Source organism: Weissella thailandensis, from assembly GCF_005405465.1.
Classification (GTDB): domain Bacteria; phylum Bacillota; class Bacilli; order Lactobacillales; family Lactobacillaceae; genus Weissella; species Weissella thailandensis.
In genome coordinates, this window is record NZ_BJEC01000018.1 from 1 (window position 1) to 46455 (window position 46455).

Below are 46455 nucleotides of genomic sequence, written 5' to 3' on the forward strand. Positions count from 1 at the left end.
ATCCCCTGCTAAGAGGTAGGTTACCCACGTGTTACTCACCCGTTCGCCACTCTTTGTCAGATAAAATCAAATCAGAGCAAGCTCTTCATATCAATTAAAGACAAAGCGTTCGACTTGCATGTATTAGGCACGCCGCCAGCGTTCATCCTGAGCCAGGATCAAACTCTCATTTTAAAAGTTTGAGTATAACTCAATTTGTTGTTATTTGTTTAACAGAAGTTAAACGAATTTATTAGTGTATTGACTTCACAAATGTTTTGTATCAAGTAAATCACTTGATGACCCTACACATTTGTTTCATCGAAACGATATTCAGTTTTCAAAGAACTATCTCGTTAGAAAGCGTTTACTCAACGCCAGCTATATCAGAATAACAACTTCGCGCAACATTGTCAAGAAATTTATTAACTAACAATTATTGTTTGACGTCTATTGCTCTAACACAACTTAATAATCATATCTTATTAAATCCTGATTGTCAACATTTAATTTCAATTGATTATTATTGAGTTTAAATGAATAATGTAATCTTTCCTCAAAACTCAACTTTTTAATAATACCTAATTTACGAAACAATTGCAAGTGTTTTTCAAAATAAAATTAATCTAATTGCATAACTCCTGTCATATCAACGTTTTTCAAAAAATCAACCACGTCCTTGGCATTCACGAACTGCAATCCAAGTAAACTTAATCGATCCAAATTTAAGTTTTCTGAATCAACTGGTTCAAATGTGTATAGAGAAACCAAATCTTCTGGCGAATCCAAACCTTGCGTATGCCAAGCTGCTAACTCACCAAAACGCAAGTTATCCATATTAATACCTAATTCATCTTGCATACCACTAACAAGTGATCCTAGAGCAGTGTCACCGTCATGTTTATGCATCTTAACTGTGTAGAACTTTGGTTCCGGTACTTCATCTGTTACTAAAAAATATGACTGTTCATTTCGCGTAAATATAATTGTTCCTGCAATAAGTGACATATTCGTCTCCTTGTACTCCTATTGATGTAAACGTTCAAGTGCTTCATTGATCATCGATTGCCCAGACTTAGAAATGGTATCAAAGCCTATCTCTAAATGTTGATTCGTCCAATAATGATGTTGAATATATTTATGCTCTTGTTTTACATTTTCAATATCTAGTGGCGCTTTATCATAACCATCAAGGACTGTCCGTCTAGAAAGAGATATCTTATGACTATATAAATCAATATCTAGAATCATGACACGGATTGGTTCGCCAACCTTTATTTCATCCCCAATCTCGTGAATAAATGCTGAACGACACTCAGATATATGAATTAACCCTTGATGTTTTTCATCAAGCTGTACAAAAGCACCATAGGGTTGTATGCCAGTTACAACCCCTTCTAAGACCTGGCCGACATGAAACGTCATCATTATACCTCCTATATACAATATTAAAATATATGTATCCGAGAAAGCATCCCGGCTTATTAATTAATCAGTTACTGTTGCTTTTAAAATTTTGATATCTGTCTTTGGCTTATCGGCAAAGTCAACTTTTTGATTTGCCATGTTATCAATAACATCCATGCCTTCGATAACTTGACCAAATACAGTATGGTGCTTATCTAACCATGGGGTCCCACCATTCTTACTATATGCTTGAACGATTTCATCAGGAACCATTCCGTTAAGTGATTGCAACATGCGTTCTGGTACCTTATGTGCTTGGACAATAAAGAATTGTGAACCATTTGTATTTGGACCAGCATTTGCCATTGACAAAGCGCCCCGCAAATTAAAGACCTCATCCGAAAACTCATCGGCAAATGATTTACCCCAAATAGATTCACCACCCATACCAGTACCGGTAGGATCACCACCTTGAATCATAAACTCATTAATAACACGATGAAAAATGATGCCATCATAATATCCTTGTTTAATTAAACCAACAAAATTTTCAACTGTTTTAGGTGCTTGTGTGGGGAACAATTGTACTTTGATGTTACCTAACGTTGTTGATAAAGTCGCGATTGGTCCTGACACTTCACTTATATCTAATTGTGGAAAAGCCATTATATTTCTCCTCTTAAGTTATGTTAAATACACTGGGGTTATTATAACATATAACGTACATAGGCTTAAAAAAGTGCTAAACTAGAAGCTAAGTAATTTTTAGTCAATTGACAAATATAGGAGTTTAAACACAAAATGGTTCAAATTATCGATATATTCCTCCATCTTGATGTTCATTTAAATAATCTAGTAAATACATGGGGTGGTTGGTCATATGCTGCTCTATTTGCCGTTATTTTTATCGAAACAGGTGCTGTTGTACTGCCGTTTCTACCCGGTGATTCGTTACTATTTGCAGCTGGATCAATCGCCGCTCTATCGGGTAACTCACTCAACCATTGGGTATTAATGTTACTATTTTGGATTGCTGCAACCACTGGTGATTCGCTTAACTTTTGGTTAGGACGAACGGTTGGTTTGAAACTAGTCCGTCACCCTATTTTAGGACGCTTTATCAAGGAAAAGCACTTACAAGAGGCTAATGAGTTCTTTGTGAAGCACGGTAAAATGGCTGTTATTCTAGGTCGGTTCTTACCAATCATCCGAACATTGGTTCCTTTCACTGCTTCAATCTCAGGTTTTCGATACCGAAACTTTATCGGGCTAGAAATGATTGCGGTTACCTTATGGGTCGTCGTTGCTGTCGAAGCCGGTTATTACTTCGGTGGTAATGCGTTCGTCAGCGAACACTTCTCAATAGTCCTCATCGGTATTCTATTTGTTTCAGCATTACCAGCCATTATCAGTGCTGCTCGTCAAATTATTGTCTCAAAAAAGCAAAAACAGATTGAAAAATAATTATCGTCTATAAAAAAGAAGACGGACTTTGTTGAGTCCGTCTTCTTTTTATGTATTAAACTTACTTATTTGTTTGTATCGTCAATAACCACATTACCAGCTTCTATTTCTTCAAAAGCTTGGCCAATTGGCTTAACTGAATCGAACTTTGACAAAGTAGGCAATTCACCTTGCTCCAATCCATGAGCTCGTTTTGCGCCTAAAGCAATTAGCTTATAACGTGAATCAACTTTCTCTAATAATTTATCAACAGATGGGTATAAAATCATGCCTCTAACTCCTCAATCATTTTAATATACTCTGGCAACACACGGTTAACGCGTAATCGCTCAACTTTAATAATATCTTTAATACGATTAACAGCCAATGAAACTTCATCATTAACAACTGCATAATCATAGTTCGCCATCATACGAATCTCAGCAGTTGCTGCTGATACACGACGATCAATAACATCCATCGCCTCTGTACCACGACCAATCAATCGTTCTTTCAGGGCAGCTAAATCAGGTGGTGTTAAGAAAATATAAGCCCCTTCTGGCATTTTTTCTTTCACCTGTAGTGCACCTTGTACATCTATTTCCAATAGAACATCTCGTCCTGCTGCTAATGTTTGGTCAATAAACTTCTTAGGAGTACCATAATAGTTTCCTACATATTCAGCATATTCCAACATATCGCCATTTGCAATTTCTGTTTCAAATTCTTCGCGGGTCACAAAAAAGTAATCTTCACCGTTTACCTCACCATTTCTGGGCTGTCTAGTAGTCATTGAAATAGAATATTGAAAATCAATATCTGGTTCCTCGAATAAGGCCTTTCGTACAGTACCTTTTCCCACGCCAGACGGTCCAGATAGTACGATTAATACGCCACGTTTCATGGTACACTTGCTCCTAACTTTTTATTTAGCTATTTAAGTAGACATTTTACTCGTTTTTTCTCTTTGAGACAACTTTATTCCTCTGAAATTTTATTATCATGGGCTCTTTTGAGTAAATCACGGGCATTTTCTTTCGCAGCAGGCGTTAATTCATCACCTGATAGCATCCGAGCTAATTCATCCGTTCGTTGTTCTTCTGGTAATTGTCGTACCACCGTCTCGGTACGTTCTCCCACTACTTGTTTCTCAATGAAAAAGTGGTGGTCAGCAATGGCAGCTACCTGAGGTAAATGAGTAATCGTGAGTACTTGCGAGTAACGGCCAATAACAGCTATTTTTTCAGCAATTGCCTGAGCAACACGACCAGAAACACCCGTATCAACCTCATCAAAAATTATCGATGTTACCCCTTGTTCTCGCGAGAAGATGGTTTTCATAGCCAGCATCATTCGTGAAAGCTCACCACCAGATGCAATTTTGGCTAATGGCTTAGCACCTTCACCCAAATTAGTTTGAATATAAAACTCAACGATATCAGATCCCGTCGCAGTTAAGCGCTGTTGCTCAAACTTCACCGAGAAAACAGCCTTATCCATGTACAAATCTTGCAATTGCTCATGAATTTGCTTTGCTAGCGACGTTGCCGCTTCACTTCGAATATCATGTAGCTGCTCAGCCAAGGTATTGGCTTCTTTTTTAGCAAGTTCTACCTCGTCAGCTAATGCTGCTGCACTCTGCTCACTGCCACCCATTTGGGCTAATTCGGCATCTACTTTTTGTTGATGTTCTAACACATCAGTGACTGTCGCACCATATTTCTTTTCCAATGACCGAATCAAATTTAAGCGTTCATCGACAAATTGCAAGCGTTCTTCATCAAACTCTAAACCATCACGAACCGTTAATATATCCGAACTTGCTTCTTGTAATTCATAATAGGCACCTCGCACAGCCTCAGTTAACCGCGCATAACGAGGTGATAGTTCTTCAATATCTTCTAACTCACTCATTGCCGTCGCAACAGTTTCTAAACCATTATGTTCCCATTCACCACTTAATGCTTCGTAAGCCTTTGACAAGGCAGTTAGAACGTCTTGAAAATTTGATAACTCTTGATATTCAGCTTCAAGACGTTCTTCTTCACCAGCTTCCAAGTTGGCTTCATTCAATTCATTGCTTTGAAAACTTAGCATATCTAGACGCTGTGCCCAAGCTTGTTCATCCGCTTGTCGTTGACGATAAGCATCTTCTAAACGACGATACTTTTTATAAGCCTGACTGTAGGCCGCCATAACAGGTTGCAATCGATTTTTAGCAAATTCATCTAACAAACTTAAGTGACGTTCAGGTTGCATTAAAGCCTGATGTTCATTTTGACCATGAATATCTACCAAGTGACTACCTAATAATTTTAAAGCTGTCGCATTGACTAATGTATTATTGACTCGAATAACATTGCGTCCATTTCGATGCAATTCTCGATGAATCAGCAGTTGGCCATCTTCTAAAACAATGCCTAAATCATCGAGAATCGCTGATAACGCCGTATTTGGTTCAACATCGATCAATCCCTGCAAAATTGCTGTATTAGTACCTTCTCGTATGTAATCTTGTGAACCGCGACCACCTGTTAGCAAACCAACCGCGTCAATAATAATAGATTTTCCAGCACCAGTCTCACCTGTTAATACCGTCATCCCCGGTTCGAAACTAATATTTAATTTTGGAATAATCGCAAAATTTTGAATTGATAGTTCTTGTAACATGCGTCCTCCTCAAGTGTAGCCAATTTACTGTAATTGTTGCGTAACAAACTCACTTGCTTGTACATCTCTATTTAAGATGATCAGTACATCTGAATCATCACCTAACATACCAAACAGCTCATCAAAATCGGCTTCTTCTAAGGCTGATTTCAAGGCAGGACCCGTACCAGGCAACACTGTAATCATCACAAAATTATCTTGCGTACGAATCGTCGTCGTTGGCTCTTGAATAATTCTCTTTATACGTACCAATGCATCAGTTTGTGCCACAATTGCGTAAGCAAACCCTCCTGTTTCAAGAGGTACTTTAACTAATTGCATCTCCGAAATGTCACGTGAGATGGTCGCTTGGGTCACTTCCCAACCGACCCGATTTAATTCAGCAACCAGATCCTCTTGCCGTTGAATATTTTTTTGTGCAATCAACTCACGAATTGCCAATTGTCTTTCTTTTTTAGTTTTTCTCATCTACTTGACCCTCGCGATGGGCATTTAACTGGGAATGTGCTGATTGTACAACGGTCTCTCTGTCAGCCGCCGTCATTGTACTTTCCCCGCCATCCAATACCAGATGTGCAAGAAATTCAATATTTCCCGAACCACCCTTAATTGGTGAATAGTCTAACCCAATCATGCTGAATCCTGCTTGTTTGGCATAATCAGCAACTTTATCAATAACTTGGCTATGAATAGTCGCATCTTTTACAATACCGTGTTTACCAACGGCTTCACGTCCTGCTTCGAATTGCGGTTTAATCAATGTCGCAACCGAACCGCCATCTTCTAGAATTTTAGCCAAAGGTGGCAAGATAAGATTCAATGAAATGAATGAAACGTCAATCGTTGCTATTTGTGGTTGTCCATCTTGAAAATCCGCCAGTTGTGAGTACCGAAAATTAGTATTCTCCATCACGATAACACGTTCATCAGAACGTAATGACCATACTAACTGATTCGTCCCCACATCTAATGCATAAACTAATTTTGCACCATTTTGCAATGAAACGTCGGTAAAGCCACCCGTTGATGATCCAATATCCAATACCGTTTTATTTGCCATATCAATGTCAAATACATGTAGTGCTTTTTCTAATTTAAAACCACCCCGTGATACATATGGCATGGGAGATCCCTTCAAATGTAACTCCGTAGTAACTGGTATTTTTTCACCAGCCTTATCCATTCGTTGCTCATTAGCACCTAAGATTTCACCAGCCATAATGGCTCGCTTTGCCTGTTCACGTGAAGTAAATAGTCCTTGTTGTACCGCTAAAACATCAACGCGTTCTTTTTCTATTCCCATGTTTGCTCCAATGTTTCTGTAAAATAATCTAAGAATGATGCCAATAATGTTGTATCTAATCCCGTAGCTTTTCCAAACTGTGAAAGTGCTGTGTTAGCATTGTTTACTTGTGTTTTTAATGCCGAAACAGTTTGGGGTAATCCCAGAATAGTTGGATAAGCTTGTGATTCCACCTTACCTGCTTGATAATCATCAATATCATCTTTGATTTGAAATGCTAACCCATATGCCATACCAAAATCACGCAAGATCTTTTGAACTTTTTCATCTGCGTTAGCCATAATGGCACCAGCTTGTAGTGCGTATGCAATCAAGGCGCTTGTTTTATGATAGTGAATCGCCTGTGTTTCAGATAATGTCACGACATCTTTCTGCATTGCTTCAATATCTAACACCTGGCCAGCTACCATACCAGCACCACCTGAATCATTAGCCAAGGCTGTGACAAGTTGTACACGCTGTGCGTCACTCAATGGTTGATCTGCCGCAGTTAGCCATTTAAAAGCTAATGGTTGTAAAGCATCCCCCGCTAAAATCGCCATATCCTCACCAAAAGCCCGATGAGTAGTGGGCTTGCCTCGTCTTAACTCGTCATCATCCATTGCTGGCAGGTCATCATGAATCAAACTATACGTGTGTACCAATTCTAACGCGCTAGCTGCTTTAAGATAATTGTCAATCGGTTGCCCATAAGTCTGGAGAACCGCCAATGATAACATCGGCCGGAGACGTTTACCACCTGCCAGCACCGCATACAACATGGATTCCCGCAGTGTTGATAACGAAACATCATTTGTTAATTCAGTTTCTAAGGTTTGCTCAATTTTAGGTATCACAATCTTTGAAAATTCTTTTAACCGCATCAGCCTATTCTCCATCGCCAAAATCACTAATGCTGCCATCCTCGTTCACAATTTTAGCGAGACTAGTTTCAGCATCTTGTAGTGTTTTTTGTAAATCTTGACTAATTTTAATACCAATTTCGAATTGTTTGAGGGCTTCTTCTAGCGGAACGTCACCTTTTTCCAATTGGCTAACAATTTTTTCTAAGGTTGCTAGATTCTCTTCAAATGTTTTCTCTGCCATTTTACTTCTCTTTCTTTTCGGTAACTCGGGCAACGATTTCACCATCTGATACTTGAACCGTGATGTCTTCATCCAACGCGACTTGTTTTAATTGCCGAACCACTTCAGTATCTTTTTTGGTCACACTATAACCACGACCCAACACAGCTAATGGACTCACCAATTGTAAGCCAGACGCAGCTTGACCAAAACGCTGTTTAGACTGGGTCATTTCATGTTGCATACTCATTTTTAATCTTGGCAATAATGTCTCCACTTGTTGCTTTTGCTGTGCAATTTGCGCTGTAACTGTTCTAATCAACTTGTCTTGCGCAATGTCCAAGCGTTGTAAATATCCTTCGTACAATCGTTCCGGATTCGTTAATACGTAACTTTGTTGTATCCGTGTTAACTGATCTTTACGTTGCGCAATTTCACGTTGTAACAACGTGACTAGCTTTTGCTGATTTTGTTGAATAGCCAACCATAAATCTGCTAAGGGCATTGGTGTCGCCAATTCCGCAGCAGCAGTCGGTGTTGCAGCACGTTTATCAGCAATGAAATCAGCAATAGTTGTATCCGTTTCATGTCCCACAGAACTAATTACCGGAATCTTGACCGTTAATAACTGTCGGGCAATCTTTTCATCATTAAACGCCCATAAATCTTCTATCGATCCACCACCACGTCCAATGATCAACACATCATAATCCTGCGCTTGATTAACCGCTTCAATCTGTCGACATAAGGAAGGGACTGCGCCATCTCCCTGCACAACCGCTGGATATAGGACAATTTCAGCAATCGGATAGCGTCGCTGCACTGTTGTCATAATATCGCGGATAACTGCACCACTTGGCGATGTAATGACTGCAATTTTCTTAGGAAACAGGGGTATCTCCGCTTGCCTAGCCTGAAATAAGCCTTCTTTATCTAATTTTTCTTTTAATTGTTCGTATGCTTGATATAATGCACCGACACCATCAGGCGTAATCGTTTCAATAATCAGGCTATACGACCCATTAGGTGCATAAAGATCCATGTGACCACTAACATTGACTTTCATACCTGGTTCCAATTGGAATTTTAAACGGTTAAAAGCTGACTTAAACATCGTGACTGACAAAACTGCTTGATCATCTTTGATTTTAAAATATTGATGGCCTGGTCGTTGACGATAATTGGAAATCTCTCCTGTTACATAGACTTTTTTTAAATATGGATCAGCTGTAAACTTACGCTTTAAGTAAGCAGTTAATGCTGAAACCGTTAAATACTCTGCCATCCTTGCTCCAATTCTATTTGGTGATGCTTCGCAGCAAGTTCCACTGTGGTTTGTAGTAATGTTGCAATCGTCATCGGACCAACACCACCAGGGACAGGTGTAATGGCGCCAGCAACTTTTTCAGCTGACACAAAATTCACATCACCAACTAACTTATTATTTGGTAATCGATTCATGCCGACATCCATGACAACAGCCCCTGGCTTCAAGTCAGCGCCCATTACTAAATCAGGAACCCCTGTGGCAACCACGACAATATCTGCCATAGCTAATAACTCACGACGTAATGTCGCTGGTGTGTATTGATGTAATAATGTCACACTAACATTAGCAGCTTGTAATAGTGCAAACATTGGTCGACCAACAAGAATTGAACGTCCAATAACAACCGCATGTTTATTTGTTAAATCAATTTTCTCATGCTGTAACATGGTCATAATACCACGCGGTGTATTAGCAACGGGATAATAACCTACTTGGCCAGCATATAAGCGACCAATATTTTCGGGATGGAAACCATCAACATCTTTTTCCGGAATAATGGCTTCTTGTACTTTCTGTTCATTGATTTGTGATGGTACCGGACTTTGCACAAGAATTGCATCAATCGTATCATCAACATTTAATGCAGCTACTTTAGCTAAAATCTCTGCTTCAGTTGCCGTGCTTGGATATTTAAACGTTTCTGCATGGACACCTACTTTATTAGCCGCACGTTCTTTGTTACGAACATAGATTTCACTTGCCGGATCCTCACCTACTAAGACCACAGCTAAACCCGGAATTACCGATTGCTCTTTTAAAATAGCCGTCTGTTCTGAAACTGCGCTACGTAGTTTTTTAGCAATCGCTTTACCATCAATAATCTTCGCCATATTACCCTCACTTTTATTCATTCTTGTGCATAAATTTTATCACACAATCACGCTTTTAACCACGTATAACTCAATATAAAAAGCGAATAAATCGCTTAATTTTAACGATTTATTCGCTTTCTATATTGAATATATAGCAACTATTTAACTTCTATCTTATGTGCATAAATATTGGAACTAATTAACAGCAAAATGCTGGTAAATCTTAAATAGAATTGTCCCAACAATTGCAATGACTAAGGTGTTTACTAAGACAATCAATCCGCCCTCTTTCATTGATTCTACAAGTGACAGATTGTAGACCCAGTGATCTCCTAAAGGTGCAATAATTAACCAGACAACAATATTCGCAAGTAATTGCCAAATATTAAACAAGACCAACTTTCTTGTTGTTAATTCACCAATAAAAATTGCTAAACGCCGGGTAATCAAACCAATGAATAGACCAAATAAACTATCGGCAATCGTCCAAGTCCACCACACAGTTGCCGTTGTACTATTAACCAATGCGTCACTTGTCGCATGACCAATAAAAGCTGTCACCGCACCTGAAATTGGTCCAAAAATGGCTGTTACCAACGATAACCAGGCTGGTGCCAAAGTAGCATTCTCCGTGGTATCACCGATTTGAACCGCTAAATATTTAAACAGAATTATGAAAACAATAATACTAATGATTGTACCAATCACTTTATGTGATGCGATAACATTATGTTTCATTATTTAATTCCTCCAATATAACTACCGACACCGTGTGCCCTAAACAATCAAACATTTCTCGACCAAGTTATGTATGCAAAGATTACTTTGTTTCATCTTCAGCAGCTTTTTCTGCTTCTTTTTCCTCTTCAATTGCTTTTAACTTATTTTCATTGATTACTTCAATTTGTTCATTAAAAAATGAGGCTATTTTTTCCTCAACAGATGTTGCATCATCCAAGAATGACTGTGCCGACGCCGCCTTTTTGATAATCAAATGTGATTTCGTCACTAATGGATGTTCCACGATCATATACAATGATACTTCCGTCTCTGGATCATTAATAACAATTTTACGAATCGCATTAGTATAACGAATTGGCAAATTAATAAGACTCGTTTCCAATCGTAAACTAATGGGCTCTTCCTCGTTAATTAACACTTCTGCACTAAATATTTGATTGTCAGCAACGTTCTTTTCAACAAAAGCAAACAACTCATCTAATGCAATCGTCGCTTGATCAGCAGCTTCAAATGTTTTTTGTTTATAATTTTCTTCAGTCAAGATTTCAATGAAATCATTTCCTGTCATTTCCATGGGTTAACCCCTCTTCTCTAACTTTATATATAAGTTTAGCACACGGAACACGTTTTACACTAGCCACTGTATTGAACAGCGTGTGAACAAAAGCGGTTTGAATTTGGTTGTATACACAACGCAACAAAAAAACTTGTACCAGATTTAATCTGTGAGGTGTACCCCGAAAGTTAAAGCAACAATTTAACTTTCGGGGTACACCTCATTAATCTGACACAAGGTTTTATTTTAATAACCTTTTTTATATAGACTTAAGCTATTTTCGTTATTTCACAATAATATTTTCACGATTCTTGATCTTAGCAGCTGCTGCGTGATCCACAATCACTGTGACATCTGAATGTGTTTGTAAAGCACTTGCTGGCATATTTTCTGTAACAGGTCCCTCAACCATTGCTGCGACAGCGTCTGCTTTATTCTCACCATAGGCAACTAATAGAATTTTCTTAGACTTTAAGATACTACCAATCCCCATTGAAATAGCTCGGCGAGGCACATCATCTTCATTAGCAAAAAAACGTGCATTGGCTGCAATCGTTGATGGTGTTAAGTCGACAGCATGTGTTTGACTATCAAATGACGTTCCTGGTTCATTAAAGCCAATATGTCCGTTTTGACCTAAGCCCAATAATTGCAAATCAATTGGGTGGTTAGCGATGACTTTATCATAACGCACAGTTTCCGCTTCAATATCATCAGCTAACCCATTAGGCACATAACTTTCTTTAAATGGCTTCGCATTGAATAGGTTTTGATTCATAAAGTAACGATAGCTCTGGTCATGCGTCCCTGCTAGTCCTTGATATTCATCTAAATTAATTGAAATTTTGTCTGAAAAATCAACATCGCTAGCTGTTAATGATTGATAAATTGAAATAGGTGATGAACCGGTTGCTAAACCAAACACTTGTGCTTTATCTGCTAAGGCTTGTTTGAAAATTTCAAACCCAGCTTGACCGCCTGCTTGTTGATCTTTTACTTCAATAATTTTCATGATTACACTCCATTTATAACGTTTTGGTATAGACCAATAGTATACCATTCACAATAAAATTGCAATCAAAACAATTCATCACTGTTACTCAACACAAGCATAATAAAAAAAGCTGAGACAAAATAAATTGTCCCAACTTCATTATGTTTAAAATTTATTCATGATGAATAATAGGTCTATTCACCCTTAACGGCTTTTTCAAGCGTATCCAATGCACGTGAATGGTTAGCAATATCTGCAAGTAAGTCTTTCTCAAATTGATCAACAGACTTAACATTCGTATCACGTGAACCGAAGCGACGAATCGTAACCGTATCATTTGAAACTTCCTCATCCCCAATAACTAGCGTATATGGAATCTTCAATGATTGTGCGTTACGAATCAAGTAACCTAATTTCTCATTGCGGCCATCATATTCAGCACGAATACCTTGCTTAACCAAACGGTCCGTCAATTGTTGTGCGAACTCACCATGGGCCTCACGGTTAACTGGGATAATACGTACTTGATGAGGAGCTAACCATGTTGGGAAGGCCCCCTTATACATCTCAGTTAGGTATGCAGTAAAGCGCTCCATCGTTGAAATAATACCACGGTGGATCATAACTGGGCGATGCAACTCACCATCTGAACCGACATAAGTAACGTCAAAACGCTCTGGTAGTAAGAAGTCCAGCTGAATAGTTGATAATGTCTCTTCACCACCCAAGGCTGTCTTGATTTGTACATCCAACTTTGGACCGTAGAATGCCGCTTCACCTTCGGCCTCAAAGTATTCCAAGCCCATGTCATCCATGGCACCCTTCAACATACGCTGTGCTTTCTCCCACATGTCGTCATCATCAAAGTACTTCTCAGTATTCTTAGGATCACGGTATGACAAACGGAAACGGTAATCAGTGATATCAAAGTCTTTGTAAACATCGACCATCAACTGCAAGATTTTCTTGAATTCATCTTCAATTTGGTCAAGCATCACAAAAGTGTGACCATCATTTAAGGTCATCTCACGGACACGTGACAACCCAGTCAACGCACCTGACTTTTCATAACGGTGCATCATACCAAGCTCAGCAACACGGAATGGCAAATCACGGTATGAACGTTGTTGGTGCTTGTAGACCATGATATGTGATGGACAGTTCATTGGACGTAATTCTAAGAATTCACCATCGCCCATATCCATTGGTGGGAACATATCATCACGATAATGATCCCAGTGACCAGATTGCTTATATAGGTTTAGATTTGACAAAACTGGCGTATAAACATGTTGATAACCGTCTTGTACTTCACGGTCAACAATATAACGCTCTAATGTACGACGAATTGCGGCACCATTAGGCATCCATACGGCTAATCCTGAACCAACTTCTTGTGACGTAAAGAATAGATCTTGATCGGCACCAATCTTACGGTGGTCACGTTCTTTAGCTTCAGCACGGCGCTTCATTTCAGCATCCAAGTCATCGGCATTCCAAAATGCAGTTCCATAAATACGTTGTAGCATTGGATTAGATGACTTACCACGCCAGTAAGCACCAGCAACAGATGTCAACTTAAAGTGCTTGATCCAACCTGTTGATGGCACTAAACCACCACGGTCCAACTCAACATGTTCACCTTGAACGGCAATTGAAATGTGCTCATCAGCAGGTAAATCATTAATTAATTCAATTTTATATGGATCATTCTTGAACATCTCCAAAGCTTCATCGCGGGTAATCTCGCGAGATACAATTGGTAAGTTCTCTTTAACGATCCGCTTCATCATCTTTTCAATTTCAGGGAATTGTTCAACTGAAATTTGGTTTCCTTCAACCTTATCAGTATCGTAATAGAAACCATTAGAAATAAATGGTCCAACCCCATAATGAATCTGATCTGGGTAAAGACGATTCAAAGCCTGTGCCAATAAATGTGACACAGAATGACGAAGTAATTGTAGACCTTCTTCGTCATCTTTTGTAATTAATTCAAAATTACCACTCTCTTTGATTGCATCATGCATACCAACATATTCGCCGTTTAACTTTCCAGAAACGGCCTTTTTAGCTAATGATGTTGAAATACTTTTTGCAATTTCTAATGGTGTCACATCAACTGGAAATGTTTTTTCTGCACCATCTGGAAATGTAATTTGTACATCTGCCATAATTATTTCTCCTTAATATCTGTTGTTGATTAAATCACATCGAAATAAAACAAAAAGCGTCCCGTTATCAGAATTCATCCGATAACGGGGCGCTTATACACGGTACCACCCGAATTTATAACAGTAAAACTGTTACACTCTCATCCCTTAACGCGGGAAACGTTGCCGCTTATATCACAGCACACTCGGAAATAGTACCGCCTGACATATGTTACCAACTCACACCACCGTTGGTTCTCTGTTAACATAACTTGTCAAACGACATGTTTTCTTCAACGTTTTTATATTCGACTATTATTATACCTGAAAAGCTAAAAAATAAAAGGGTTTTATTTCGCTTGCTGGTTAGCTGTTACAATGAGTTGCTTTGTAAAGGCTTGTAATGCCTTAGTAGCTGTTGCATCAGGACTCAAATTAACCTTCACACCTTCAGCACCTTTAATGGCACCCGTCTTTTCAAATTGTTGTTCAAATTTATCAATGGCAACCGCAAAATCATCACCATAGAAATCGTCACCCGACCCTGATACACCGTAAACAATGCCACTAAGATCTGTATCAACTAAGTCTTCATAAAAATCCAATGCTTCATCAGGTAATGATCCCTTATCAAAGGTGTATGGTACCACGACAACGATATCTGTATTTGTGCTTGAAATATCCTGAGGATCAACTAATTGGATATCTTCCTTAGTGACTTCAACTGATTCATTCTGAAATGTCTCAACAATCACATCGGCTACATCTTCGTTATTACCCGTAATCGTTGCAAAATAAACTTTTGCTTGCATTTATCTTTCCCCTTACTTATCTAATAAATTAAAATGGATGATTATCGTATTCAACCCATGATTCGTGAGAATCTTGAATTCGCTTAAACATTTTTTCCATATCTGTGTTCGTAAATGATACTAAGACCGGTCGACCATGTGGGCAATTATAAGGATTTTTAGCCTGTGCTAGTTGTTTCAACAAACCACGAGCTTCATAATCATTCAATGCCCAATTGGCTTTAATTGATCGTTTACATGACATCATAATTGCTGTTTTTTCACGAAAATCTTTTGTTGTAATATTACCGTCACGAAGCAGCCAATCAATCATTTCACGAATAGTCGCTTCTTCTTGACCCTTCACCATCCAACCTGGATGTTCACGAACAATTAAGGCATCCTCGCCAAATGATTCCAAATACAAACCGACCTGTTCCAATTGCGTTTCATGTGCCTGTATTTTTAAAATATCTATTTTGGGATAGTTCAATACAATCGGTACTAACAATTTTTGACTTTCCAGACCGACCTGACTAATCTCTTCACGATAATATTCATATTTAATTCGCTCTTGGGCAGCATGTTGGTCAACAATATAAAAACCATCTGGTGATTGGGCAAATAAAAAGGTACCATGCATTTGACCAATATATTGCAAATCAGGAAATGGTTTATCCTGCCGCTGGTCGTCAGCCACTTCCCTATCTGACCACGTCAACGTCACATCTTCCGCAGCTACCGGATTAGCAACTTCTGTAAATGGCTGAACGTCTTGGCTATCCGAATACTTGGCCACAAAATCTTTTACAGATTTTTCTGATAAATCCGTCGCTTTTGTCACAATCACTGGCTCAACTTCATCATCTTTCGATTGCGTTAGCATTAGATCCGATTGATTATCGGTTGGTGTTTCTGACACCTCATTGTTCTCATGGTGAATATCCTGCGACTGCTGATCAGCATCAGAATGAAAAGTTACTGAAGCTTCCCGTAACTGGGTCATGAATTGATCATTATCATGTTCCGGCTCAACATAGTTCGTTTGTTGGCCTTGCATGTAATTCTCATAAGCATCCGGTACCAGATTTTCGTTAATAAAACGCTGCACAATCATTTCTTCAATCAAAGCCATTAACTGTGGTTCTTTTGATAGACGGACCTCGTGTTTTTGGGGATGGACATTCACATCAACTAACAGTGGATCCATTTTAATTTGTAAGACAGCAATTGGAAAGCGTCCCACCATTAATTTCGACCCATAACCTTTAACAATGGCCTTACTCAAATTATAATTTTTAACAAAACGACCATTGATTAAGATTGAAATATATGAACGATTAGAACGCGTTAACTCTGGTAAAGAAACAAACCCATTGATTTCAAAATCATTGTCATGCGTGTTAACAGCCAACATTTTACGGGCTTGCTGGACACCGTACACACTGGCAATCACCTGTTGTAAGTTACCATTACCTGCTGTCTGCAATAACTCTTTACCATTATGAACTAAGTGAAAAGCAACATCAGGGTAACTCATTGCCAAGCGATTGATCACATCAACAATCTGCGACAATTCCGTTGCTTGAGATTTCAAGTATTTTAAGCGTGCCGGCGTGTTAAAAAACAAATCTGACACAGTAATATCTGTTCCTCGGCGTGCATTAGTCCCCGTTTCAGTAATTAGTTTCCCACCCTGATAGTGTACCTGGGCACCTTGTTGCGCATCATCAGTAGCTGTTTGTAACGTCACATCGGCCACAGACGCAATGGATGGCAAAGCCTCACCACGGAATCCTAATGAGTGCACGCGAAATAAATCCTGACGCGAACTGATTTTTGACGTGGCATGTCGTAAAAAAGCCTGAGCTACTTGATCAGTCGGGATACCATCCCCATTATCAATAACCCGAATCGATTTGACACCTGCTTCTTCAACTAAAATATCAATTTGGGTGGCATGCGCATCTAAAGCGTTCTCTACCAATTCTTTGACAACAGAACCTGGCCGTTCAATTACCTCACCAGCCGCAATTTGATTGGCAAGGATTTCCGATAATTCATGAATTTCAGCCATACATTCTACCTCACTTATTGTATTGTTTGTTGCCACTCATTTAGTTTCATCAACGCTTCTAATGGCGTCATGCCTGCAACATTTGTATTCTTTAATTCCTCAACAACTTGTTTCGTCGCCGGATCGATTGGATCAGGTAAATCAAACAAAGATAATTGTGCACCTGCTTCTGATTCTGTCGTTTGTGGTTGCTCAATTGGCGTTTCGGTTGCTGGCGTATCAGACGTTGCCATAGTGGTTACAGTATCAGCTAGTTGCATCGCTTGCATTGGCGCTGTCTTTAATGATACGTCTTGCGCTTCCAAATTTGCCAAAATCTTTGCTGCGCGATCAATTAAACTTTCTGGTAATCCGGCCAACTTAGCAACATTAATACCATAACTTTGGTCAGCAGGACCAGGTAATACTTTATGTGAAAAAATCAATTCGCCGTTTTCTTCGTTTGCCCCAACATGGACATTACGTAGCGCGGTCAATTCATCTGCCAACGCAGTTAATTCATGATAATGGGTCGAGAATAATGTCTTTGCTTGCGTATGTTGATGAACATACTCAATGATTGCTTGCGCTAACGCCATACCATCATACGTAGCGGTTCCACGTCCTAGTTCATCAAACAAAATTAATGAATGTTTTGTTGCATTTTGTAAAGCCGTATTGGCCTCAGCCATTTCAACCATAAACGTTGAATTTCCTGAAATCAAATCATCAGCTGCTCCAATACGAGTAAAAATTTGATCAAAAACTGGTAAGGTAGCTTCTTCAGCTGGCACGAACGAACCAATTTGAGCCATGATAACGATCAGAGCTAGTTGCCGCATATAAGTAGATTTACCAGACATATTCGGACCAGTGATCAATAAAATCGTATCGCTCGGTTGCATATCAACATCATTAGCCACGTAAGATTGGTGTCCTAACACTTTTTCCACCACCGGATGACGACCTTCTTTTATTGCAATCGTTTGTTCATCGGTCAATGTTGGCCGGACAAAATGATACTTTTCAGCGACAGTAGCTAACGACTGTAAGACATCTAATTGTGCTAAATGAGCTGCTAATCCTTGTATACGCTGAATATTCTCTTTGATAATACCGCGAACTTTAGCAAATAATTGATATTCCAGTTCACTTGACTTTGATTCTGCTTCTAGAATCAATTGTTCACGTTCTTTTAGCTCAGGTGTAATAAAGCGTTCAGCATTGACCAACGTTTGTTTACGTGTATATCGTTCCGGATCCAGCTTTGAAATATTGGCTTTAGTGACTTCAATATAATAGCCGAAGACTTTGTTAAAGCCAATCTTTAGTGAATTAATTCCCGTCTCTTCACGTTCATGTGCTTCTAATTCAGCTAACCAAGTCTTACCATTTGTCATAATATCTCGGTAGCTATCTAATTGTTCATCATAGCCCGCACGAATGACACCACCATCAGTCACCGAAATTGGTGGCTCATCTGTAATGGCGTCACTGATCAATGTTTCAATGTCTGCCACAGGATCAATTTTCGCGTGGAGTTGGCCAAATATTGCGGGATCCAAGTCTCCTAGAATCGCTAATATTTCCGGAACCTGGCGTAATGAATTACGTAATTGCAATAAATCACGTCCATTAGCGGTCCCATAAGCAACGCGACCTACTAATCGCTCTAAATCATATACAGATTGTAACGCTTCTTGTAGCGCTGCACGACCAAAGAAGTCCTTGATTAATTCACCAATCTTATCATAACGTTGGGTCAATAAGTCAGCATCTAACAATGGTTGTTCCAACCATTGTTTGAGGGCTCGACCACCCATGGCGGTCTTTGTTTCGTCTAATAACCATAATAATGTTCCTGACCGTTGTTGCGTCCGTAAATTAACGGTTAATTCCAAATTCGCACGTGAATGACGATCCATTTTTAAATATTGCGCAACTTCATATGCCGTCGCCTGCTGCAAATGATCTAACGAGCGCTTTTGTGTCTCAAACAAATATTTTAATAACGTATCGGCTGCTGTTTTATGGGCCGCTTTGGTCAGGTTCTGTATCAAAAAGGCAATTTCCGCATGTTCATCAGTTTGTTGATCAATTTTAGAAACCAAGATACCTAGGTTAGTTAAACTAGCCTGTAAATCACTTGGTAACTCATCTGCTGTGACAACTTCCTTTGTCTCTAAGCGACTAATTTCATTTAGAACGCCATTCACACTTTGTAAATCAGTTACTTTAATTTCACCCGTCGATAAATCAGTATAAGCTAGCCCATAGTCATCGATATTTGCAATGGCTAGACCAACTAAATAATTGTTTTCCTTAGCTGCATCAGCAGACGTTTTCATTCGTGTTCCGGGCGTCACCAGCTGGACAACCTCACGCTTAACCATTCCTTCTGCATCAGCGGGGTTCTCCATTTGTTCAACCACCGCCACTTTATAGCCTTTATCAACCAAAATATCAATATAATTTTGGGCTGCATGATGAGGCACACCGGCCATTGGAATTGGCTTAGCAGAATTTTTATTACGTTGCGTTAATGTTAATTCGAGAATTTGAGACCCAACAACCGCATCCTCATTAAATAGCTCATAAAAGTCTCCCAGTCGATAAAATAAGAAAGCATCTGGATATTGTGCTTTGATTTCATTATATTGGGTCATCATGGGAGTCGTTTTTGGTTTAGCCATTCTAAGCAATCCTTTCTCTAACAAACAAGACCAGAACACGATTTGCTCTGGTCTTGTCCTTATTAAATGTTTATCAACAAACAATTACCAAGATTTATTTTTCATCATCTTTCAATAGATCAGCTAAACCTGACAAAGGTGTATTTTGTTGTTTGGTCTCTTGTTTTTTCTTTTCAAACGTTTCTTCTGAAATCACTGACCAGTCTTCACCTGTAGGCATCGTCTCATTGGTTTCTTCTTCCTCGGTCAAAACTTGTAGTGGAATTGATAGCACGATGTATTCAAGAATGGCTTCATCAAAATTGATTTTACCATCATCAACGACAATCACTGATTCTTCATCACTGTAACGATCTTCATGTTGCTTATCTTGAATATAAATTTCATCAATATCCAAATCAATGGGCAATGTAACTGGTTGTAATGATCTTGTCGAAGGTGTTACTAGCTCTCCAGTTACATGGGCATGAATAAGGACGTCATCATCGTCACTTTGTGCAAAACCAGAAACATTAACTGGTGTAATATCCTTGATGACATCACCAAATGGCGTTAATAAATCTTCCTTAAGCGTTACCTTTTCATTAAATGGTAGTGGTTCATCTTTATAAGTTTGTAATTCTGAAAATTGCCACTTCATATATTTACTTCCCTTCTCATTCAGTAAATAGCGGAATACGACCTGTATCCATCGCTTGTCGTACTGGTTGTTTTATCATTAATTCATACAGTTTGCCGGCACGATAATCCAGTGTCAAGATGTCCGTCGTATCCTCATGCGTTACACGATTGACAACAGGTATTGATACATGCTTTCGCTGCTGTTTAATAAACGCCCGACCTGCTTTACTTGCACCTAATAGTCGCAAATAAGGTTGACCTAATGCCTGTTGCATCTCTTGCTGTCGAATATTAAGTAACGTGTACAACAATGTTCGTTGTAATCTTGACCAGGTATAGCGCTTGCTTTTTAACGACGTCATAAAGGTCTGGTAATCAGCATCTGTTTGACGTGTTATCTGTTCTTTTAATCGATAGGCTAATCCATCATTCAGCTGATAAATTGTTGATAATTCTTCAACCGGTGTCGTCAATACCTTATATTGCAACAAATGATACCAATCCGTTGACCATTCTTTTGTTTGTGGCCCCTGACTAAGTAAACCTGCCGCCTGCGACGAAACAAAAGGCTCATATTCATGCGCTGATACTCGCCGTTGCATCAGGTCACGTAAGGCAGTGGCACTTGCAATCTGGCTATCCGTAATTGCCGTTTGGTGGTATGCTGCCCCGATTCGTTGAATTGGTAATAAACGGATTTCATCCGCTAAATCAAGTTCTAAAACCGCTGTCGCATATGCAAATCCTAGCAAATCATTGGGCTCAGAAAGCCGTTCACCAGTTGCCTGAGCTAACACATCATTAAACACAGTAGCATAAGTTTGTGTATAATCTGTCCGAAAGGCCTGATTACTCATTAATAAGCTACGCGCCTGCTTGGCCAAAGCAAGAAAATCTAATTGGGCATGTTCGGCACCAAAGACAATCGTATCTACACCAGCTCTGGCTAATAAGTTAACGGCACCACGCGCAAATAAATGCGCTGGTTGAACAGCATATGCAAATGGTAATTCATAAACAACATCCGCTCCACCCTCAAGCGCAAGCGATGTGCGTTGCCATTTATCGAATATCGCTGGTACACCTCGTTGTACAAAATTACCTGACATCACGACAACAGTCGTTTCTGCACCGGTTAACATCTTGGCTTGCGCTAAATGATAAGCATGCCCATTATGAAACGGATTATATTCTGCAATAATACCAACTGCTGTCATAACACATCTTTCCTATCTTATGCCTTTGTAGCACTAAAGAACCAACGATCTGACTCTGGTGTCACTTCACTTCTACCAAAATCTGCGGAAACCTGAATATCTTTGAATCCTGCTTTTTTTAGCAATCGTTGATATGTTTCAACGTCATAAGTGCGTTCTGTATGAATTTCTTGAATTTGTTGGTAGCCATCAATATCTTCGTTATAAACAAAGAAAGTTAATTCATGTTCAACGGTATGCGGCATATCTTCAATACCATACGTCGACCACATAAATGCCGTTTCTTCATCATGCCAATTATACATATATCCTGGGTAGTACACATCTGTCTGCCAAGGTGAAATCACATCAAATAAAAACTGGCCATTATCTTCAAGATGGCTAGCAACTTGCTTAAACGTTGCTAAAACTTCTTTTGTATTTGCTAAATAATTAAAAGAGTCAGCGAATGAAGTAATTGTGGTATATTTCTGTTTTAAGTCCGACCATTCACGCATATCACCCTCGATTAAGGGAAGGTCAACTTGTGCTTCTTCAGCATGCTCAGCCGCCAACGATAGCATTTCTGGCGACAAGTCAAAGACGGATACATCTTCAAAACCGTGCTGCTTTAATAAAATAGCCAAACGACCAGCACCACCAGCCAGCTCAAGCAACTTGCCAGTTTTTGAATGAACATGTGTTTGTGCATATGATTGCCAGTCAGCATACGCATCTTCATCGAATAAGTCGTCATACAATTTAGCAAACGTTTGATAATTCATTAGAAATCTTCCTTAATGATCCATTGATCAATTTCAACTTCTGGTGCAGCTTGCCAGCTCTTTTCTAGTTGATAGAATTCACGAGTTTCCGTTTTGAATACGTGAACAATCAAATCACCAAAGTCTAATAGTACCCATTGACCTTCACTACGTCCCTCTTGATTAGCTAAGTTGAAGCCTGCTTCTGCCATTTTATCAATTATTTCATCGGCAATCGCGATAACCTGTCGTTCAGTTGGGGCGCTCAAAATCAAATAATCATCTGCAATGATACTCATTTCATGAATATCCAAAGCGACCAAGTCTTCTGCTCGCTTACTATCCGCTGCTTGAACAGCTACTGCCAACATGTCATTAACATTACTACTTTTCATTTTCTATTTAACACTCCATGCATTATACGTTAGTAAAGTTCCCGGATAAATTTTTACTTGCTTACCCACAAGATAAGCTAAAGTATGGGCTGTTTGCCAGCCAACACTGGCTGCTAAATCCTTAAATGCCAGTGCTCGTACTTCATCAACACCTGGAAAATCACGAGCTTCTTCAATATAATCTGCCATGTATAGAACCTGACTTAATTTGGTCATGTTCACACCGCCAGTAGTATGCTGACGAATGGCATTTAAAATATCTTCATGATTAATGTCTAATTCATCTTTGATCATTTCAGCACCAACAACACCATGCCAAACATTATTTCCCCAATTGTTTAAATCGGTATCTAACTTTTTTTCACTGATTTTATTCAAAAAATCGATATCAGAACGTTCTTTAGCATAATCGTGTGTTAAAGCGGTAATCGAAGCTAACTCTTTATCAACCTGCCATTGATCAGCTAATTTAATAGCCATTTCTTCAACTCGCAAAACGTGTTGGAATCGCTTGTCTGATAAAGCTGCTTGAACTTTTTCTACCAATTCTTCTCGAGAACCATTATAAATATTTTTTGTATAAACTAGTTTATCTGTCATTTAAATATAACCCATTTTCTACAATATACGCAGCGACTAAATCAGGGACCAAGTAACGCACACTCTTATGATGTGCAATTCGTTGCCGAATATCTGTTGAACTGATCGCTAAGTTAGGCACATCGACCCATAAAACTGGATACGCAGCCTCCCGTGATTGCCCCGGTCGATTAACACCAACAAATTTTACTAATTTTAATAAATCATCAATGCGATACCAGGTATTGAGATAGGCCACTTCATCCCCACCAATAATAAAATAGTAATCATAGTTGGGATGTTCGATCGTTAATTGCAACATTGTGTTATAAGAATAACTTTTTCCACCCCGTTGCACTTCTAATAGCTCAATATCAAAATGACTATTACCCGCAATGGCGGCTTGAACCATGCGCGCACGGTCAATCGGATCGATTGCTTCCTTTGTATCAACGTGGGGTGGCTTTGCATTCGGCATAAAATATACTTTATCCAAGCCTAGTTTATCTGCAACCTGCTCGGCAATGATGAGATGACCAACATGTGGTGGATTAAACGTGCCACCAATAATCCCTATTTTTTTCTTTTTATCAGCGGACTCAGGCTCTACCTGAATCTGCGTAACAAATTGCTTTAATGTGGTTGCCATACGCCATCTCCCATTGCTTATTTTCTAAATTTTTTGAACAGCCACTGAATAGTGACGATTCTCCTTTTCTTGAGATTCGCCAAACAATACCAAGGTATGACCAATTGTTTGTACAACTTGAATAGACGAATTACTCTCAATAAATTGTTTTAATTCAGTTACGTCAACATCTGAATTAGCTAGAATGTTAACCTTAAAAAGTTCACGCTTATTAATAGCATCAACTAATTGGTTTAACCAATTTTCAGTCAACCCTTGCTTACCCACACTAAATAGTGGTCGCATATCATGTGCTGCTGCTCGTAAATAGCGTTTTTGTTTTCCTCGTAGTGATATCATGTTTAAATCATTGCCCTTCGTGTTAATACTGAAACACCCTTTGGTGCCCATCCTGCGACGACGGTATCAGCTGGTACAGTTATCCACCCCAAACCATCAATCACAATGTCCGTCTTTACTGTTGTTTTAAATTCATGCCGTTGTAATGGTGGCAATTCATCTAGGCCTGCCGCCGTTGGTGGTGCTAATAGATCACCAGCGTGCTTATCATAAAAATTATCGGCATTTGCCAACTTTGTTCTATGTATCAATAAGTTATTTTCAAAATAAGCTGTAATTCCTGTACGATCACCTTGAATGTAATCAAAACGTGCTAGCGCTCCCATGAACAATGTTTGTCCAGCATTTAATTGGAACGTTGTCGGTTTAATTTCTTTTTGTGGTGAAACATATTTCAAGTCAGCAGCACTTAGATAATGGGCCATTTGATCCTGATGAATAATTCCTGGCGTATCAACAATGTTACTGTCATCATCTAATGGAATCTCAATCCGATCTAAAGTTGTTCCAGGGAAGCGCGACGTTGTAATAACATCGTCACGATCACCAGTAACTTCTTTAATGATTTGGTTAATCAAAGTTGATTTCCCAACATTTGTCACACCGACCACATAAACTGAACGGCCATGACGATACTTTTCAATTAAATCAAGTAGATGAGCAATGGCATCGCCATTTTTTCCTGAAGTTAGGGCAACATCAAGCGGACGTAACCCAGCAATATTTGCTTGCTGTCTCATCCAATCCTTAATTTTTGTACGCTTTAACGAACGTGGTAAGACATCAACCTTGTTTCCTACTAACAACACATCATTATTACCAACAAAACGGTGCAATCCTGGAATTAATGAACCAGAAAAGTCAAAAACATCCATTACATAAACCACTAATGAGTTCGTATCTGCAATTTGTTCTAACAAACGACGGAAATCATCATCGGTTAAATTAACTGGTTGAATTTCATTATAGTGTCGTAACCGGAAGCATCGTTGGCAAAACACCTCATCATTCTCAAAGCTCTTCAAAAGAGCTGACATTGGTGTATACCCAATCTCATTTTTATTATCAGTTTGAATCAATGCACCACAACCAATGCACCGCAATCCTTCATCAATGTACTGACGTACAGTCTCTTCGCTAGTCAAGCTCTTTCCTCCATTGCAATTGTGGGTTATCTTTTAGCATATTGCGCTTTACGCCTTTCTCAAAAAAGCGGTTAATTTTTGTATTCCATTGATCTGTTTCAATCAGCGGCTTCACTAAAATACTTCGCATGCCAGCATTATTCGCTGACCAAACATCAGTTAACAACTGATCACCTACCATAACAACCTCACTTGGTTGTAATTGTAGAATAGTTGTTGCTTCTTTTAAACCACGCGTCATTGGTTTTAAAGCGCGAGAAACAAAGTTCAATTTGAGCGGATCAGCAACTCGCGCAATCCGGCTGGCTGAATTATTTGAAATAATCATCACTGGTATCTCTGCTTGGTGCATGTCTAACAGCCAATCATGCAACTCTTGTGTCCCATCCGGGTTATTCCAAGCCACTAATGTATTATCTAAATCTGTTAAAACTGCCTTGATATTATGTTGGCGTAATTGTTCCGGCGTGACACAATAAATTGCATCAATCATCCATGTTGGGGTAAATGAATTCGTCATTTTTCGTCCTTTTCCACTATTAATCTTATTATAAAGTATACGCTAAATGAGCGATTTTAGAAAGAACCCAACTACTGGCCTCTTATAACAAATTCCGCGTTCAAACGTATCTATTTCACTATCGACTATCACGTTTATTTTACATTATAATTGTTACTTTTAAACAAAAAGAAACTGGAACACTTACTTATGTCCCAGTTTCATTTACATGTTTATTTAGCTACTTCAGCATTATATTGCTTTTCACCCATTTGTTCCTCACCAAGAGACACAAAATCATATGATAACTTATTTTGACGATCAAATTCGGCAATTCCGTATGCAATCAATTCATCAATCAAGTTAGTATAACTAATACCAGAAACTTCCCACATTTGTGGATACAATGAAATATTAGTGAATCCTGGCAAAGTATTTGGCTCACCAAGGTATGGTACACCATCGTTATCAATCATGAAGTCCATACGTGTCAAACCAACTAATCCAAGTGCCTTATATGCCTTTAAGGCCATCTCAGTAATCTCATCTGTTAGTTCTTGGTCTAATTCAACAGGTAATTCGAATACCATACCAGAAGCATCCACAAACTTGTTGTTGTAGTCGTACCAAACATCGTCTTCTGGTAATACGATTCCCCCTAGACGAGAAGCACGTGGGTTTTCATTACCTAAGATTGAGATAAAGACTTCACGTGGCTTATCAAGGGCACCCTCAACCAAGATTTTATAATCATACTGGAATGAGTCCTTCAAAGCTGCCTTGTATTCATCTTCATTGGTTACTCGAGAAACACCAACTGAAGATCCTTGGCTAGATGCCTTAACAAACAACACGTCTGAATTTAGTTTTTCAACTAACTCTGCGTATGTGTAGTCTTGATAATTTTGATCAGTCAATAATACGTAATCCGTATTACGAACACCGGCTTGATTCAAAATGCGCTTCGTCAAGTCCTTATCGAACGACATTGCAGAGGCTGCAATACCAGGTCCTAGATAAGGCTTTTGTAGCAAGCGGAATAATGCTTGTAATGTTCCATCTTCCCCTAAGTTTCCATGGACCACTGGGTAGAAGAAATCAATATCGGCCATTTCCCCCAAAACAGCAATTGGTGCTAGTGGATTAGACATGTCCATCTTATCCTTAGCTGCTGCTACGATGGCATCCTCATCTTCACCCTCGAAAACGCGCCATGAATCTTCAGCATTAATAATAATACCGTCTTTTGAAATCAAAAAGACTGTGACATTATACTTCTCTTTATCCATCGCATCGTAAATGTTATGCGCTGAACGTTTTGAAACATCGTGCTCTGATGAGTTACCACCAAACAACATTGCAATATTTAATTTTTCTGACATAATGGTTAATCTCCCCTTGTCTGTCAAACTGATTTGTCTAGAAACCTAAGTATAACACATAAATCCTGTTTTCGGGAACTTTATGCCAAAAAGTTCCGAGATTCATTTAAATAATCCGTGATTTCCTGTGGTAAATTGTCCCGCATTAGTAATGCTTGCAGAAAACGCTGTTGATTATATAGGCGATGCCAATCACTTTCTGAGTCAGGTTGCATTTGACGAGTCGCTTCTTGTCGCCACTGCTTTAATTGTTTCAAAAAGTACTGAGAATATAGTTCATTAGTCTTCACCAGCTCAGTGATAAACCCAATTAAACGCCGATTTTCTCCCATAATCAAAGGTGTATCCAGGCGTTTTAATTTTTCAATCAAAATCGTTAACAAAAAGATTTTATCAGCACGCGGTAATGTCTCATCGTGGGCCAGTTCATCTAATAAATTACCGATGTGCATAAAAGCATGCGCCCAACCTCTTTCCCCGACGAATCCTCTAGTATCATGCTCTAGGGCAATATAAGTTGCAAAATTTAAAAACAATGTTTCGGCCACTTCTTCGCTAATAAAGTGAACATTTCCTTTGCGATTAGCATAATGTAACATCGACAAAATAAAAATACTAAACGAACGATAGAAGACACCATCATTTTCTGTTTCCGTTATGTGATTAAACAAAACATTATCCTGCAATAAATAACGAACCATCAATAACAATTGATTAGGCTTAAACACATTATTCTGTAAACCATCGCTGATAAAGAAAAAGGCCCCTTTATCACGCACTGCTGGATCTGTTTGGCGCAAACTATTCATTAAATCTAAAACATCTTGATTACTAATCGCAACGGGTTGGCCAGCATAGAGTGTTTGCTGCCAATTCAACACCCGTTCCTTAATATCAGTTGCTTCTTTTGCAGATAATTGCACGACTTCAGTTGGTGCATCATACTCAAATTCATCAAGTAATCGACCAATTTCACTACCTAATGAATCAAATAACGTCCCTGCATGGACACGTGATCGAATCATTTTTAGTTCTTCACGAACATCGTCAGTCGTATATTCCATGTTTCGATCCTTTCTTCTATTATCTTAGTCTAATTTAGATTAACACAACACTATAGAATAAAAAACATACTAGTTCATTTACTCAATATTTTGAGCATAAAAACTAGTATGTCATTCTAAATTTGCTAACTATTCCTTCAAGTGGAAGTAATAGGTTGAAACCGTGATATCACGAGAAGCTAACGCCGTCCGTAGCTTCAAACTATTTTGATTGTGCAAAGCGTTTTGCCAACCATGACGTGGTACAAATTGTGGAATCAAAATCGTTAGTGAATAATTACGTTCTTTCGTTCCTTTGGCAATTTCGTCTACAAACCGCATTGCCGGTTTTGTAATCGACCGGTAAGACGAGTGGATATCCACATAACGCACTTCCGGAAATTCTCGTTTAAACTCAGTCCCCAGTCGATGCTCCTTTTGTGGATTTGAATCAAATGAGACATGCATCGCTAAGACTGTGTTCCCAATTGATTTCGCGTAATCAACCGCTTCTGCCGTAGCTCGAGTCAAATTTGATACCAAAACAATGACGGTTGCGCCATCATAATGATGACGTTTAATCGGTTCTTCTGATAGAACCCGTAATTGTTTGGCGACTAATTTATAATGGCGATTGATGCCCCAGAACATGCGCAACAGCATTGGCATAATGATTAAATATGGCCATACTGAGCTAAAATGGAGGACAAACAGTGTGACCACTAAAACACCTGATATGAAAGCACCGATAAAATTAATCAACGACTTCACTAACCAATGACCATCCCGCTCACGCCACCAATGAATAATCATCCCCGATTGTGACAAAGTGAACGGCACAAATACGCCAACTGCGTAAAGCGGAATTAGTGACCCGGTTGATCCTTTGAAAATCACTAACAACACAATGGCACCCAAAGCGAGTGACATAATACCATTTGAATATCCGAGACGGTCGCCTTTATCCATATAACTATGCGGCATAAACTTATCACGTGCCAAGTTATAGGCTAACTGCGGAAAGGCAGAAAAACCCGTATTGGCAGCAACCGATAAAATCAACGCCGTTGCAATTTGTAAGATATAAAAGAAAACGCCATGGCCAAATATTTGCTGACCAATTTGTGCTAATACAGTCACATGTGCATCTGGGGTAATACCATAATTAAACGATAAGAAAGTAATGCCAGTTAGGAAGAACGCCAAAATCAGTGCCATAATAACGAGGGTCATCGAAGCATTTTTAGATTTTGGTTCCTTAAAGTTAGGCACAGCGTTCGAAATCGCCTCAACCCCAGTCAAAGATGATGAACCACTAGAAAAGGCCTTCAAAAACAACAGTACTGAGGCACTGCCTGTTGCCACATGTCCCGTAGTCGTTGGCTGATAATTGACCTGGCCAGTTAGAATATTAAACAATCCCCAGACAATCATCACAACCATCACCACGATAAAGAGATAAACCGGCACCATTAAGGCTCCCGCAGATTCTCGTAAACCGCGTAGATTAATACCAGTTAACGCCAGGATAATGACAACGCCAATTGCGACACTGTATGGATGGAGAGATGGAATAGCAGATACGATTGCTTCAGTCCCAGCCGCAACTGATACAGCAACAGTTAACATATAATCTACCAGTAACGAACCACCCGCGACCAGCCCGGCATGCATACCCCAATTTTTAGAAGTGACTAAATAGGCACCCCCGCCCGCTGGGTATGCATGAATAATTTGGCGATATGATAAAGTAATGGCTCCCAAAAGAACCAATACTAATGCAACAACTGGCACTTGCAACCATAACGTTGCCAAACCACCAACTGCGAAAAGCACTGTAATAATTTGTTCTGTTCCATATGCAACAGATGATAATGCATCTGACGATAACAGCGCCAACGCTTTCGTTCGACTAAGATGACGAGCACCTTCGTCTAAGGTTTTTAACGGCTTACCTATTAAAAACCGTTTAAATAGTGGCCACATGTTTCCGCTCCTCAATAAAAAAATTTTTTCAATAAATTTCAAAATAGTCTAAATTAGATTGCCCTATTTCTACAAGGGTTTATTCTAGTTCTCTGCCCATTGATTGTCTATCTTTTTGCGCTTTTTTTATTTTACTTTTTCATGACATGATACGCACAAAAGGTCGAGACACATAATGTCTCGACCTTTATTTACTAAAATCAATTAATTATAAGGCTATAAATTTTATAGCATAAACACGTTCCAAAAGTCTGAAGCCTTAATGTAACGTTACACACCGGTTTCAAAGCGACTTTTGTCTCGCGCTCTTTTTTAGCTTACATCATACCTGGCATGCCGCCTTGAGCTGGCATTTGGGCTGCTGCTGCATCATCCTTAGGTTGATCAGCGATAACGGCTTCCGTTGTTAACAACAACGCTGAAACAGAAGCAGCGTTTTGCAAAGCTGAACGAGTAACCTTGGTTGGATCAACGATACCAGCCGCAATCATATCAACCCATTCAGCTGTGGCAGCGTTATAACCAACACCAATTTTTTCATTCTTTAGTTGGTTAACAACCACTGAACCTTCAACACCTGCATTTTCTGCAATTTGGCGAACGGGCTCCTCTAATGCACGCTTAACAATGTTGATACCTGTTTGGACATCACCATCTTCAGAAAGCGCTGCAACAGCTGGAATAGCATTGACCAAGGCAGTTCCACCACCTGAAACAAAGCCTTCTTCAACGGCTGCACGAGTGGCATTCAATGCATCTTCGATACGGTACTTACGTTCTTTAAGTTCAGTTTCTGTTGCTGCACCAACATTGACCACAGCAACACCACCAGCTAATTTAGCAAGGCGCTCTTGCAACTTTTCACGATCAAAGTCAGAGGTTGTCTCAGCAATTTGTCCTTTAATGACTTCCACGCGTTCTTTGATTGTTGCAGCATTACCACTACCTTCAACAATTGTTGTATTATCTTTTGTGACAGTAACCTTAGCTGCTTGTCCTAATTGATCAATCGTTGTATCCTTCAAACTCAAGCCTAAGTCATCAGTAATGACCGTTCCACCAGTTAGGATAGCAAGATCCTCAAGTTGGGCTTTACGACGATCACCAAATCCTGGTGCCTTAACAGAAACAACGTTGAACGTACCACGCATCTTGTTCAAAACAAGTGTTGGCAATGCTTCACCTGTAATATCGTCAGCAACGATCAACAAAGCACGACCTTGCTCAACAACACTTTGTAATACAGGTAAGATGTCTTGAATATTACCGATCTTCTTATCCGTAATCAAAATATATGGATTATCCAATGAAGCTTCCATCTTATCATTGTCAGTAACCATATATTGTGACATGTAACCACGATCAAATTGCATTCCTTCAACAACATCTAACGTTGTTTCAATACCCTTTGACTCTTCAATAGTAATCACACCATCATTGCCAACCTTTTCCATGGCTTCGGCAATTAGCTTACCCACTTCTTCGTTAGCAGCAGAAACTGAAGCAATTTGCGTAATTTCTTCTCTAGTTGAAACCGTCTTTGATAACTCATGCAATGACTTCACAGCCGCTGCAGTTGCTAATTCAATACCATGACGAACACCGACTGGATTAGCACCGGCAGTTACGTTCTTCATACCTTCATTAATAATGGCTTGTGCCAAAACTGTCGCAGTCGTGGTACCATCACCAGCAATATCATTAGTCTTTGAAGCAACTTCGGCAACTAACTTAGCGCCCATATCTTCAAAGTGATCTTCTAATTCAACTGCCTTAGCAATCGTCACACCATCGTTTGTAATAGTAGGTGCGCCATAGCCTTGTTCAATCACAACATTACGTCCCTTAGGACCAATTGTTGTTTTTACTGTACTGGCTAGCTTATCAACACCTGCTTGCATTTTTGCACGTGCATCTTCTGAAAATTCAATATCTTTTGCCATATTTACTACCCTCTATTTTATCAATTATTTTAATTACAACACTGCCACGATATCTTTTTCGTGAACAACCAAATAATCAACCCCATCGACACTAATTTCATTACCAGCGTACTTATCAAAGATAACACTATCGCCTTCTTTAACAGCGGCTGGTGCTGTCAAGTCGCCAACTGTTTGCGTAGAAACAGCGACTACTTTTCCTGTAATTGACTTTTCTTGTGCATTAGAAGCTAACAAAATTCCCCCAACTGATTGCTCAGGTGCTTCTGATACTTGCAATACAACACGATCTCCTAATGGTTTCAACATGTTATCTGACCTCCACAGGTTAATTTTTCTTTTTGTTAGCACTCTTTAAGTTAAAGTGCTAACTGACACTATTAATAATAACACATTACTAATCATTTGCAAACTTTTGTTAAAACCAGTTTGACAATTATTAACCTTACCCTAAAAGACGCATAAAGGCTCGAAATCCGTCAATATTACCACGGATTTCGAGCCTTACATGTTGCCTATTTATTTTTCAGCGACAAATGTTTCCAAAGCAAGACTTGCTTCAGTCCATTGGTCTTCAATTTCTGCTATCTGTGCATCAAGATCCGCAATTTTTTCAGAAATTTCAGTTAATTTTGTTAAATCAGAACCATTTTCAGGATCATTTAACGCTTGATTTAACGTGTCATGTTCATCAGAAAGGGTCGTCATTTTTTCTTCTAATGCATTTACCGATCGTTCTAAACGACGCTGTTCACGTTGTTGATCTTTAAGAGCAGCTCTTGATAAAGTCTTTTTGGGATTATTTGATGGCGCATCATTGCTTGCTTGCTCATCTGTTTTTACCTTAGCATCCACTTCATCAGCAGTTTTTTCAAGATAATAATCATAATCACCGTCAAAGAAACGCGTACCTGATGGCGACAATTCAATGACTTCCGTCGCCACTTCATTAATAAAGTAGCGATCATGCGAAACGAAAAAGATCGTACCATTATACTCATTCAATGCCGTTTCTAACACTTCGCGTGAATCAATATCCAAATGATTAGTTGGCTCATCAAGAATCAAAAAGTTTGCATGTTCCAATGCCAGCTTCGTCAATAACAAACGCGCACGCTCACCACCTGATAGTGCAGCAACTAACTTTTCTACCGATTCACCTGAAAACATAAATGAACCAAGAATTGAACGGACATCCTTCTCAGGCATTTTTGGATGTTCATCCCAAATCGTATCAATTACTGACTTTTTATTGTCTAACGTTTGTTGTTCTTGGTCATAATACCCAACAGTGACATTCGCACCAATTTTTATTTGGCCTGCCAACAAAGGAAGTTTACCCAAAATTGTCTTAATAAAAGTTGATTTACCGATTCCATTTGGTCCTACCAAAGCAACCGCATGTTGCTTATCAACAGCAACATTGACATTTTCAGCTAAAACATGCGTCATATCATAGCCCAATTTCACATCATTGACTCGTAGCACTTCATTACCAGAATCTTCATCAGCCACAAATTGAATATGAGCGACGCCAGATTCATTTTTAGGTGCTTCAATACGATCCATCCGAGCCAATTGTTTACGCCGTGATTGCGCACGCTTTGTTGTTGACGCGCGCACAATATTACGTTTCACAAAATCTTCTAGTTTTGCAATTTCAGCTTGTTGTTTATCATATGCTTTTTGTTCTTGCAGTACCTTAGCGGCTTTCTGCTCCATAAAATCACTATAATTACCTTTATAGTGGTCTAATTGGCCAGAATGCATATCATAAATTTCCGTGACTACGCGATCCAAGAAATAACGATCATGGGATACGATCAACAAAGCACCTTGATAATTTTTAAGATATTGCTCTAACCAGGCTAACGTTTGCATATCCAAATGATTGGTAGGCTCATCCAAAATCAACAAATCAGGTGTTTCTAACAGTTGCTTGGCAATCGCTAATCTTGTTCGTTGTCCACCAGACAAAGCCGCAATTTTCTGGTCATAAAAAGTTTCATCAAAACCAAAACCATGTAGAACTGATCTGATGGTTGCATCATAACCATAACCATTCTTTTCATTAAAGTCATGTTGTGCCTGATCATATGCTGTCAATAATTCTTGATAAGCATCGCTTTCATAATCCGTCATGGTCGCCATTTGGGTTTCCATTTGTCGCATACGTTCTTCCAACGCAATGACATCAGCAAAGGACGTTAGGATCTCATTATAAACTGATAAATCAGAATCCAGGCCAGAATTTTGTGCTAAATAAGCTAACCGAATACCTTTTTTCATTGAAACTTCACCTTCATCAGGTGTGGTTTCACCAATTAACATCTTTAATAAAGTTGACTTTCCAGCACCATTACGTCCAACCAAGCCAATGCGACCTTTATTTTGAACTTGCATGGAAATATTATCAAAAAATGTGACCCCGTTAAAACGACGGGCAACATTGCTTGCTTGCAAAATAATCATATCTATTACTCCATCTTAGGACAGAAAATTCTATTCTGCCCACTCTCATTCCTCTGTCTACTGTACCAAAACAATGCAACAGGTGCTAGTGCCCGCCAACATTTTCGTTTGCTGTCGCAAAGGCTTGCCGGACTTCAGAAACGAAATACAAGGAACCTGTAAATAAAATTAAATCATCTGGTTGGATCCCCGCACGTACCGTTTGATAGCCTTGCTGCCAGTTTTTATGCATCTTTAAATCAGCCATAGCTGTTTGTTCAAGTACCTCACTAGGATTGATTGGCTGACGATTATTAGGGCCTTGAAAGCCAACAACATGTAACACAACGTTTGGCAATTCAGTTAATAGTTGCAACATTTTCGGATAATTCTTATCAGACAATGCTCCAAACAAAACATGAACTCGTCTCTTACTGAATCTTGTTCGTAAGGTCTCCACTAATGCCCTGACACCAGGTTCATTATGGGCGCCATCCAATACTACTTCTGGATTAGTAGCCACTTTTTCAAAACGTACTGGCCACGTAACTGTCTCTAAGGCTGAGTCAATCATTGCTGCTGTTAAAGAATGCTTAAAATATTTGGCTACAATCTGGGACGTTTGGATGGCAACCGCCGCATTATCAATTTGATATTTACCGATTAAGTCCACAAATAAGTTTTGATAATTAATTGACCCAGTGACCTGAAATCGTTCGCCCCATTCATCCCCTGCAGCTAAGCTCGTTGCTTGAAACTGTTGTCCCAATCGATAAATGGGTGCACCCATAGCATTTGCGACAGTATTGAGAACTTGATTGGCATCTTTAGGCAATCGACCCACAATCAACGGTCGTTGTCTTTGAATAATGCCAGCTTTCTGGGTAGCGATTTCAGTAATCGTGTGTCCTAAAACATGCATATGATCTAATCCAACCGTCGTAATCACGGCAGCTATTTTATCTGGTATCACCGTTGTTGAATCCCAGGTACCGCCAACACCGACTTCCAACACAACCACATCCACTGGATGCTCTGTAAAATACATAAACATTAAAACTGTCAATGTTTCGAATTCCGTTAATCCAGTCGGTAACTCTACATCTAACTGTTCAACAATTGGTGCTAACCTTTTTACCAAATCTAATAAATCAGCATCTTTGATATTACCGCGATCATCTTGAATCCGTTCATTAAATTTTAAAATGTACGGTGACGTAAATAAGCCAACCTTTAAACCGCTTGCACGTAGTAATTGTGCAATCATCTTACTGGTTGATCCCTTACCATTTGTACCCGTTACATGAACATACTTTAATTGTTGTTCAGGGTGTCCTAAACGCGCTAGTATTTTGTTTAAACGTTCAAATGTTGGTGTTTTCGTCCATTTATGCCGACCATGAATATAGTCAATTGCATCACTAACCGTTTCAATTTTTGCCATTTTGGACCCCATTCACTCCATGATAAACAAAAGCGCCGTCTACAATGTAGATGGCGCTTCTGTTTGTGTAATTTACTGCATTGTAACGACGAACCGCTTAAATTCGTTATTCACAATATACGTAAGTATACACTTAAATAGTTTTAATCGCAAGTATTGATTAACTATGCTTTTGCTGCTTGCAATTGTGTCAAACGATCTTGCGTTGCTTGTAACTTATTTTCCCAATCAGCTAACTTCTCACGCTCAGCAGCGACAACTTTTTCAGGCGCATTGTTAACAAACTTTTCATTACCTAATTTACCATTAGCACGCTTAACTTCACCTTGGAATTTCTTGACTTCGTCTTGCAAACGTGAAATTTCTTCATCCAAGTCAATTAACTCAGCCAATGGTACATAAATTTCAGCACCAGAAATAATCTGAGTCATTGCTAAATCAGGCGCAACAATGTCGGCAGCAATTTGAAGATTCTTTGGCTTTACAAAACGATTAATATAATCGGCATTTTCCTTGAAAATACGTTGTAAGTTTTCATCAGCCGTCTTGATCAACACATCAATTGTCGTTGACATTGGTGCATTCGCCTCTGTACGAATTGTTCGAACTGCTTTGATTAAGTCAATTAAGCTATTAAAGTCCGTCTCAGCTTGCTGATTAGTTAGGTCTTCGTTAACTGTTGGATAAGCTGCTGTCACGATTGACTCACCTTCGTGCGGCATTTCTTGCCAGATAGCTTCAGTAACGAAAGGCATAATTGGATGTAGCAGACGCAATGTATTATCTAGTACATAAGCCAAGATTGACTGTACCGTTGTTTGCGCCGCAACATCATCCCCATTTAATGTTTCCTTGGTCATTTCGATATACCAATCTGCAAAATCATTCCAGATAAAGTTATATAATGTCCGACCAGCTTCACCAAATTCAAATTTATCAAAGTTCTTAGTTACTGTGGCAATCGTTGTATTCAAACGTGATAAGATCCATTGGTCAGCTAATGACAATTTACTCTTATCGGCTGGTAATTCAGCCTTCGTGTCATCCGCCAAATTCATTAATACATAACGAGATGCATTCCAAATCTTATTGATGAAGTTCCATGCTGAATCCATCTTGGTATATGAGAAACGCACATCTTGTCCTGGCGTTGAGCCGGTAGCTAGGAACCAACGCAAGGCATCAGCACCATACTTTTCAATCACATCCATTGGGTCAATACCATTTCCCAATGACTTTGACATCTTACGACCTTGCTCATCACGGATCAAACCGTGAATCAAAACGTTCTTAAATGGACGGCGACCAGTAAATTCCTTTGATTGGAACATCATGCGGGCAACCCAGAAGAAAATAATATCATATCCCGTAACCAACGTATCAGTTGGGAAGTAACGTTTGAAGTCCTCTGAATCTGTGTCAGGCCAACCCATTGTTGAAAATGGCCACAGTGCTGATGAGAACCACGTATCCAACACATCAGAATCTTGTTCCCAGTTTTCAGCATCAGCTGGTGCTTCCATACCAACATACATCTCACCAGTTTCCTTGTGATACCATGCTGGAATTTGATGTCCCCACCATAATTGACGTGAAATAACCCAATCATGGATATCATCCATCCAACGAGTAAAGGTACCTTCAAAACGTGGTGGATAGAAGTCGACCCGATCATCTGACTTTTGCATATCCAAAGCTTGTTCAGCCAGTGGCTTCATCTTAACAAACCACTGCGTTGACAAACGTGATTCAACTTGAACACCCGTACGTTCTGAGTGACCAACTGCATGAACAATTGGCTCTACTGATAGCATCCAACCACCAGCTTCCAAATCAGCAACCATTGCCTTACGAGCATCAAAACGGTCCATACCAGCATACTTACCGGCATGTTCGTTCATCGTTGCATCTTCGTTCATCGTATTGATACGTTCCAAATCATGACGGTTACCAACACCAAAATCATTTGGATCATGAGCTGGTGTAATTTTAACCATTCCTGAACCAAACTCAGGATCAACGTATTCATCGGCCACAATCGGAACTTCACGGTTAACTAACGGTACAAGCACCTTTTTACCAACCAAATCCTTATAACGTTCATCAGAAGGATGGACAGCTACGGCCACATCCCCAAACATTGTTTCTGGACGTGTTGTGGCAATCTCAATATAATGCTTACCTTGATAAGTGGTTTCTTTATCCACAAATGGATACTGCACATGATAGAAAGCACCTTCATCATCTTGGTGAATAACTTCGATATCTGACAAAGCAGTCCGAGCCTTTGGGTCCCAGTTAATGATATATTCACCACGGTAAATCAAGCCTTTTTCATAAAGGGTCACGAAGACCTTACGAACAGCTTCTGATAGACCATCATCCAAAGTAAATCTTTCGCGATTATAGTCCAATGACAAACCTAACTTACCCCATTGTGACTTAATCGTTGATGCATATTCATTTTTCCAGTCCCAAACTTGGTCAACAAACTTTTCACGACCTAAGTCATAGCGTGAGATACCTTCCCCTGCTAATCGTTGTTCAACCTTCGCTTGCGTGGCAATCCCAGCATGGTCCATACCTGGTAACCATAATGTATCAAAACCTTGCATACGCTTTTGACGGATAATCATATCCTGTAAGGTTGTATCCCAAGCATGTCCTAAATGCAGCTTACCAGTAACATTTGGTGGTGGAATAACGATTGAATAAGGACGGGCTTTCTTATTCTCTGATGGTTTAAATCGTTTCTCCTGCACCCACTTATCATAACGTCCAGCCTCAACAGCTGATGGATTATACTTACCAGGCATATCAATTTCTCGCATAACCTTAACTCCTTGTTTAATCACTCTTTTTCGTTGTTATCCATTAAAAAAGCCCTGAACATACATTATCTGTATGTTCAGGGCGAAATTATCGCGGTACCACCTGAATTAGAGCTATTTCTCTATCTCATTTTGACTTAACGCGTCCTCACGTTACCGACTACTTCATCGTTCATCAGTAAAGCCCACTAGTTACCTTCTAAGTAATCGTCCTCAAAATCTCACACCAAAATGATTTTGTCGCTGCTAGTCACGTTACTTATACTCTCCAGTGCATTGCTATAAAGGCAATTTTACAATGATAAAGTAACAAAATCAACCCTGTACTCTGCCATATGACTGTTGCTATCCAATTATTTCATTTAGAAAATATCCAGTAATGCTTGTACTAATAGATAAGCACCATAAACTAATACAATTAATCCAGATACAATATTGACCCAAACCAATACTTTTTTAGGTAAACGTTCCTTTAGTAAATTCATGACGATCGTGATTGTATTAAACCAAATAAAAGTTGCGATAACCACCCCAATAATAAATGGCCAAACCGCATCTTTTGCCAACGTACCACGTAAGGCACCCAGCATCAAACTACCATCGATTAAAGCTTGTGGATTTGCCCATGAAACAATAAATGCTGACACAATCGCTTGTTTTACTGGCAGTTCATTTTTTTGTGTATTTAGTTGCACACTATCTGCACTACGAAGAATGCCCCAGCCAATCCATAGCACTAGTAGACCACCAACAATCATGACAGCTAATCGCAACCAAGTCACTGAACTAATAATAGCGCCCATCCCAAAAAAGGCGGCTAATGAAAATAACGAGTCCGCAATCCACACAAACAACACGTACATCAACGAACGTCGAAAAGAATTTGTCAGTGCATTATTAAATACATACAAATTCTGCATGCCAATTGGTGCCACGAAAGCAAAGCCAATCATCATCCCTTGTATTACCGTCATTAACATTTCTAAAACCTCACATATTTCCCACAACCGTTTTATTTAGTTTACAAAACTAGATGTAACGGTTATGATAATCATAATAATTAATTTAACAAAATCCCTAATATTTTTACTTGCGAAAGGAGAATCAATAACCCATGCCTACTTTAACCAATGAAAATCGGCGTTATCTCATTACATACGAAACTTTAAATGCTGTTACCCATGGCATTGGCGTCCTGGCTGCAATAGTTGGTGCAACTTTGCTAATGGTCAATAGTGTGCAACATCATTTTTCAGCTTTTACAATTGTTGCTTTAGCTATTTATGCGACATCAATCATTAGTTTTTTGCTTGCATCCACCTTATTTCATGCGCTTATTTTTACCAAAGCAGGTAAAATTTTCCAATTTCTTGATCATTCCGGCATTTACCTCGTCATCTTAGGTAGTTATACCCCTTATACCTGGTTATTTTTAGAGCATAGCGTTGGTTGGACCATCTGGGGAACCATTCTATTATGCACTATTTTAGGCTTTGTTTACGACTTATTTTTTGTTGGTCGTTGGCCCTGGTTATCGGTCATTATCTATGTTGTCATGGGTTGGTTGATCGTCCTTGCGTTCCCAGCATTGCACATAGCCCTAACGCCTTTCGCTTTTTACCTGTTATTGGCTGGTGGTATAACTTACACCCTGGGGGCACTCTTATACCTTATTCCTAATCTGCCACTTAGCCATGTTTACTGGCACCTATTTGTCCTAGTTGGTGCTACACTCATGTATATTTCAATTTATTCAATGCTATTCAACTAAACATGCCATTAACTACAAAAGGTCGAAGTCTTCCATAATTGGAATTGGCTTCGACCTTTTCATCTATTAAAAGTTTGCTAACATAGCCACTTTTAAATTATTTATTCTTTTCGATACCAGCTTGGACCCATTTGTTAAAGCCATTGTCAGTTGCTTCAACCTGACCACCTTGTTGGTGATTTTGGTAATCATTCTTCTGTTGTTGCGAAAATGCATCCCAAACAGAACCACCGATTGAATAATGACTAGCACTTAACAAGACATCCTTAATTGCTGGATCAACAGCCAATTTATTAACCGCTGCCAACTGATCCTTTTGCCACTTACCAGCTACAGCATATTCCAAACCATCCTCTAGCTTCACTTGGCGAGCAACTGTCACTGTACTAATTTTTGATTGCTCATTAGCTGATTTTAAGACGAGGGTCGTTGCCTTAGCATAGGCCTTCATAAAATCATTAAGTGACTGTGTGCCATCATCCGCCAAAACAACCGTTAACTCATTGCCCTTTTGATTAACTGAAGCGATATCAGGTACATTACTTTGCCCTTTAAGCAATTTTTTGACATCCAGAGTTTTTTCTACATCAGTCGTACTTGAAAACTTGGCATCGTCTCTTTTCGATGCTACTTTTTGACTACTCTGGCTTGTTGATTGTTTTTTCTTATCAACCGTCTTAGAACTTTGTGATGAAGTGGCTGCGACCGCTTCTTTTTCATTTGGTGTACTATTAAACACGATTGCAAAAACAGCAACCAACGCTGCAACTGCCATAATCCCAATAATCATCGTAATTTGTCGTTTATGCATTATGATTTACCTTTCTTTTCCTCAAACCATAATATTCTATCACAGATAGCTTTGCGACTTTAATGACAATATCACAATTACATTAATAAATGTTAACTTTTTGTTAAATGATTGCGTTATGTTGTAATAATTAACCCTTACGTCCAAAAAGACGAGCAAAAAAGCCTCTAATACCACCATGTTTACGACGTGCAACACGTGATTCAGTTGTTACATCATCAGCTTTTTCGACGGTTGCAGATTCAGTCTCCACTTGGACATTTTCTACAGGGGTTTTATCAACTACTGTTTCTTCACTAGTTGCAGCTACTGATGTTGCATTGTCCGCTGTTTCATCAGTTTTTATCTCATTAGTTACTTGTTGACTTGCTGCAAGTTTTGCCTCATGTTTAACTTCTTCATTATGCACATATTCGGCAATCATTTCATCTGTTAAGGCTGGCATAGCCACTGTTTTTGATGTCACACCTAGTCCAACAACTGTTCGTCCAGTCTTACCAGTTTGTTGGTTCGTTGCATGGACTTCAATCTGGCTTGGCAAAACTTCATCTGGTAAAACCAACTCGAACTCCAGCCCATTGTCAACGGGTAATGAAATCACATGTTCATCGCCAACAAAATGCACGGAAATAGCGACATCGGCTTGATTAACGCGTCCCTCAAGTAGTCGCTGACCATTTTGCGTAGAAATAACCGCCGTGACCACTGGCGCTGGTTGGTCAATAGCTAATGCGATCTCTTCTTTTTCTGACCGGTCAGGAAGCGTGGCTGATAACGTCACTTCGCTATCCGTGTTTTCGGTCGGTACCTTAACCATAAAACTACCACTTTTGTCTGAAGTCGTTGTATCAACATCATTGTTGGCATACTTAACAGTGATCACAACATTCTCTGACGCCACGTGACCAATAATTGTTGTTCCCAAACTATTTGTCAATGTCGATGCTACCAAATTTAGTTTTGATTCACTCATATTGCGCTCTCCATCCCTTATAAACTGTCAATAATACTTTTATTGTACCAGATATTCATACTAACTAAAAATAATAGTCCTGCCACCATATCCTAAGCACAAAAAAAGGCTGAGATAGAAATTCTATCTCAGCCTTAATTACATATTAATTAAAATACTATTCGTCATCTTCTGATGTGTGACGAACGATTAACGTATCAACCGTTGAAACACGTGTAACGAACTCAGTAACAGAACCAATCAACAAACGCTCAATAGCATTTAAACCAGTAGCCCCAATCATAATCAAATCAATGGCATACTTTGCAGGTGCTTGTGTTGCAATCACATCCTTAGGTGAACCATACTCAATTGAGTAATCAACATTCTCAACACCAGCATCCTTAGCCTTCTGCAAATAGGCATCTAATGTCTTCTTTGCAGTACCGGCAACTTGCTCAACCATTGTTGTTCTAAAGTCAGTGACATTTTGGAATGAACGTGTATCAATAACATGTAGAATGTGTAGATTTGTGTCTACACCATTCTGCTTAGCAACCTTAATTGCACGATCCAATGCAGCCTCAGCTTCTTTAGATCCATCAACTGGTACCAATATATTCTTGTAGTTTACTTTTACATCAGCCATAACAGTTCCCCCTGTCCGATTGACCATATGCGACTTTTTCTACACTTTTATTATAACGCATCTATCACATTTTTTCACATAAATTACGTTTCTTTTTATCTTTCGTGATATATATAAATTATTTAAATAAAAGACGAACTACCACAATTGCCAATACAGTTGTTAGCAAAGTTGCAATGATAACAAAAAGGCCTCCTGGTAAAGCCGCCCCATTTGTTAAAAAAGTACTTATTAATAATAAAACTGCATCAATCGTAAACAACCACCCAAACCATCGTGCGGGATGTTTAGCCTGCTGAGCAGAAATTCCCAGAAATCCCTGTTGGTGCATCAGCAAATAAATGCCAAGACCGCCTACAATTACAGCAAACAATACATAAAGTCCAATAATCATTATTTTAATCCTTTTCTTAACTAATAAAAAAGCCGCCCACCTTCGATATACTTATCGAAAATGAACGACTGATATTTCTCAAAATATAAAAAGTTGAGAAACTATGAACACTTGATTGGCGCCGTTAGTAAATTCGACTGAGTTGGCTCCGATTAAAGGAAAGTGGGTGAATAAGTCCGCCTTGTACAACTACTGAGTGAAACAGCATGTTGTAGCGGCTTCCCGACATCCCCGAGCAAAAAGGTTGTAAAGCAACTACAGATGGTAGAATTACGCGTACGCCCAAGGAATTCATCTATATGTTTATTATACTAACAATTGCTTAAAATGAAAGTCTTGACACATAACTTATCCGATGAATCGTTTACTTTCCCTTTAGCCCATCATGTTGCGCTTTTCTCAATTTAGCATATTGTTCCTTGTAAGCTCGTTCCACCTTAGAATTACCAGCAGGTTTAAAGTAACTTGCTCCCATTAACTTATCAGGTAAGTATTGCTGGGGTACCCAGTCACCAGGATGACCATGGGGGTACACATAATCCACACCATGGCCTAATTGCTTAGCCCCTGAATAATGTGAATCTTTTAGATGCGCTGGCACATCGCCAGTCGCACCTTTTCTTACATCACTGATGGCCACATCAACAGCTGTAACCGCCGCATTAGATTTAGGCGATAATGCCAATTCAATGACGGCATTAGCTAACGGAATACGTGCCTCTGGAAAGCCAAGCTGTAAAGCAGCCTGAATAGCAGTCACAGCACGAGCAGCCACCGCTGGATTGGCCAAACCAATATCCTCATAAGCAATCACCTGCAGCCGCCTAGCAATAATTGGTAAATCTCCCGCCTCAATCAACCGTGATAAATAATGTAACGCTGCATCTACATCACTACCACGAATAGACTTTTGCAGGGCAGAAATAACATTATAATGCCCATCACCATTTTTATCCGCTGTGATTGCTTTACGCTGAACAGTTTCTTCAATAATTGGCAACGTAATGTGTACGCGCCCATTTTCATCTGGGTTGGTTGACTTAACAGCCAGTTCGAGTCCGTTCAAAGCTGATCGCAAATCACCATTCGTTGCGTAAATCGATTGTTGGCGAGCCTCTTCGTCTAAGTCAACCGCAAAATCACCTAAGCCACGTTCTTTATCTGACAAGGCACGGTCAACTGCCATTTGCATATCCACTTCAGATAATGGTTTCACTTCAAAAATCTGGGTTCTAGAACGGATTGCTGGCAAAATCGTTAAATAAGGATTTTCCGTCGTTGCACCTATCAGAACAATACGGCCACTTTCTAAGTGTGGCAGTAAGAAATCTTGTTTGGTTTTATCTAATCGATGAATTTCATCTAGCAGCAACACGACCGTACCAGACATTTTGGCCTCATCTGCTACGATTTGTAAGTCCTTTTTGGTATCGGTTGCCGCATTTAAAATACGAAAAGCATACTTTGTTGAACCAGCAATCGCACTAGCAATGCTAGTCTTTCCTGTTCCAGGAGGTCCATATAAAATCATCGATGACAACATTTTCGCTGTCACCATCCGATTAATAATTTTCCCTTCACCTACCAGATGTTGCTGACCAACAACTTCACTGATATTACGTGGGCGCATGCGGAAAGCCAATGGCTGTTGCATCCGAATTACCTCCTTTGATCAATGATTTAACTAGAATAGCTTTTTATACCAAGGTTTTTTAGGCTTGGTCTGATCATTACCATTCTGACTGTCTTTATCATCAGTAATCGTTTCATCAATCGAAACTGGCTCCTGATGAATTGCTGAATGACCTGCTAGGACCACCACAATATCCGACTGATCATAAATCGCATCTGTTTTTAATGTGAATTTTGACTGATGTTTCGCAGCTAATTTCATATACTGATTTAATACATCACTATCAATATGTCCATTTAAATAAAGAACTGCATCAGGATGAGCCTCTAACTGCTCCTCCCATGCCTGTAGATAGCGGCTATCACCAACAGTCGCACGTGTTTGTAATGCATAAACACGTTCACGAAAGTTACCTAAGTATTGATGTTTTTCATCGGGATTAATTTCAGGGGTACCATATAGTCCATTTTGAACATGGGGATCCATTTCTTGTTTAGCCATCAATGTCTCTCCTTTTTCGTTGTTAGGTTTATTTTAACATACTCATTGCATACCGACAATTTACCTCATTATACTAGGGTATTTCCCAATAAAAAAGGATTGAGACAACCTAACTATCCCTGAACTGAACCCCAAAAATTGGAGAGAAGTTTAAGCAACTAGCTGGTCGGAAAGACTTCGGTATTGAACCGGAGTTTTTCCGGCCAGCTTTGTTTTAATCCGTTTATTGTTGTAGTAATAGATATAATTATTGACGGCAGACTTCAGCTCGTCATAGTTTTGATAATGGTTATTATGGACAGTTCCTACCTTCAAGAGATGAAAGAAGCTCTCCGCCATAGCATTATCTAGACAGGTCGCTTTGCGACTCATACTTTGAAACACATGGTTGTTCTGCAAACGTGAGACATATTCATAATTTTGATACTGGAATCCCTGGTCAGAGTGGATTGTTAAACGGTAATTTAATTTGGGTCTAGTATTT

Annotated in this window: 46 protein-coding genes, 1 rRNA gene and 2 other annotated features; of the genes, 2 read left to right on the top strand and 45 right to left on the bottom strand. The window is 39.3% G+C overall.

Going from position 1 to position 46455, the window contains the following annotated elements; translation table 11 throughout:
* The 4 genes from FFM62_RS08015 to FFM62_RS08030 all read right to left on the bottom strand — a co-directional run.
* A 16S ribosomal RNA gene (locus FFM62_RS08015) occupies positions 1-174 on the bottom strand; the annotation flags it as partial.
* Between the two features lie 426 nt (positions 175-600).
* Positions 601-987: a hypothetical protein gene (locus FFM62_RS08020; RefSeq protein ID WP_115471488.1), complete on the bottom strand. Its 387-nt coding sequence runs from the start codon at positions 985-987 to the stop codon at positions 601-603.
* An 18-nt stretch (positions 988-1005) separates the two neighbouring features.
* Positions 1006-1407 (bottom strand): CvfD/Ygs/GSP13 family RNA-binding post-transcriptional regulator, encoded by a 402-nt coding sequence (locus tag FFM62_RS08025; RefSeq protein ID WP_335673819.1) that lies wholly within the window; start codon positions 1405-1407, stop codon positions 1006-1008.
* A gap of 60 nt (positions 1408-1467) precedes the next feature.
* Positions 1468-2052, bottom strand: a complete 585-nt coding sequence (locus FFM62_RS08030; RefSeq protein ID WP_115471489.1) for a peptidylprolyl isomerase — start codon at positions 2050-2052, stop codon at positions 1468-1470.
* Between the two features lie 135 nt (positions 2053-2187).
* On the opposite strand from FFM62_RS08030, the gene FFM62_RS08035 reads away from it, so the two are divergent.
* A complete protein-coding gene (locus tag FFM62_RS08035; RefSeq protein WP_115471490.1) occupies positions 2188-2850 on the top strand; it encodes a VTT domain-containing protein in 663 nt (220 codons plus the stop codon).
* A gap of 65 nt (positions 2851-2915) precedes the next feature.
* On the opposite strand, the gene rpoZ is transcribed toward FFM62_RS08035, so the two are convergent.
* From rpoZ to FFM62_RS08205, 34 genes are all read right to left on the bottom strand, one after another.
* Complete coding sequence (rpoZ, locus tag FFM62_RS08040) at positions 2916-3119, bottom strand: DNA-directed RNA polymerase subunit omega (RefSeq protein ID WP_075270075.1); 204 nt, start codon at positions 3117-3119, stop codon at positions 2916-2918.
* Positions 3116-3733, bottom strand: a complete 618-nt coding sequence (gene gmk, locus FFM62_RS08045; RefSeq protein ID WP_075270076.1) for a guanylate kinase — start codon at positions 3731-3733, stop codon at positions 3116-3118. Before gmk ends, rpoZ begins: the two co-directional genes overlap by 4 nt.
* A gap of 74 nt (positions 3734-3807) precedes the next feature.
* A complete protein-coding gene (gene recN / locus FFM62_RS08050) occupies positions 3808-5499 on the bottom strand; it encodes a DNA repair protein RecN (protein ID WP_115471491.1) in 1692 nt (563 codons plus the stop codon).
* 24 nt (positions 5500-5523) lie between these two features.
* Positions 5524-5967 (bottom strand): arginine repressor, encoded by a 444-nt coding sequence (locus FFM62_RS08055; RefSeq protein ID WP_075270078.1) that lies wholly within the window; start codon positions 5965-5967, stop codon positions 5524-5526.
* Positions 5954-6802, bottom strand: coding sequence for a TlyA family RNA methyltransferase (locus tag FFM62_RS08060; protein WP_115471492.1), 849 nt, complete (start codon positions 6800-6802; stop codon positions 5954-5956). Before FFM62_RS08060 ends, FFM62_RS08055 begins: the two co-directional genes overlap by 14 nt.
* On the bottom strand, positions 6793-7665 hold the full coding sequence (locus FFM62_RS08065; RefSeq protein WP_115471493.1) for a polyprenyl synthetase family protein: 873 nt from the start codon (positions 7663-7665) through the stop codon (positions 6793-6795). Before FFM62_RS08065 ends, FFM62_RS08060 begins: the two co-directional genes overlap by 10 nt.
* A gap of 4 nt (positions 7666-7669) precedes the next feature.
* A complete protein-coding gene (locus FFM62_RS08070) occupies positions 7670-7888 on the bottom strand; it encodes an exodeoxyribonuclease VII small subunit (protein ID WP_115471494.1) in 219 nt (72 codons plus the stop codon).
* Position 7889: 1 nt separating this feature from the next.
* On the bottom strand, positions 7890-9152 hold the full coding sequence (gene xseA, locus FFM62_RS08075; protein ID WP_115471495.1) for an exodeoxyribonuclease VII large subunit: 1263 nt from the start codon (positions 9150-9152) through the stop codon (positions 7890-7892).
* Complete coding sequence (locus FFM62_RS08080) at positions 9137-10027, bottom strand: bifunctional 5,10-methylenetetrahydrofolate dehydrogenase/5,10-methenyltetrahydrofolate cyclohydrolase (protein ID WP_115471496.1); 891 nt, start codon at positions 10025-10027, stop codon at positions 9137-9139. The genes xseA and FFM62_RS08080 overlap by 16 nt, the downstream gene beginning before the upstream one ends.
* A gap of 177 nt (positions 10028-10204) precedes the next feature.
* Entirely contained in the window at positions 10205-10747 is a 543-nt protein-coding gene (locus FFM62_RS08085; protein ID WP_210727728.1) for an ECF-type riboflavin transporter substrate-binding protein, read from the bottom strand.
* Positions 10748-10829: 82 nt separating this feature from the next.
* On the bottom strand, positions 10830-11324 hold the full coding sequence (locus tag FFM62_RS08090; RefSeq protein ID WP_115471498.1) for a hypothetical protein: 495 nt from the start codon (positions 11322-11324) through the stop codon (positions 10830-10832).
* Positions 11325-11589: 265 nt separating this feature from the next.
* Positions 11590-12318: a glucosamine-6-phosphate deaminase gene (nagB, locus tag FFM62_RS08095; RefSeq protein ID WP_115471499.1), complete on the bottom strand. Its 729-nt coding sequence runs from the start codon at positions 12316-12318 to the stop codon at positions 11590-11592.
* A 176-nt stretch (positions 12319-12494) separates the two neighbouring features.
* Positions 12495-14474 carry a threonine--tRNA ligase gene (thrS, locus tag FFM62_RS08100; RefSeq protein WP_115471500.1) on the bottom strand — a complete coding sequence of 660 codons (1980 nt, stop codon included), beginning with the start codon at positions 14472-14474 and terminating at the stop codon, positions 12495-12497.
* 82 nt (positions 14475-14556) lie between these two features.
* Positions 14557-14759, bottom strand: a binding site (T-box leader).
* A gap of 44 nt (positions 14760-14803) precedes the next feature.
* Positions 14804-15265 carry a flavodoxin gene (locus tag FFM62_RS08105; RefSeq protein ID WP_115471501.1) on the bottom strand — a complete coding sequence of 154 codons (462 nt, stop codon included), beginning with the start codon at positions 15263-15265 and terminating at the stop codon, positions 14804-14806.
* Between the two features lie 28 nt (positions 15266-15293).
* Complete coding sequence (mutL, locus tag FFM62_RS08110; protein WP_115471502.1) at positions 15294-17321, bottom strand: DNA mismatch repair endonuclease MutL; 2028 nt, start codon at positions 17319-17321, stop codon at positions 15294-15296.
* Positions 17322-17335: 14 nt separating this feature from the next.
* Positions 17336-19993, bottom strand: coding sequence for a DNA mismatch repair protein MutS (mutS, locus tag FFM62_RS08115; RefSeq protein WP_115471503.1), 2658 nt, complete (start codon positions 19991-19993; stop codon positions 17336-17338).
* 94 nt (positions 19994-20087) lie between these two features.
* On the bottom strand, positions 20088-20633 hold the full coding sequence (locus tag FFM62_RS08120; protein WP_115471504.1) for a YceD family protein: 546 nt from the start codon (positions 20631-20633) through the stop codon (positions 20088-20090).
* A 16-nt stretch (positions 20634-20649) separates the two neighbouring features.
* On the bottom strand, positions 20650-21831 hold the full coding sequence (locus FFM62_RS08125; protein WP_115471505.1) for a nucleotidyltransferase: 1182 nt from the start codon (positions 21829-21831) through the stop codon (positions 20650-20652).
* Positions 21832-21848: 17 nt separating this feature from the next.
* Positions 21849-22595 carry a class I SAM-dependent DNA methyltransferase gene (locus FFM62_RS08130; RefSeq protein ID WP_115471506.1) on the bottom strand — a complete coding sequence of 249 codons (747 nt, stop codon included), beginning with the start codon at positions 22593-22595 and terminating at the stop codon, positions 21849-21851.
* Entirely contained in the window at positions 22595-22969 is a 375-nt protein-coding gene (gene rsfS / locus FFM62_RS08135) for a ribosome silencing factor (RefSeq protein WP_115471507.1), read from the bottom strand. Before rsfS ends, FFM62_RS08130 begins: the two co-directional genes overlap by 1 nt.
* A gap of 3 nt (positions 22970-22972) precedes the next feature.
* On the bottom strand, positions 22973-23569 hold the full coding sequence (yqeK, locus tag FFM62_RS08140) for a bis(5'-nucleosyl)-tetraphosphatase (symmetrical) YqeK (protein ID WP_115471508.1): 597 nt from the start codon (positions 23567-23569) through the stop codon (positions 22973-22975).
* Positions 23559-24197 (bottom strand): nicotinate-nucleotide adenylyltransferase, encoded by a 639-nt coding sequence (locus FFM62_RS08145; RefSeq protein ID WP_115471509.1) that lies wholly within the window; start codon positions 24195-24197, stop codon positions 23559-23561. Before FFM62_RS08145 ends, yqeK begins: the two co-directional genes overlap by 11 nt.
* Before the next feature lie 24 nt (positions 24198-24221).
* On the bottom strand, positions 24222-24536 hold the full coding sequence (gene yhbY, locus FFM62_RS08150; protein WP_115471510.1) for a ribosome assembly RNA-binding protein YhbY: 315 nt from the start codon (positions 24534-24536) through the stop codon (positions 24222-24224).
* A 2-nt stretch (positions 24537-24538) separates the two neighbouring features.
* Positions 24539-25681, bottom strand: a complete 1143-nt coding sequence (gene yqeH / locus FFM62_RS08155) for a ribosome biogenesis GTPase YqeH (protein ID WP_115471511.1) — start codon at positions 25679-25681, stop codon at positions 24539-24541.
* Complete coding sequence (locus tag FFM62_RS08160; protein WP_115471512.1) at positions 25674-26201, bottom strand: YqeG family HAD IIIA-type phosphatase; 528 nt, start codon at positions 26199-26201, stop codon at positions 25674-25676. The genes yqeH and FFM62_RS08160 overlap by 8 nt, the downstream gene beginning before the upstream one ends.
* Before the next feature lie 212 nt (positions 26202-26413).
* Positions 26414-27562, bottom strand: a complete 1149-nt coding sequence (locus tag FFM62_RS08165) for a D-alanine--D-alanine ligase family protein (RefSeq protein ID WP_115471513.1) — start codon at positions 27560-27562, stop codon at positions 26414-26416.
* Positions 27563-27642: 80 nt separating this feature from the next.
* On the bottom strand, positions 27643-28626 hold the full coding sequence (locus FFM62_RS08170) for a DUF2785 domain-containing protein (protein ID WP_115471514.1): 984 nt from the start codon (positions 28624-28626) through the stop codon (positions 27643-27645).
* Positions 28627-28755: 129 nt separating this feature from the next.
* Positions 28756-30591: a potassium transporter KimA gene (gene kimA, locus FFM62_RS08175; protein WP_115471515.1), complete on the bottom strand. Its 1836-nt coding sequence runs from the start codon at positions 30589-30591 to the stop codon at positions 28756-28758.
* A gap of 317 nt (positions 30592-30908) precedes the next feature.
* The gene (gene groL, locus FFM62_RS08180; protein ID WP_115471516.1) at positions 30909-32534 is read right to left on the bottom strand and encodes a chaperonin GroEL; all 1626 of its coding nucleotides are present in this window, start codon (positions 32532-32534) and stop codon (positions 30909-30911) included.
* 33 nt (positions 32535-32567) lie between these two features.
* A complete protein-coding gene (locus FFM62_RS08185; RefSeq protein WP_115471517.1) occupies positions 32568-32843 on the bottom strand; it encodes a co-chaperone GroES in 276 nt (91 codons plus the stop codon).
* Between the two features lie 210 nt (positions 32844-33053).
* On the bottom strand, positions 33054-35006 hold the full coding sequence (locus FFM62_RS08190) for an ABC-F family ATP-binding cassette domain-containing protein (RefSeq protein ID WP_137604537.1): 1953 nt from the start codon (positions 35004-35006) through the stop codon (positions 33054-33056).
* 85 nt (positions 35007-35091) lie between these two features.
* Positions 35092-36429, bottom strand: coding sequence for a bifunctional folylpolyglutamate synthase/dihydrofolate synthase (locus tag FFM62_RS08195; protein WP_240005938.1), 1338 nt, complete (start codon positions 36427-36429; stop codon positions 35092-35094).
* Positions 36430-36593: 164 nt separating this feature from the next.
* The gene (locus FFM62_RS08200; RefSeq protein WP_115471520.1) at positions 36594-39260 is read right to left on the bottom strand and encodes a valine--tRNA ligase; all 2667 of its coding nucleotides are present in this window, start codon (positions 39258-39260) and stop codon (positions 36594-36596) included.
* Positions 39261-39335: 75 nt separating this feature from the next.
* Positions 39336-39546: a binding site (T-box leader), on the bottom strand.
* 76 nt (positions 39547-39622) lie between these two features.
* Positions 39623-40240, bottom strand: a complete 618-nt coding sequence (locus tag FFM62_RS08205) for a LysE/ArgO family amino acid transporter (RefSeq protein WP_174855251.1) — start codon at positions 40238-40240, stop codon at positions 39623-39625.
* Between the two features lie 134 nt (positions 40241-40374).
* Here FFM62_RS08205 and trhA point away from each other — a divergent pair, with 134 nt between their 5' ends.
* Positions 40375-41031 carry a PAQR family membrane homeostasis protein TrhA gene (gene trhA, locus FFM62_RS08210; protein WP_115471521.1) on the top strand — a complete coding sequence of 219 codons (657 nt, stop codon included), beginning with the start codon at positions 40375-40377 and terminating at the stop codon, positions 41029-41031.
* Positions 41032-41128: 97 nt separating this feature from the next.
* Here the strand turns inward: trhA and FFM62_RS08215 are convergent, their stop codons facing one another.
* From FFM62_RS08215 to FFM62_RS08245, 7 genes are all read right to left on the bottom strand, one after another.
* Positions 41129-41842, bottom strand: coding sequence for a hypothetical protein (locus FFM62_RS08215; RefSeq protein WP_115471522.1), 714 nt, complete (start codon positions 41840-41842; stop codon positions 41129-41131).
* 130 nt (positions 41843-41972) lie between these two features.
* Complete coding sequence (locus FFM62_RS08220; protein ID WP_115471523.1) at positions 41973-42815, bottom strand: hypothetical protein; 843 nt, start codon at positions 42813-42815, stop codon at positions 41973-41975.
* A 157-nt stretch (positions 42816-42972) separates the two neighbouring features.
* Positions 42973-43443 carry a universal stress protein gene (locus FFM62_RS08225; protein ID WP_115471524.1) on the bottom strand — a complete coding sequence of 157 codons (471 nt, stop codon included), beginning with the start codon at positions 43441-43443 and terminating at the stop codon, positions 42973-42975.
* A 118-nt stretch (positions 43444-43561) separates the two neighbouring features.
* Positions 43562-43837: a hypothetical protein gene (locus FFM62_RS08230; RefSeq protein WP_115471525.1), complete on the bottom strand. Its 276-nt coding sequence runs from the start codon at positions 43835-43837 to the stop codon at positions 43562-43564.
* A 364-nt stretch (positions 43838-44201) separates the two neighbouring features.
* A complete protein-coding gene (locus FFM62_RS08235) occupies positions 44202-45491 on the bottom strand; it encodes a replication-associated recombination protein A (RefSeq protein WP_115471526.1) in 1290 nt (429 codons plus the stop codon).
* A gap of 30 nt (positions 45492-45521) precedes the next feature.
* Entirely contained in the window at positions 45522-45971 is a 450-nt protein-coding gene (locus tag FFM62_RS08240; RefSeq protein WP_115471527.1) for a YueI family protein, read from the bottom strand.
* Between the two features lie 150 nt (positions 45972-46121).
* A partial coding sequence (locus FFM62_RS08245) for an IS3 family transposase (protein WP_137604531.1) occupies positions 46122-46455 on the bottom strand: 334 nt, incomplete at its 5' end.

Coding starts and splice junctions, on each gene's coding strand:
- FFM62_RS08020 (WP_115471488.1), bottom strand. CDS start 987: ATGTCACTTATTGCAGGAACAATTATATTTACGCGAAATGAACAGTCA.
- FFM62_RS08025 (WP_335673819.1), bottom strand. CDS start 1,407: ATGATGACGTTTCATGTCGGCCAGGTCTTAGAAGGGGTTGTAACTGGC.
- FFM62_RS08030 (WP_115471489.1), bottom strand. CDS start 2,052: ATGGCTTTTCCACAATTAGATATAAGTGAAGTGTCAGGACCAATCGCG.
- FFM62_RS08035 (WP_115471490.1), top strand. CDS start 2,188: ATGGTTCAAATTATCGATATATTCCTCCATCTTGATGTTCATTTAAAT.
- rpoZ (WP_075270075.1), bottom strand. CDS start 3,119: ATGATTTTATACCCATCTGTTGATAAATTATTAGAGAAAGTTGATTCA.
- gmk (WP_075270076.1), bottom strand. CDS start 3,733: ATGAAACGTGGCGTATTAATCGTACTATCTGGACCGTCTGGCGTGGGA.
- recN (WP_115471491.1), bottom strand. CDS start 5,499: ATGTTACAAGAACTATCAATTCAAAATTTTGCGATTATTCCAAAATTA.
- FFM62_RS08055 (WP_075270078.1), bottom strand. CDS start 5,967: ATGAGAAAAACTAAAAAAGAAAGACAATTGGCAATTCGTGAGTTGATT.
- FFM62_RS08060 (WP_115471492.1), bottom strand. CDS start 6,802: ATGGGAATAGAAAAAGAACGCGTTGATGTTTTAGCGGTACAACAAGGA.
- FFM62_RS08065 (WP_115471493.1), bottom strand. CDS start 7,665: ATGCGGTTAAAAGAATTTTCAAAGATTGTGATACCTAAAATTGAGCAA.
- FFM62_RS08070 (WP_115471494.1), bottom strand. CDS start 7,888: ATGGCAGAGAAAACATTTGAAGAGAATCTAGCAACCTTAGAAAAAATT.
- xseA (WP_115471495.1), bottom strand. CDS start 9,152: ATGGCAGAGTATTTAACGGTTTCAGCATTAACTGCTTACTTAAAGCGT.
- FFM62_RS08080 (WP_115471496.1), bottom strand. CDS start 10,027: ATGGCGAAGATTATTGATGGTAAAGCGATTGCTAAAAAACTACGTAGC.
- FFM62_RS08085 (WP_210727728.1), bottom strand. CDS start 10,747: ATGAAACATAATGTTATCGCATCACATAAAGTGATTGGTACAATCATT.
- FFM62_RS08090 (WP_115471498.1), bottom strand. CDS start 11,324: ATGGAAATGACAGGAAATGATTTCATTGAAATCTTGACTGAAGAAAAT.
- nagB (WP_115471499.1), bottom strand. CDS start 12,318: ATGAAAATTATTGAAGTAAAAGATCAACAAGCAGGCGGTCAAGCTGGG.
- thrS (WP_115471500.1), bottom strand. CDS start 14,474: ATGGCAGATGTACAAATTACATTTCCAGATGGTGCAGAAAAAACATTT.
- FFM62_RS08105 (WP_115471501.1), bottom strand. CDS start 15,265: ATGCAAGCAAAAGTTTATTTTGCAACGATTACGGGTAATAACGAAGAT.
- mutL (WP_115471502.1), bottom strand. CDS start 17,321: ATGGCTGAAATTCATGAATTATCGGAAATCCTTGCCAATCAAATTGCG.
- mutS (WP_115471503.1), bottom strand. CDS start 19,993: ATGGCTAAACCAAAAACGACTCCCATGATGACCCAATATAATGAAATC.
- FFM62_RS08120 (WP_115471504.1), bottom strand. CDS start 20,633: ATGAAGTGGCAATTTTCAGAATTACAAACTTATAAAGATGAACCACTA.
- FFM62_RS08125 (WP_115471505.1), bottom strand. CDS start 21,831: ATGACAGCAGTTGGTATTATTGCAGAATATAATCCGTTTCATAATGGG.
- FFM62_RS08130 (WP_115471506.1), bottom strand. CDS start 22,595: ATGAATTATCAAACGTTTGCTAAATTGTATGACGACTTATTCGATGAA.
- rsfS (WP_115471507.1), bottom strand. CDS start 22,969: ATGAAAAGTAGTAATGTTAATGACATGTTGGCAGTAGCTGTTCAAGCA.
- yqeK (WP_115471508.1), bottom strand. CDS start 23,569: ATGACAGATAAACTAGTTTATACAAAAAATATTTATAATGGTTCTCGA.
- FFM62_RS08145 (WP_115471509.1), bottom strand. CDS start 24,197: ATGGCAACCACATTAAAGCAATTTGTTACGCAGATTCAGGTAGAGCCT.
- yhbY (WP_115471510.1), bottom strand. CDS start 24,536: ATGATATCACTACGAGGAAAACAAAAACGCTATTTACGAGCAGCAGCA.
- FFM62_RS08160 (WP_115471512.1), bottom strand. CDS start 26,201: ATGACGAATTCATTTACCCCAACATGGATGATTGATGCAATTTATTGT.
- FFM62_RS08165 (WP_115471513.1), bottom strand. CDS start 27,562: ATGTCAGAAAAATTAAATATTGCAATGTTGTTTGGTGGTAACTCATCA.
- FFM62_RS08170 (WP_115471514.1), bottom strand. CDS start 28,626: ATGGAATATACGACTGACGATGTTCGTGAAGAACTAAAAATGATTCGA.
- kimA (WP_115471515.1), bottom strand. CDS start 30,591: ATGTGGCCACTATTTAAACGGTTTTTAATAGGTAAGCCGTTAAAAACC.
- groL (WP_115471516.1), bottom strand. CDS start 32,534: ATGGCAAAAGATATTGAATTTTCAGAAGATGCACGTGCAAAAATGCAA.
- FFM62_RS08185 (WP_115471517.1), bottom strand. CDS start 32,843: ATGTTGAAACCATTAGGAGATCGTGTTGTATTGCAAGTATCAGAAGCA.
- FFM62_RS08190 (WP_137604537.1), bottom strand. CDS start 35,006: ATGATTATTTTGCAAGCAAGCAATGTTGCCCGTCGTTTTAACGGGGTC.
- FFM62_RS08195 (WP_240005938.1), bottom strand. CDS start 36,429: ATGGCAAAAATTGAAACGGTTAGTGATGCAATTGACTATATTCATGGT.
- FFM62_RS08200 (WP_115471520.1), bottom strand. CDS start 39,260: ATGCGAGAAATTGATATGCCTGGTAAGTATAATCCATCAGCTGTTGAG.
- FFM62_RS08205 (WP_174855251.1), bottom strand. CDS start 40,240: ATGTTAATGACGGTAATACAAGGGATGATGATTGGCTTTGCTTTCGTG.
- trhA (WP_115471521.1), top strand. CDS start 40,375: ATGCCTACTTTAACCAATGAAAATCGGCGTTATCTCATTACATACGAA.
- FFM62_RS08215 (WP_115471522.1), bottom strand. CDS start 41,842: ATGCATAAACGACAAATTACGATGATTATTGGGATTATGGCAGTTGCA.
- FFM62_RS08220 (WP_115471523.1), bottom strand. CDS start 42,815: ATGAGTGAATCAAAACTAAATTTGGTAGCATCGACATTGACAAATAGT.
- FFM62_RS08225 (WP_115471524.1), bottom strand. CDS start 43,443: ATGGCTGATGTAAAAGTAAACTACAAGAATATATTGGTACCAGTTGAT.
- FFM62_RS08230 (WP_115471525.1), bottom strand. CDS start 43,837: ATGATTATTGGACTTTATGTATTGTTTGCTGTAATTGTAGGCGGTCTT.
- FFM62_RS08235 (WP_115471526.1), bottom strand. CDS start 45,491: ATGCAACAGCCATTGGCTTTCCGCATGCGCCCACGTAATATCAGTGAA.
- FFM62_RS08240 (WP_115471527.1), bottom strand. CDS start 45,971: ATGGCTAAACAAGAAATGGATCCCCATGTTCAAAATGGACTATATGGT.